The organism is Methylobacterium sp. WL69 (assembly GCF_008039485.1).
Lineage (GTDB): Bacteria > Pseudomonadota > Alphaproteobacteria > Rhizobiales > Beijerinckiaceae > Methylobacterium.
On sequence record NZ_VRUZ01000006.1, the window covers coordinates 1 to 55,671 of the forward strand.

Here is a 55,671-nt window from a genome sequence, read left to right on the forward strand (position 1 = left end):
GCCGGCGCGACCATCTTCACCAACAGCCCGGGCGTCGTCCTGGCCAGCGGTGGCCGTCAGGTCCGCGACACCGAGTTCGCCGTCGTCCGCGCCGGCCTGAACTACAAGTTCGGCTCGTACTAGGACCCGACCGGCGCCCCTCACCGGGCGCCACCGGCTCCACGAACCCCAGAAGCCCGGCCGAAAGGCCGGGCTTTTTCGTGCGACGCATCCGTCATGCCGGTGCCATGCGAAGCCGGTAGGAGGCGCGGTTCTCAGGATTCGACGGAGCCGATGGATGACGCAGCCGACGCGAACCCGCTCGCGGGCGGCCGAAGACGCCGAGGATGCCGGCTCCAATGCCAGCGCCAACGCCACCTTCGGCGACGTGGTCGCCGCGCGCTTCGACCGGCGCGACCTCCTGCGCGGGCTCCTCGGGGTCGGCGCCATCGCCGCCGTGGTGACGCCCCGCGCCCTCGCCGCCCGCGAGGCCCACGCCGCCCAGGGGCGGAACGGCGACGCGTCCGCTCCGACCCGCTTCCCCTTCGCGGAAATCGAGGCGGGTTCGGACACGCACCATCACGTGGCGGCGGGACACGACGCCCGGATCCTCATCCGCTGGGGCGACCCCGTCCTGCCCGGCGCCCCGGCCTTCGATCCGTACAACCAGTCGGCCGCCGCGCAGCGCCAGCAGTTCGGCTACAACAACGACTTCGTCGGCTACTTTCCCATGCCGGGCGCACCCGACCCGGCCGCCCACGGGCTCCTGGTGGTCAACCACGAATACACCAACGAGGAACTCATGTTCCCCGGGCTGGGGCGCCAGGACCTCAAGGGCGTGGCCTTCGCCGGCATGACGCGGGACCTCGTCGAGATCGAGATGGCGGCCCATGGCGGCTCGGTGATCGAGATCCGGCGCACGGACGGCCGCTGGGCCGTGGTGCCGGATTCGAAGTACGCCCGCCGCATCACCGTGGAGACCCCGATGGTGCTCACCGGCCCCGCCGCGGGGTCCGAGCGCCTGATGACCGCCGCCGACCCCACCGGCCGCGCCGTCCACGGCATGATCAACAACTGCGCGGGCGGCACGACTCCGTGGGGCACGTGGCTCACCTGCGAGGAGAACATCAACTACTACTTTTCGGGGACGCTTCCGCAGGACTCGGCGGAGGCCGCCAACCACAAGCGCTTCAACCTGCCGAACTCCGCCTACGCCTGGGGCCGGTTCCACGAGCGCTTCGACATCGGAAAAACCCCGCGCGAGCCGAACCGCTTCGGCTGGGTGGTGGAGATCGATCCGTTCGATCCGAACTCCGTCCCGAAGAAGCGCACCGCCATGGGCCGGTTCAAGCACGAGGGCGCGGCCGGCATCGTCGCCAAGACGGGGCAATACGTCGTCTACCAGGGCGACGACGAGCGCTTCGACTACGTCTACAAGTTCGTCACCGCGGGGCGGGCCGACGGCGGCGACCGCGATCTGCTCGATTCCGGCACGCTGCACGTCGCCCGCTTCGATCCGGACGGGCGCGGCATTTGGATGCCCCTGGTGTTCGGACGGGGACCCCTGACGCCGGAGAACGGCTTTGCCGGCCAGGCCGACGTGCTCATCGGCGCGCGCCTGGCCGCCGACCGTCTCGGCGCCACCAAGATGGACCGCCCGGAGGACGTCGAGGCCAACCCGAAGACCGGCAAGGTCTACGTGATGCTGACCAACAACGGGAAGCGCACACCCGATGGGGTCGACGCCGCGAACCCGCGCGCCGACAACCGCTTCGGCCACATCGTCGAGCTCACCCCCGATGACGGCGACCATACCGCGCCCGGCTTCGCCTGGGAGATCCTGGTCCGCAGCGGCGATCCCGCCATCGCCGCCGTCGGCGCCACCTTCTCGTCGGCGACCACGAAGGACGGCTGGTTCGGCATGCCGGACAACTGCGCGATCGACGGCCAGGGCCGCCTCTGGGTCGCCACCGACGGCAACTCGGCGTCGCGCACGGGCCGGTCCGACGGCCTCTGGGCTTTGGAGACGGAGGGCCAAGGGCGCGGCACGGGAAAGCACTTCTTCCGGGTGCCGTGCGGGGCCGAGATGTGCGGGCCGTACTTTACGCCCGACGACACCACCTTCTTCGTCGCCGTCCAGCATCCGGGCGAGGCGGACGAGGACGATCCCAAGGCCGCGCCCGCCACCTTCGAGGCCCCGTCGACCCGCTGGCCGGATTTCGATCCCGCCCTGCCGCCGCGCCCGGCCGTGGTGGCGATCACGAAGCACGGGGGCGGTCGCGTCGGCACCTGAGGGTGCCAGCGCCGCGACGCGATAAAAGGCTTCCCCCGACCGTCAGCCCTTCTTAACCAACCCTGTCCCATGCCATGGGGTATCGTGCCCTTCGGGCATGGGGTCGGTGCGCCCGGCGGATCGGGGGACCCGACCCCATCCCGCGGGGGGGAAGCCCCTTTCTGTTTCCGGTTTGTTCCGGTATGGTCAGAGGATGAAGGCGAATGCTGCACGGTCTCCCTCTGCGACCCGGTCCACGAAGCAGGCGGCCGTGCCGTCGCCCGCGCGGAGCACTCCGGTGAGCGATCCCGCGCGCGACCTTTTCGTGGGTGGCAAGGCGCCGGCGCCGAAGGCCGCCGAGCGGCGCACGCGCGAATCCGCCGTGGCTCCGCTCGTGCTCCCTTCGGCGGAGGCCGGCTACGACGCCTCGGCCATCGAGGTGCTGGAGGGGCTGGAGCCCGTGCGCCGCCGCCCCGGCATGTATATCGGCGGCACCGACGAGCGCGCCCTGCACCACCTCTTCGCCGAGGTGATCGACAACGCCATGGACGAGGCGGTGGCGGGGCATGCCAGCTTCATCGAGGTGGAGCTGGAGGAGAGCGGCCACCTCGTGGTGACCGACAACGGCCGCGGCATCCCCGTCGATCCGCACCCGAAGTTTCCGGGAAAATCCGCCCTGGAGGTCATCATGACCATCCTGCACGCGGGCGGAAAGTTCGATTCCAAGGTCTACGAGACGTCGGGCGGCCTGCATGGCGTCGGCATCTCCGTGGTCAACGCCCTGTCCGACGAGCTCGAGGTCGAGGTCGCGCGCGCCCAGACCCTCTACCGCCAGACCTTCTCACGGGGCCATGTGCAAGGGCCCCTGGAGACGGTGGGCCGGGTGCAGAACCGGCGCGGCACCCGGGTGCGCTTCCACCCCGATGCCCAGATCTTCGGGGCCCTGAAGTTCGACCCGCGCCGCCTGTTCCGCATGGCGCGCTCCAAGGCGTACCTGTTCGGCGGCGTCGAGATCCGCTGGCGCTGCGCCCCCGCCCTGCTCGAGGGCATGGACGACGTGCCGGCCGAGACCGTGCACCGCTTCCCCGGCGGCCTGCGCGACTATCTCGCTCGCGATCTTGAGGGCAAGGAGCTCGTCACCGACGCGATCTTTTCGGGCAAGATCACCAAACCGGGCGGCCACGGGTCCCTCGAATGGGCGGTGGCCTGGATGGTGGTCGAGGACGGCGTCTCGGCCTCCTACTGCAACACGATCCCGACGGCCGAGGGCGGCACCCACGAGAGCGGCCTGCGCGTCGCCCTCCTGCGGGCCCTGCGCGAGCACGCCGAGCGGGTGAACCAGGCCAAACGCATGACGGCCGTCACCACGGACGACGTCATGGCGACCTGCGCCTCGATGCTGTCGGTGTTCATCCGCGAGCCCGAGTTCCAGGGCCAGACCAAGGACAAGCTCGCCACGGTGGAAGCCTCCCGCATCGTCGAGACGGCGATCCGCGACGCGTTCGACCATTGGCTCGCCGCCTCGCCGGCCCAGGCCAACAAGCTCCTCGACTGGGTCATCGACCGGGCCGAGGAGCGCCTGCGCCGCCGCCAGGAGAAGGACGTCGCGCGCAAATCCGCCACCCGCAAGCTGCGGCTGCCCGGAAAACTCGCCGATTGCTCGAAGGCCGGCATGGCCGGCTCCGAGATCTTCATCGTCGAGGGCGATTCGGCCGGCGGCTCGGCCAAGCAGGCGCGCGACCGCGCCAGCCAAGCCATTCTCCCCCTGCGTGGAAAAATCCTCAACGTGGCGTCGGCGAGCCGCGACAAGCTCGTCGCCAACCAGCTCATCTCGGACCTGACCCAGGCGCTCGGCTGCGGCACCGGCAACAGCTTCCGCCTGGAGGACCTTCGCTACGAGAAGGTCATCATCATGACCGACGCCGATGTCGACGGCGCCCACATCGCCTCCCTGCTGATCACGTTCTTCTACCGGCAGATGCCGAAGCTCATCGACAAGGGCCACCTCTACCTGGCGATCCCGCCGCTCTACCGCCTGACCTACGGCGCCAAGACGGCCTATGCCCGCGACGACGCCGACAAGGAGCGGGTGATCAAGACCGTGTTCAAGGGCGCCAAGGTCGAGATCGGCCGCTTCAAGGGTCTGGGCGAGATGATGCCGGCGCAGCTGAAGGAGACCACCATGGACCCCAAGAAGCGCACGCTCCTGCGCGTCGGGGTGCTGGAGGATGCCCGCATCTCCACGGGGGACGCCGTGGAGCGCCTCATGGGCAACAAGCCCGAAGCCCGCTTCGCCTTCATATCCGAGCGCGCGGCCTTCGCCGACGGGGCCGAGCTGGATATCTGATCCAGGCTCCAGGCCGATCGCAAGATCGTCCGGGTCTCGAAGGGCATAGCCCTTCGCGGGTCCAGGGCTGGCCCTGGCAACCGTGTCGGGCCCTGCCCGACACCCGCCGAAGGGATGATCCCTTCGGAATCCCGGATCAGGCTTTCTTAGCCGTCGCCTTGCGCGCGGCTGCGGGTTTCGCCGCCGCCGCTTTGGGGGAGGCCGCTTTGGCAGGCGCCTTCTTCGCGGCCGGCTTCTTGGCCGGGGCGTCCGCGCCATCGGTCGTCACGGCCTTCGCAGCCGCCTTCTTAGCCGGAGCCTTTTTCGCAGGGGCCGACTTCGCCGACGCTTTGCGGGCCGGGGCGCGCTTCTTGCCGCCGCCCGACGCCTCGCGGGCGGCGATGAGTTCCAGGGCCTGGGGGAGGTCGATGTCCTCCGCCGCCTGAGTTTTGGGCAGGGTCGCGTTGGTAGTGCCGTCGGTGACGTAGGGGCCGTACTTGCCCGATTTCACCACGATGGCCTTGCCCGTCTCGGGATGATTGCCGAGGGCCCGGCCCGGATCGGCGGCGGGGCCGCGCCGCCCCCCGCCCTGCTCCTTGGCGACGATGATGTCGATGGCCCGGTTGGCGCCGATCTCCAGCACGTCGTCGTCGCGGCCGAGATTCGCGTACATCTTGCCGTGCTGGACGTAGGGCCCGAACCGGCCGAGATTGGCCAGGATCGGTTCGCCGGTCTCGGGGTGTTTCGCCACCTCGCGCGGCAGGGACAGCAGTTTCAGGGCCTTCTCCAGGTCCACGCTCGACGGGCTGAGGCCCTTCGGGATCGAGGAGCGCTTTGGCTTCGGCGCCTCCTTGTCGGGGGAGGCCTCGCCGAGCTGCACGAACGGGCCGAAGCGGCCGTCCCGCAGGCTCACGGCCATGCCGGAGACCGGATCGGTGCCGAGCACCCGCGTGCCGGGCTGGCCGCCATTCTCCGAGGTGCCGTCGCCGTCGCCCTCGACGGCGCTGGCCGCGAGCTGGCGGGTGTACTTGCACTCGGGGTAGTTCGAGCAGCCGACGAAGGCGCCGAACTTGCCGAGCTTGAGCGAGAGCTGGCCGGCGCCGCAGGTCGGGCAGGTGCGCGGGTTCGAGCCGTCGGCCTTTTCGGGGAAGATGTGGGCGCCGAGCAGATCGTTCAGCGCGTCGAGGACCTCGGTGACGCGCAGCTCCTTGGTGCCCGCGATGGCCGCGGAGAAGTCTTTCCAGAAGTCGCGCAGGACCTCGCGCCAGTCGATCTCGGCATTGGAGACCCGGTCGAGCTGGCCCTCGAGGTCGGCGGTGAAATCGTACTCGACGTAGCGCTTGAAGAAGCTCTCGAGGAAGCCGGTGACGAGGCGGCCCTTGTCCTCGGCCACCAGGCGCTTCTTCTCGATCTTCACGTATTCGCGGTCGCGCAGGGTCTGCAGGATCGCCGCGTAGGTGGAGGGCCGGCCGATGCCGAGCTCCTCCATGCGCTTGACGAGGCTGGCCTCGGAATAGCGCGGCGGCGGCTCGGTGAAGTGCTGGGTCGAGGCGATGCGCTCGCGCTTGAGGGCGTCGCCGGCCTTCATCGGCGGCAGGCGACGGCCGTCCTCGTCCTCCTCGTCGTCCTTGCCCTCCTGGTAGAGGGTGAGGAAGCCGTCGAATTTAACGACCTGCCCGGTGGCGCGCAGATCGAGCTTGCGCGGGCCGACATGGGCGACGATGTCGACGGTGGTGCGTTCCAGTTCGGCCGATTCCATCTGGCTCGCCACCGTGCGGGTCCAGATGAGTTCGTAGAGCTTGGCCTGCTCGGCATCCACCGTGCGGGCCACGGTCTTGGGCAGCCGGCCCATGTCGGTGGGGCGCACGGCCTCGTGGGCCTCCTGGGCGTTCTTGGCCTTGGTGCTGTACTTGCGCGGCGCCCCCGGCAGGTAGCGCTCGCCGTATTCCTTGGCGATGACCTGGCGGGCGTCGGCGATGGCTTCGGGCGCCATGTCGACGCCGTCCGTCCGCATGTAGGTGATGAGGCCCACCGTCTCGCCGCCAATCTCGACGCCCTCATAGAGCTTCTGAGCCGCCCGCATGGTCTGGGCCGGGGCCATCCCGAGTTTTCGCGAGGCTTCCTGCTGCAGGGTCGACGTGGTGAAGGGCGGCGCCGGATGACGCTTTGCCGGCTTTGCTTCAACGGTGCCGACGGAAAACGTCGCGAGTTCGAGGTCGCGCTTGAACGCCGCTGCCTCGTCGCCGGTGCCGACGTCGAGGCGCTGGATCTTCTTGCCGTCCGCGCCCGTGAGCCGGGCCTCGAACACGGCGCCGGTCTCGGTCACCAGGGTCGCGACGAGGGACCAGTATTCGCGGGGGCGGAACACCTCGATCTCGCGCTCGCGCTCGCAGACGAGGCGGAGCGCCACGGACTGGACGCGGCCGGCCGAGCGGGCGCCCGGGAGCTTGCGCCACAGGACCGGAGAGAGGTTGAAGCCGACGAGGTAGTCGAGGGCGCGGCGCGCCAGGTAGGCGTCGACCAGGGCCTGGTCGATCTGGCGCGGGTTGCGCATGGCGGTGTCCACCGCCGCCTTGGTGATGGCGTTGAAGGTCACCCGCTCCACGTGCATGCCCTTCAGGGCGCGCCGGGCGTTGAGCGCCTCGACCACGTGCCAGGAGATGGCCTCGCCCTCGCGGTCCGGATCGGTCGCGAGGATCAGGCCGTCGGCGCCTTTGAGCGCCTTGACGATGTCGGAGACCCGCTTCGAGCCGCGCTCGTCGAGCTCCCACAGCATGTGGAAGTCGGCCTCCGGATCGACGGAACCGTCCTTGGCCGGCAGGTCGCGGATGTGGCCGAACGAGGCGAGCACCTCGTAGTCGCGGCCGAGGTACTTGTTGATCGTCTTGGCCTTGGCCGGCGACTCGACGACGACAACTTTCATGGAGGGATTCCGAGCCTCTCGTGAGGGCCTCTTTTCCGCAACGGGCGGTTGAGCGCCCGAGGGCGCTTCGCCGATGCGGCAAGGCGGGCCGCCTCCCGGGGGAGGGGCCTTTTGCGGGGCATGAAGTGGGTTAACCCTCGGGCGATGTCAAATGGAGACACTTTGCCGGGTGCGCCGGGGGCCTCGGACGACCGCCGTCTTGCGGGCGCCGCGTGCCCGCTGTAGCGCTGACCCTCGTGATGACCAGCGCCCCGACTCCGCCCGGCTTCCCCCACCGCCACCTCCTCGGCATCGAGGGCCTGTCGCGCCCCGACATCGAGGCCCTGCTGGAGCGGGCCGATGCCGCTGTGGCCCTCTCCCGGCAGGTGGAGAAGAAGCGCACCACTTTACGCGGTCGCACGCAGATCAACCTGTTCTTCGAGCCGTCCACCCGGACCCAGGCGTCGTTCGAGCTCGCCGGCAAGCGGCTCGGCGCCGACGTGATGAACATGTCGGTGGCGTCCTCCTCGGTGAAGAAGGGCGAGACCCTCATCGATACCGCCGCGACCCTCAACGCCATGCGCCCCGACATCATCGTGGTGCGCCACCACGCGGCCGGCGCCGTGCATCTCCTGGCGCGCAAGGTCGATTGCGCCGTGGTCAATGCCGGCGACGGCGCCCACGAGCACCCGACCCAGGCGCTCCTCGACGCCCTCACCATCCGCCGCAACAAGGGCCGGATCGAGGGCCTGACCGTGGCCATCTGCGGCGACGTCCTGCATTCGCGCGTCGCCCGCTCCAACATCATCCTGCTCCAGGCCCTCGGCGCCCGGGTCCGGGTGATCGGTCCCTCGACCCTGCTGCCCACGGGCCTCGCCCGCTTCGGCGTCGACGTGTTCACCGACATGAGGCAGGGACTGGCGGGGGCCGACATTGTCATGATGCTACGCCTCCAGCGCGAGCGCATGAACGGGTCCTTCGTGCCCTCCGTGAAGGAGTACTTCCGCTATTTCGGCCTCGACGGCGACAAGCTGGCGCTCGCCGCTCCCGACGCCCTGGTGATGCACCCGGGCCCGATGAACCGCGGCGTCGAGATCTCGTCGGAGGTCGCCGACGGCGCGCAATCCCTCATCCGCGAGCAGGTCGAGATGGGGGTCGCCGTCCGCATGGCCGTGCTCGAAGCCCTCGCGACGCACCTGCCGAACGCTTGACATGCCCCCGCGCGACTTCGACCTTGATCTCCAGGCGATCCGCAAGCGCCTGGAGCGGGAGGGCTGGCGGATACGCCCCGCAAAGGGACCCCACGAGATCTATGTCCGTGAGGGCCGGCCGAACGTCGCGGTTCCGCGCGGTCGGGGCGACCTTTCACCGGGAACGGCACGCGCGATCGCCCGCAATGCGGGTTGGCTCGACGGGAGCAGGACGCCATGACGGCCTATATCGGCATCCTCGAGAAGGAGCCCGGAACCCTCTGGGGCATCTGGTTTCCCGATCTGCCCGGGTGCATCGCCGCCGCCGGGACGGCCGACGAGACCATATCCCAGGCGGGAGAAGCGCTCGCGCAATGGTTCTCCCTCATGCGGGAGGACGGTGAGACGCCGCCGCCGCCCCGGACCATCGAACAGCTTCGCGGCGATGCGGACTTCGCCGAGGCCCTGGCCGCCGGGCATATGGCCATCGTGATCCGGCCGCCCGTCGATGAACTCGACCTCGACGACGGCCAGTTGCGGGCCGTGGACGAGGCGGCCGAGCGGCGTGGCCTGTCACGGCGTGGCGTCGTCCGCGCCTTCGTTCTCAGCCAGATTTCAGGATGAGCGTGCCCTCCCTTCTCCTTACCAATGCCACCCTGTGCGATCCCGCCACCGGCCGGCCGGCCCCCGGCCACGTCCTCGTGCGCGATGGCCGCATCGCCGACATCGCTTGGGGGGCCGCCCCGGCCGCCCCCGGGGGGGCCGAGACCGTCGACTGCGCCGGGCATGTCCTCGCCCCCGGCCTCATCGACATGCGCGCCTTCGTCGGCGAGCCGGGCGCGGAGCACCGCGAGACCCTGGCCTCCGCCAGCGCGGCGGCGGCCGCCGGCGGCGTCACCACCCTCGTGTGCATGCCCGACACCAACCCGGTCATCGACGGGCCGCCCATCGTCGATTTCGTCCTGCGCCGGGCCCGCGACACGGCCTGCGTCAACGTCCTGCCCGCCGCCGCCATCACCAAGGGGCTGGCCGGGCGCGAGATGACGGAGTTCGGCCTGCTGCAGGAAGCAGGCGCCGTGGCCTTCACCGACGGGCTCAAGGCCGTGACCAACGCCCAGGTCCTGCGCCGGGCCCTCACCTACGCCCGGGATTTCGACGCGCTGATCATGCAGCACGTCGAGGAGCCCGACCTCGTCGGCGAGGGCGTGATGAACGAGGGCGAGATGGCCTCGCGCCTCGGCCTCATCGGCATCCCGCGCGAGGCCGAGACGGTGATGCTGGAGCGCGACATCCGCCTCGTGCGCCTCACGGGCGCCCGCTACCACGCGGCGATGATCAGTTGCGCCGATTCCGTCGAGATCGTGCGCCGGGCCAAGCACGACGGCCTGCCCGTCACCTGCGGCGCGTCGGTGAACAACCTCGTGCTCAACGAGGGCGATATCGGCCATTACCGCACCTTCTGCCGGCTCTCGCCGCCGCTCCGCCACGAGACCGACCGCCTCGCCCTGGTGGCGGCCCTGAACGAGGGCGTGGTCGACGTGATCGTGTCGGACCACAACCCGCAGGATGTCGAGACCAAGCGCCTGCCCTTCGCCGAGGCCGCCGACGGGGCGCTCGGCATCGAGACCCTGCTCGGCGCTGCCCTGCGCCTCGTCCACACGGGCGACATCGCCCTGCCGCGCCTGCTCGCCGCCCTCACGGCGCATCCGGCAAAGATCCTCGGCCGCGAGGCCGGGCGCCTCGCGGTCGGCGCGCCAGCCGACCTTGTGCTCATCGATCCAGACGTGCCCTACATCCTCGACAAGCGCAGCCTGAAGTCGCGCTCGAAGAACTCGCCCTTCGACGAGGCGCGCCTGCAGGGGGCCGCCGTGCTCACCCTCGTCGGCGGCCGGGTCGTCTTTCGCGATGGGGGCTTCGCGTGACCTATGCCGAGGCCGCCTCGGTGCCGATGCTGTGCGCGAGTCTCGCCGGGGGCTACCTCCTCGGCTCGATTCCCTTCGGCCTGATCTTCACGCGTCTGGCCGGCCTCGGCGACGTGCGCGCCATCGGCTCGGGCAACATCGGCGCCACCAATGTCCTGCGCACGGGCCGCAAGGGCCTGGCCGCCGCCACCCTCGTGGGGGATGCCCTCAAGGGCACGGTGGCCGTACTCATCGGCCTGCGCTTCAACCTGGAGCCGGCCCTGGCGGCGGGGCTCGGAGCCTTCCTCGGCCACCTGTTCCCGGTCTGGCTCGGGTTCAAGGGCGGCAAGGGCGTGGCGACCTTTCTGGGCGTGCTCCTAGCGCTCAGCCCGGTGGCGCTCGCCGCCTTCGCGGCGATCTGGCTCGGCCTCGCCTTCGGCCTCCGGTACTCGTCCCTCGCGGCGCTGGCCGCCTCGGCCGCCACGCCCGTCGTCCTGTGGGTCCTGGGACAGCCGGGGGTTGCATGGCTCTTCCTCCTGCTCGCGGCCCTGCTATGGTGGAAGCACGCGCCCAACATCCGCCGGCTCCGCGCCGGCACCGAGGGGCGCATCGGGCAGAAGGGCTGAGGAAGACCGACGCCGCCCGAGAGCCAGGGGGCAGGGCGATGCAACTCAACGATGCCCAGCGCCTCGACTGGCTCCGCCTCATCCGCGCCGAGGGCATCGGCCCGCGCACCTTCCGCACCCTGATCAACCGCTTCGGCGGGGCCGGCGCCGCCCTGGAAGCCCTGCCGACCCTCACCGGCCGCGCCGGCCGCAGCGTCACGCCGCCGACGCGGGCCGAGGCGCAAGCCGAACTCGCCGCCGCCGCCCGCCTCGGCGCCCGCCTCGTGGCCCTGGGCGAGGACGACTACCCGAAGCTGCTTCAGGCGGCGGACTCCGCTCCGCCGCTCCTGGCCGTGCGGGGCGACCCGGCCGTCCTGAACCGGCCGGCCGTGGCCATCGTCGGCTCGCGCAACGCCTCGGCCGCCGGCCTGAGCGTCACCGAGCGCCTCGCCCGCGAGCTCGGCGCGGCCGGTCTCGTGGTGGTCTCGGGGCTGGCCCGCGGCATCGACGCCCGCGCCCACAAGGCCGCCCTCCCGTCCGGCACCGTGGCGGTGCTGGCGGGGGGACACGACCGGATCTATCCGGCCAACCACGCCGGCCTCGTCGCGGCGATTCTGGAGGCGGGCGGGGCGGTGGTCGCCGAGATGCCCATGGGCTGGGAGCCGCGGGGCCGCGATTTCCCGAGGCGCAACCGCATCATCTCGGGGCTCAGCCTCGGCACAATCGTGGTCGAGGCGGCGAGGCGCTCCGGCTCCCTCATCACCGCGCGCTTCGCCCTGGAACAGGGCCGCGAGGTCTTCGCCGTGCCGGGCTCGCCCCTCGACCCGCGCGCCGAGGGCACCAACGACCTCATCCGCCAGGGCGCCACCCTGGTGGCCGAGGCCGCCCACGTCCTCGAGGCCGTCGCCCCCCTGATCGGGCGCGATGCGGAGGGCCGCGAGCCCCTCGCCCGCGACCACCCGGACTTCGCCGACGCGCCGATCTTCTGGGACGAACTCGACGTCGACGGGATCGTGCTGCCGATGCCGGTGGATTCCTTCGACCCGCCCGAACCCGCGGACGACCGCGCCCGCCTCATCGGGCTGCTCAGCCCGACCCCCATCGGCACCGACGACCTCGCCCGCGCCGCGGGCCTGAGCGTGCGGGTGGTCCAGACGACGCTCCTCGAACTCGAACTCGACGGGCGCATCGAGCGCCACGGCAGCGGGGCGGTGTCGCTGGTGGGATGAGCGCGGCTCAGCGCAAGTAGATCACGCTGTAGAGGCTGCGCCGCAGCTCGTCCTCCCGGAGCCAGACCCGGCCGTTGTCGCAGCGCCGGGCGATGTCCGGCCGCATCCGGGCGCAATACTCGCCGGTGTTGTCTTGGACGAGGTACTGGCACCGGCCCGCCGCCTTGCGCCGGCCGATGACGGCGCTCGAATGGTCGGCGGCGAGATCCGGGTCCTTCGGGTCGCGGTCCTGCAGGATGTACCAGCTGTAGCCGATGGCCGGCGCGCGGCTGTGGTCGAGGGCGTAGTCGACCCTGGACAGCAGGCGGGTGATGTCCGTTCGGGCCGGCGGTCGGCCCGCCTCCAGCATCGCCATGAAGTCGAGCTGGTTGGCGGCGACGCGGGCGGAGACCGGCAGCAGGGGCACGGGCAGGGGCTCGCGCCGGCACAGGGCGTCGACCCGCCGCAGCCACGCGTCGTTGAAGGCGTCCGCCCGCCGCGACCGGAGTTTGTCCACCGTCGCGCCGACGCGGCGCAGGCACTGGTTCGGCGCACGAACGGGGGCGCTGAAGCGCAGGGCCGCGTAGGTGGGGGCGAAATGCGCGTAGCCCTCGTGCGAGGGCAGGTCGCGCTCCGCGCACAAGCCGCCGAGGTTGTAGAGCAGGGCGGCGGCATCCTCCTCGCCGCCCTCCAGCTTGTCGAAATAGGGCTGCAGGCCCGGGTTGCCGACGGGGTTGATGTCGGCGGCGTTCCGGCCCCAGGCGATGTCGGCGGGGTAGGCCGGATGCGCTCTCAGATGCGCCCGCAGGGCCGGATCGGGCAGGGCTTCGAGGCGGGCCGGATCGGCGAAGTAGAACTTGCCGGCCACGTCCAGGGGCGACACCGCCCGGCCGACGCGCTGGGAGATCATGTCGGCGGTGGCATAGGCGAAGCAGATGGCGCTGTCGCCCTGCCCGACGGGGATCTCGGCGGGTCTGGGCGAGATCAGGGGACCGCCCGGAAGCCGGTGGGTGCCGGGCGGCATGGCGATCTGCACCGGGGCGCAGGCGGCGTTGCGCACGTAGCGCGGGGTCGCGGGCAGGATGCGCGGATCGACGCCCTGCGCCGGCGTGGCCGATCCCGCCACGAGGAGCAGGAGCAGCGCGCCGCAGGCCGACCGGACGTTTCCTGCGCGCCCGGCTCGTTTCACGTCCCGCTCGAACATTTTCGGCCTATCCCTGCGGGTCCACCCTCGGGCTCGCTAAACCATCGGCCCGCGCAGGGGAATTCGGTTCTCGCCGGAGGCCCCCGAACAACGCATCGGCTGGTTTGGCGGGGTTGCGTGCGCTTCGACACGTCACGCCAAGCTGACGCTCCCTATCTGTAGTTCAGACAGAGAGAAACGAACCGGTTCGTCGGTTCGACCTGCAGAGGAAACAGAGTATCACAATGAAGACCCGTATCGCCGCCATCGCCGCCGCTCTCGTGCTTGGCGTTGCTCCGATCTCGTCTGCCATGGCATTCGAAAACACCGCGCGTTACACCGCGTTCACCCCCTATGACGTCGAGACCACGGGTTCGGTCGATGCCGCGCCCCGCACTCCGTCCTATGGCGGCTGCCCGATGAACTCGGCCGCCGAGGGCAACGCCAACCAGCAGAACTTCCCCGTGATGCAGTACGGCCAGACCTCGGGCGGAAACCGTTGCTGATCCGGGCACGGGAGGTGACACCCATGGTCCTGAAGGGCTTTTCCTACGCGATGATCGGCGCCTTCGCGGGCGGCCTGGTCTTCACCATCGTCGGCGCATCCCAGGCGATGCTGAGCCTGTAAAGGCTCGGCCAACGGCACGGAGATTGGACGGACGGGCGGCGGAGCGAAGGCTCCGCCGTTTTCGCGCGCGGGCTCGAAGCTCTCCCGTTACCTGCATCACGTGTCGTCCGCCGCGTCCTCCAGCACGCCCCGCATCTGATCCAGGCAGCCCTGGAGGATGTAGGCCGCCGCCAGCTTGTCGACGACATCGCCGCGCTTGGCCCGGGAGGCGTCGGCGGCAATGAGGGCGCGGGTGACGGCGGCGGTGGACAGGCGCTCGTCGCAGAACAGCACCGGCAGGTCGAGGAGCGGCTTGAGGTTACGCACGAAGGAGCGGGTCGACTGCACCCGCGGGCCCTCGCTGCCGTCCATGTTGAGGGGCAGGCCCATGACGAGGCCGCCGACGCCGTGGGTCTCGCAGAGCTGGCGCAGGCGGGCGACGTCGGGGGTGAACTTGACCCGGCGGATGGTCTCGAGGGGCGAGGCGATCTGGCGTCCGACATCCGACAGGGCGAGCCCGATGGTCTTGGTCCCCAGATCGATGCCGATGAGGCGGCGCCCGCCCCGCGACGCCTCCGCGAAGGCGCGGATCTCGGCCTCGGTCATGTCTGTCGCTCCCCGGTGATCCGCCGGTCCTGATCGATCCGTAGCCCGGTGGCAATCCGGGGCCTCGGACGTCAGGGCAGGGGGCGGTCAATGCGTGGCGGGGGCCGGGTCGTCGCCGGCGAAGGTCGAGGGCAGGGGGGCGGCCCCCATCCCGAGGATGCCGCGCACGGCCGGGCCCTGCACCCGCCGCAGGAGATCGCCGAGGTCGGCCCCACCGAAGCGAACGGATTCGAGGTCGGCGCCCATCACCCAGATCTCGTATTCGGGCCGATCCGGGACGACGTCCCAGAACAGGAACTCGCCGGCCTCCGAGCGGCCGAAGAAGCAGGCCCGCTCCACCACGGTGGGATCGTCCCCCTCGACCTCGAAGCGGTGCTCGGGGTGGTCGGCGAGGACCGCCCCGATGCTGTGGGCCATGAGCTCCGCGCCGGCGACGAGATCGGTGTCCGGATCGGGGCCGGGCGTCAGGATGCGGACATGCTCGGCGGCGAGGCCGGCGCCCCAGCGCCGGCAGAAGTCGCGGTAGGAGGCGGGCAGGGGAAAGCCCAGCGCCGCCTCGGCGCGCGCGAGATCCGCCTCCCCCGAGACCGGTCCGGCCACGCCCTGCGCGAACACCGTTTCCCACATTTTCCCGTCTCCGCCCGCATTAAGGTTAAGAATACGCAACCCTGGCCTTGCCGGGATCGCCCCGCTCATAGCATCGTTAACAATGCGTTAATGTCGTGGGTGCCGCGTATGACTCGAGTCCGAACGATCCGTTCCGCCCTGGCCGGCGTCCTCCCCGCGATGCCGTTCCGGCACAAGCTGATGCTGCTCCTGGCCGTCGAACTCGTCGCCGTCGGCTTCCATCAGGCTGAGCGCAATCCTTATCGCCCCGGGATCACCGTCGAGGTGCCCGACCGCTCCACCCATGTCATCACCTGAGGACAGGTCGGCACCCAGGGGATCCTCGCCCGAGATCACCCGGCGTTGCGAGCGCGCGAAGGCGGGTGCTATAGCCCGGCCATCCTTCGTCGCGGCCCCATGGGGGCCTGACGCATCCTCCTGGGGGCTCAAGGCAGCATGTCGGTCGACGCAACGACGGTGAGGCGCATCGCGCATCTGGCGCGCATCGCGGTGAGCGAGGACGAGGTCGCCCCACTCCAGGGTGAACTCAACGCGATCCTGGCCTTCGTCGAGCAACTCGGCGCCGTCGACGTGACCGGCGTCGAGCCGATGACGTCGGTCATCCCCATGGCGATGAAGAAGCGCACCGATACGGTGACGGAGGGCGGCCACGCCCATGACATCGTCTTCAACGCCCCCGAGACCGAGGACAATTACTTCCTGGTGCCGAAGGTGGTCGAGTAGCGCCGCCCCCGTGTTTCGTGATGCCTCCCGGCAGGATCGTTCGGCGCCGAGACCGGCGACGGGGTTCGCGGGGATCTTGAGGACTGGACGCCCATGACCACCCTGAACGAACTCACCCTGGCGGAGGCCCGCGACGGGCTCAAGGCCAAGGATTTCTCCGCCCATGAGCTCACCCAGGCGCATCTCGCCGCCATGGAGAAGGCACGCGGCCTCAACGCCTACATCCTGGAAACGCCCGAGCGGGCACTCACCATGGCAAATGTCGCCGATACGAAAATCGCCGCCGGCGAGGCCCGCCCCCTGGAGGGCATTCCGCTCGGCATCAAGGACCTGTTCTGCACCCACGGCGTCGCCACCACCGCCGGCTCCAAGATCCTCGAAGGCTTCCAGCCGCACTACGAATCGGCCGTGACCCACAACCTCTGGCGCGACGGCGCCGTGATGCTGGGCAAGCTCAACCTCGACGAGTTCGCCATGGGCTCGTCCAACGAGACCTCGGCCTACGGCGACGTGGTCTCGCCCTGGCGCCGGAATAGTTCCGACACCAAGCTGGTGCCGGGCGGCTCGTCGGGCGGGTCCGCCGCGGCGGTCGCCGCACACCTGTGCCTTGGCGCCACCGCCACGGACACCGGCGGCTCCATCCGCCAGCCCGCCGCCTTCACCGGCACGGTCGGCATCAAGCCGACCTACGGGCGCTGCTCGCGCTGGGGCACTGTGGCCTACGCTTCGTCCCTCGATCAGGCCGGTCCCATCGCCCGGACCGTGCGCGACTGCGCCATCCTGCTCGGCTCCATGGCCGGTCAGGATTCTCGCGACACCACCTGCGCCGATCTCCCGGTGCCGGACTTCGAGGCGGCGGTGGCGCGCGGCGTGAAGGGTCTCACCATCGGGATTCCGAAGGAGTACCGGGTCGAGGGCATGTCCGCCGAGATCCAGGCGCTCTGGGACAAGGGCGCCGCGATGCTGAAGGACGCCGGCGCCACCATCCGCGAAATCTCCCTACCGCACACCCCCTACGCCCTGCCGGCCTACTACATCGTCGCCCCGGCCGAGGCTTCCTCGAACCTCGCCCGCTACGACGGCGTGCGCTACGGCCTGCGGGTGCCCGGCAAGGACATCGCCGGGATGTACGAGAACACCCGCGCGGCGGGCTTCGGCCGCGAGGTCAAGCGCCGGATCATGATCGGCACCTACGTGCTGTCGGCCGGCTACTACGACGCCTATTACGTCCGCGCCCAGAAGATCCGCACCCTGATCAAGCGCGACTTCGAAGAGGCCTACGCATCGGGCATCGACGCGATCCTCACCCCCGCGACCCCGTCCGCCGCCTTCGGCTTAGGCGAGAAGGGCTCGGGCGACCCCGTCGAGATGTACCTGCAGGACGTGTTCACCATCACGGTGAACATGGCGGGGCTCCCCGGCCTCTCGGTGCCGGCCGGACTCGACGCGCAGGGCCTGCCCCTCGGCCTCCAGCTCATCGGCCGGCCCTTCGACGAGGAGACCCTGTTCGCCGCCGCGCAGGTGATCGAGACGGCCGCCGGGCGCACGAAGCTGCCGGCCGCGTGGTGGGCATGAAAGCGCGGTCATGACCGTTCCGGTTTATGTCTTCAACGACTGGATCTGGGCCGCGTTCGATCCCGTGCTCATCGCCATCGCGCTGGTCATGGGCTGGAAGTCGGATCAGTTCGTGAAGGTCATCCTCGTGTCGCTGATGGCCTTCTCGGTCTCGGTGCTGGTGTCGTGGGGTGTCACGGCCATCGGCATCCCCTGGCCGGCGCCGGTGAGCCACGACGGACCGACCTTCTTCCCGATCCGCTGGATCGCCGGATTCCTGTGGGGCACCCTGGGCTTCCTGGCGCACCAGCTCTATCGCCTGCGCGCTTGACCGCGCCGGCCGGCACTTTCACCCTTCCGGCGCTCACCCGCGCTCCGCAACGCTGAACCTGGGCATCATGACCGCCTCCGTGAACCCAAAAAAGCTCATCAAGGGCGGCCTGCACGACTGGGAGGTCGTGATCGGCATGGAGATCCATGCCCAGGTCACGAGCCGCTCCAAGCTGTTCTCCGGCGCCTCCACGGAATTCGGGGCCGAGCCCAACGATCACGTCTCCCTCGTGGATGCCGCCATGCCGGGCATGCTCCCCGTGATCAACGAGGAATGCGTGGCCCAGGCCGTGCGCACGGGCCTCGGACTCAAGGCCCGGATCAACCACCGCTCGGTGTTCGACAGAAAGAACTACTTCTACCCGGACCTGCCGCAGGGCTACCAGATCTCCCAGTTCAAGGACCCCATCGTCGGCGAGGGCACGGTGCTGGTCGACCTGCCCGACGGGGAGACGATCACCGTGGGCGTCGAGCGGCTGCACCTGGAGCAGGACGCGGGCAAATCTCTGCATGACCAGAACCCGACCCAGAGCTTCGTCGACCTCAACCGCTCGGGCGTCGCCCTGATGGAGATCGTCTCGCGGCCGGATCTGCGCTCGTCGGAGGAGGCGCGCGCCTACGTGACCAAGCTGCGCACCATCCTGCGCTATCTCGGCACCTGCGACGGCGACATGGAGAAGGGCTCGCTCCGGGCCGACGTCAACGTCTCCGTGCGCCTGCCCGGCGATCCCCTCGGCACCCGCTGCGAGATCAAGAACGTCAACTCGATCCGCTTCATCGGCCAGGCCATCGAGGTCGAGGCGCGGCGCCAGATCGCGATCATCGAGGATGGCGGCACCATCTCGCAGGAGACCCGCCTGTTCGATCCGGGCAAGGGCGAGACCCGCTCCATGCGCTCCAAGGAAGAGGCGCACGATTACCGCTACTTCCCCGACCCCGATCTGCTGCCCCTCGAATTCGATCAGGCCTACGTGGATCGCCTCGCCGAGGGCCTGCCCGAACTGCCCGACGCCAAGAAGGCGCGTTTCATCGAGTCCTACGGTCTCAGCCCCTACGATGCCGGCGTGCTCATCGCCGAGCGGTCGTCGGCCGACTATTACGAGGCGGTGGCCAAGGGCCGTGACGGCAAGGCCGCGGCGAACTGGGTGATCAACGAGCTGTTCGGCCGCCTCAACAAGGAGGGCCGGGACATCGAGACGAGCCCGGTCTCGGCCGATCAGCTCGGCGCCGTGGTCGACCTCATCGGCGAGGGCGTGATCTCCGGCAAGATCGCCAAGGATCTGTTCGAAATCGTCTGGTCCGAGGGCGGCGATCCGCGCGCGCTCGTCGAATCCCGCGGCATGAAGCAGGTGACCGACACCGGCGCAATCGAGGCGGCCATCGACGCCATCATCGCGAAGAACCCCGACAAGGTGACCCAGGCCAAGGAAAAGCCGACCCTGCTCGGCTGGTTCGTCGGCCAGACCATGAAGGCCACGGGCGGCAAGGCCAACCCGGCGGCGGTGAACGCCCTGCTGAAGGCCAAGCTCGGGATCGAGTAGGGGCATCTACCGCCAAGAAGGATGACGTGGCGGCGTTCCGGGCCCTGCGCCTGGATGATGGCCTCGCTCGGCACCCGGCGGCGTTCGGTGGGTCGTGGGAGGTGGACCGGGCAGCCGCTCGCGCGGTTCTCTGCGCCCCTGGACGGGCAAGCCGTGTTCGGCGCTTGGCGCCGAAGGACGAACTGTCGGGATCGCCGGACTCTACGTGTCCGAGGCGCCCCAGCTCCGACACAGGGGCACGCTCTTGGGTCTGTTCGTGAGGCCGGACGCGGCGCTGGCCTTGGCTCGGCGCTGCTTGCAGACGTGCTCGCCCATGCGGCCGAATGTGTTGAGGATGTCGGTCTGTCCGTCGCCGCCGCCAATCATGGGGCCATCCGGCGCTATGCGGCAGCCGGATTTATGCCGTACGGCCTGGAGCCACGCGCCCTGAAGGTCAACAATGGCTTCTACGACGCAGTCTTGATGGTTCTTGCTCTCAGCCGCCAAAGTTGAACAAAGCAACCGGCGGCGGAAGCAGTCGAGGTGGGGCTTTTCGCGTGTTCGAAGTCGTGCCGTGAAGGCCGCTTCTGCGCCCCGGTGACCGCTTCCGTCCCGTGATTCGCGTCTTCGCTGCTCGGGTCCGGATCGAATTAGGCTCGGATCGTCGCCGCAGCGTGCTGCTGGGGTGGAGTCATGCTCGTCTCCCGCGATTCGGTTGGCCGCAATCGAACGTAAACGTCGCTGCTGGTCACCTCGTTGCTTTGTCTGTGCTTGCCTTGCGAAGCACAACGACAGACTGCGACTGCCGGGGGAAAGCGTCAACCCCCTATTTGCCGGCTCCATCGAAAGTCTTCCGCCGCGATGGACGGCGACCGCGAAACGTCGTTACCGATCAGTGTCTTGGTGCCGGTCCGCACCGCGGACATCACGGGCTCGGCGCCGGTGCCGCCCAGCCCGAGAAGCGCTGACGCAGGGCCGCCCACCACTTGCGCCGGTGGTCGCCGGCCTCGCCCACGGAGACCGTGGCGGTCATGCCGGCCACCAGGGTCACGCCCTCGGGCACGCGCTCGATGCGCACCCGCACGGGCACGCGCTGGGCGAGGCGCACCCAGGTGTAGACGGGATCGACGCTGGGCAGCCCCTGCGTGCTCGGCGCCGCGTTGGCGATGCTGATGCCGAGGGTGATGCTCTCGACCCGGCCCCGGATGAGGGGATCGTAGCCCAAAAGCTCGGCCGAGACGGGGTCGCCCACATGGATATGGGCCATCTTCGTCTCCTCGAAGTAGCCGTCGATCCAGAACGAGTCCGTGTCGATCACCGCGATGTTCACGGTGCCGGTGGTGGCGTAGTCGCCGACCCGCAGGAGCAGGTTGGTGACTCGGCCGTTCACGGGCGCGCGCACCTCCGTGCGGGTGCGGTTGATCTTGGCCTGGGACAGCTGCGCCTTGGCCGAGGCGAGGGCGGCCTCGGCGATCTTGGCGGTGCCGGCGAATTGCTGCTTCTCTTCGACGGAGGTCGAGAGGGTGGTGAGCGCCTCGCGCCGCGCGGCCTGGGTGCGCTTGACCTGGAGGTCGGCCTCGCGGTTGTCCATCTCGGCTTCGGCCGACGCGATGGCGACGTCGAAATCGAACGGGTCGATGACGTAGAGCACGTCGCCCTTCCGCACCGCCTGGTTGTCGGTGACCCTCAGCTCCACGATCTGGCCCGAGACCTGGGGGGCGACGCTGGCCACCTGCACGCGCACCCGGCCGTCGCGGGTCCAGGGCGCGGTGACGTAGAACTGCCAGACCAGGGCCGCCGCCACGAAGGCGCAGGCCAGGATCAACCCGGTGGCGAGGACGCGCAGGAACCGCCGTGGCCGGCGGACCTTCTTGGGAGCCTTGGCCGGCTGCGCCTTTCGGTCGGCATCTTGGGATTCGTCGGACATCGTCAGAGGAACACGATCAGGAGGGCGAGGATGCAGACGTAGAGGCCGGCCTCCGCGAGCGGCGGATTGGCGACGTAGCGACTGAAGCGGAGGCGGTTGAAGGCGACGCGCAGGAGCATCAGGATCGCGAGGGCGCCGGCGGCGTAGGCGACGAAGGGCGAGACGAGGACGCCGCCGAAATCGAGGTCTTGACGCATCAGGCGGCTTTCAGTCCGAGGCGGCGCAGGAACCGCCCCTGCGTGGCGGCGACGTTGGCGAGGGTGGCGAGATCGCTCGCCGCCCGGGCGATGGCGAGGCGCGTGGGCCGGTCGGCCTGCGGGCCGGCGGCCAGCAGACCGCGCGCGGACGCCGCGATGGCCCGCCGGTCGACGGCCCTGATCCCGTCCCGGGCCGCCTCGGCGGCGCGCGCCAGGGCCGGGTCGCCTGCGAGGTCGCGCAGCTGCGCGTGGGCGCGGGCGGCCGCCGCCTCCATCCGGGCGAGGTCGAAGGCCCGGTCGAGGCTCGCCGCCCGCACGGCGCCGCTCCGCGAGCTCCACTGCGAGAACTGGAGCAGGCGGTCGCTGTTGAGGCTGGTGCGGGTGGTGGCGTCACCGCCCGCGCCGGCCAGCGCCTCGATGAGGGCGCGCCGCGCCGAATCGAGGGCGAAGGCCCGGTGCCGGGAAGCCGAGATCGGCAGCACCACCCGCACGGTGACGAACAGGATGAGGGCCGCCATCACCACCAGCAGGGCGTTGGCGAAGAAGGTCTGCGGGTCGTAGGTCTGTGGGTTGGCGGGTGAGAGCAGGACGGGGAAGAACACCAGCAGGATGAAGCCGACGCCGAAGGTCGCCGGATTGAGGCTGAGGAAGCAGGCCGTGAACACCACGGGCGCGATGGCGATGGCGAGCAGGGGAAACCCCTGCACCCCGGCGAGCAGCCCGAACAGCACGATGCCGGCGCAGAGGGCGGCCAGGGGCATGCCGATGAGCACGCCCCGGGCGAACGCCTTCGGGTCCGGCGTGATGGAGGACAACGCGCAGGTGGCGGCCACCTGGACCAGGGCGAAGGAGGTGGCCGGCCAGCCCGCGAAGATGAGGAAGAGGGCCGTCGTCCCGAAGGCGATGCCTACCCGCGCCGCGCCCCGCAGGGCCACGGGAAAATCGCGGTGGGTCGGCAGGGGCACGTCGCGCAGGGGGCGGTCGCCGGTGGCGAGCGCCTCGACCCCGTCCTGCGCGAAGACGGCGTTCCGGGCGAAATCGACGGCGCGCTGCAGGGCCAGGATCTCGCCGAGATCGGCACCGCGCCCGACGGTGTCCGCGAGACCATCACGCAGGCGCTCGGCCGCCTGGACGGCCGAGTCCCGCGAACCGTCGCGGGTGAGGGCGAGGCAGAGGGCGCGGGCCTCCGCCACGGCCGGGCCGGGGCTCGCGAGCCGATCGGCGGCGGCCGTGAAGGCGCGGGCGGAGGCCGCCATGGCGTAGAGGGCCGCGATGGCGCTGCGGGCCCCGGCGGCGCGGTTGGGACCGTCGTCGAGCTCGCCCGCGATGGCGCTGGCATCGCCCCGCATGGCGGCGATGCGGCGGATGAGGGCGCTGGCGCGCTCCGATCCGGGATCGCCCGCCGCGAGGGTGTCGCGGGCGAAGGCCCGCGTCGCCGCGACGGCGCCGTCGAGGGTGCCCCGCAGGGCGCGCCACGTGCTGGGGGAGGCGAGGGCATCGTTGATGAAGGTGATGGCGACGATGCCGATGGTGATCGCCGCCACCCGGTCCACGGCTGCGTCGAACACCGCCTGCGGCGCATCGATATGCGCGATGGCGATGATCGCCACGGTGTAGCCCGAGAGCATCGCCCCGTAGGCCCGGGTGTCCTGCAGGAAGTGGGCGGTGAAGACGCACAGCATCAGCCACGTCGCGCACGACACCAGCAGCAGCACCCGGTCCTGCGCGAACAGGGCGATGAGCACGATGGCCACCACGGCGCCGACGATGGTCCCGACGAAGCGGTAGAGGGCCTTCGACAGGGCCTGCCCGCGCTTGGGCTGGGCCAGGATCGCCACGCAGACCATGGCCGAGGAGGCGCCCGAGAGCTGGAGCCAGAACGCGGCGTAGAGGGCCAGCACCATGGCGAGCCAGATCCGCAGGGCGAAAGCCCAGGCGGAGGGTGGCGGCACCACCCGGTCGGCGAAGGCGAGGCTGCGGTCGAGGAGGGAGGGCGCACCCTGCGCCGCCTCGCTCATGCGGGGCGCGATCCGGCCGTCGCCGCGTCCGGGGCGCGTCCGGCGACCCGAGCCTGCCACAGGCACAGGAGCGGCGTGACGACGAGTTCCACGGCCAGCGCCGCCATCATGGTGAGCGAAGGCAGGCCGGTCAGGGCGAGGCCGAGGAGCCGGGCGAGGCCACCCAGCCCCACCACCAGGGTGAGGAACCGGACCAAGCCGGTCTTGGCCTCGATCCCCGGCACGCAGGTCCAGAACAGGATGCCGATGCCCATATGCAGGCCCGACAGGTAGCGGTAATGGCTGTCGGCGGAGACATCGACGAGGCTGCCCGCACTCCCGAGACCGAACAGGACGCCGTAGAGGCCCGACACGACGGGCACGAGGGCGACGGCCGCCACCACCCGCTGCAACGCCTGTCGTTCCCGCATCGTCCCGTTCCGTCCCTCGCGAACGCCGTTCGATCCCTACGGGACGGCGGCGTTCCGCTTCGCTCACCCGCCCGACGGCAAACCAGGGCAGGCGCTCAAGCGTTCCAGCCCCGGACGCGCCGTCAGGCCTTCTGCTCCTTGAGCCGCTTCACGCATTTGCTGAAGTATTGCGGCCATTTCGGACCCTTGGCGGCCTTGTCGGCCACGGAGAGCGCGCGCCATTCCGCGCCGCAGGTCTTCTGGCGCTGGCGCGCCGCGCTCTGGCTCACGCTCGGCTCCTTGGCGGTGGCATCCGGCTCCTTGGCGAGAACCGGTTGGGCCAGCAGCAGCGGAGCGGCGAGGCAGGCGACCAGGATGGAACGGAATGGCATCGTGACAACCCTCGATTGTGGACTTGCCCGTCGCGCGGCGGGCGGGACGCATCACACCCACAACCACAGGGTTCGGCAAGAGCCCTCTTCACGGGACGAGCCTCTTTCCGGAGGGGGCGGGGCCGCGATCCACCGCCGGCCCGCTTCCCGCAACCATCGGCTGGCGTTCCGGTTTGATCCGGCACATGAAGGCTGCTCAACCTTGGCCGGGATGATCCGCATGGCACACGCTCCGGGAAAACCCATCGACGTCCACACCTGGAGCACGCCCAACGGCTGGAAGATCCCGATCATGCTGGAGGAGTGCGGCCTGCCCTACCGGGTGGTGCCGGTGAACATCGGCCGGGGCGACCAGATGGCGCCGGACTTCCTCGCGATCTCGCCGAACAACAAGATCCCGGCCATCGTCGATCCCGACGGGCCGGACGGCCAACCGATCACCATCTTCGAATCGGGGGCGATCCTGCAGTATCTCAGCCGCAAGACCGGCTGCTTCCTCCCCGCCGACGAGCGCGCGCGGGTGAAGGTCGAGGAATGGCTGATGTGGCAGGTGGCGGGCTTCGGCCCGATGCTCGGCCAGACCCACCATTTCCGCATCTACGCGCAGGAGAAGATTTCATACGCCATCGAGCGGTTCACCACGGAGGCCCAGCGCCTCTACGGCGTCCTCGATCGCCAGCTCGCCGGCCGGGACTACGTGGCGGGCGAGCTCTCCATCGCCGACATCGCGATCCTGCCGTGGGCGAAGTACCACGAGAAGCAGGGCGTCGATCTCGCCGACCTGCCCGACGTGCGGGCCTGGATCGCCCGGATGCTGGCGCGTCCGGGCGTGCAGCGCGGCTTCGCGGCGATCTGAGGGGAGGGCTCGGACCCTCCCCGCGGGGCTTACTGCTCCGCCGGCGCGGCCTTGTCCGCCGGCGCGGCTTTGGCGGCCGGCTTGAGAGCCGCCTTCGCGGCGGGCTTCGGGGCCGGGGCGGCCGTCTCGCCGGCCGCGTTGGCGGCCTGCTGGTTCACGTCCGGCACCCGGGTCCAGGTCTGCGAGCCGCACAGGATCTTCAGGAGGCAGCCGGAGACCGACAGTTCCGCGGCGCTCTCGCGCTCCAGGCTGACCTGGTACAGCTTGCCCTCGTCGGCATTGTAGATCTCGCCGGAGAACTTCGCTTCCTCGGGCTTGAGGTTGTCGAGGAGGGTGAGGCCCAGCGCCGGCCGGCCGCGCTTCTTCGGATCGGGGTTCTTGATGTCCGTGCGCGGGGTGCCGTCCTCGGTGTTGGGCGACTTCAGCCAGACCACCTTGCCGCAGATGTTGGCGCCCGCCGGGCCGCAGCGGTCGATGCGGACCTTGGCGCGGCCGTCGCCCGTGAGCCAGGTACCCGAGGGGTCCTGGGCCGGCGCGGCGAGGGCCGGCGCGACCTGGATGGCGGTGAGGCCGGAAAGGAGGAAGGCGGCAGTCAGGGCGACGCGCATGGGCTGGTCTCCGTCGAACGGCGGCAGGGGGTGGTGTCGTTGACCCCAGAAAGCCCGCGCAATCGGGCGAATTTCCGGCACTGTTGCGCTCAAGCCATGGCCAAGGTGTTTTTGCCCTCGGGTTGAGGGGCAGGGGCACCCCCGCTATAAGCCCGGCGCCGGGGCCTCAGTCTCGGCCCCAGAATCAGAACCGGACGCATTCATGGCCACCGAGCGCACCTTCTCCATCCTCAAGCCCGACGCGACGAAGCGGAACCTGACCGGCGCGGTCAATGCCGTGATCGAGAAGGCGGGCCTGCGCATCGTCGGCCAGCGCCGCATCCAGATGAGCCGTGCCCAGGCCGAGAAGTTCTACGAGGTCCACAAGGAGCGCCCGTTCTTCGGCGAGCTCGTCGATTTCATGATCTCCGGTCCCGTGGTCGTGCAGGTCCTCGAGGGCGAGAACGCCATCGCCCGCTACCGTGAGGTCATGGGCGCCACCAACCCGGCCAATGCCGACGAGGGCACCATCCGCAAGACCTTCTCCGAGTCGGTGGGCGAGAACACCGTCCACGGGTCCGACAGCGCCGAGAACGCCAAGCTCGAGATCGCGCAGTTCTTCCAGGATTCCGACATCGTCGGCTGAGTCGCTTCGCCACGCGTCGCCTCCTCCCTCGGGCCGGCGGCGCGTGGCGGTATTTGCCGCCACGCTGTGGCCGCGCTGCCCTTGCGCGGCCCCGAGGGCTCCGTGAAACCGGGTCGTTTCCCGAATCGCTTTCACGGACCCGTCACACCATGCGCCTCCTCGCTCCGCGCACCGGCCGGCTTCTGCTCGCCGCCGGCCTCCTCGCCGCGCTCGCCGCCTGCAACGCCAACAAGGCCGGCCCGACGGCCGAGCTCGCCGGCTACACCCCCGATCCGGCCCTGAAGACCGCCTCGGCGAACAACCTCACCGGCCGCGTGCGCCACGCCTGCGCCGTGACCCAGGCCCGGCTCCAGAACGTCTCCGAGGTCTCGCTCGCCCGTCCGTGCGGCTGCTACGCCCAGCGCACCCTGGCGAGCCTCGATCAGGGCGAGCTCGCCGCCTACCGCACCACCGGCTACTTCAACGATTCGGCCCGCGCCAAGGCGCTCTCGGCCCTCGACAGCTGCCAGCTGCCGCGCCCGGCCTGATCCTGCCGCAGGGCGGACCCGCCGTGCAGGTCTGCCCTGCAGGTCCGCCCTTCGTCCGAGCCTTTGCTATTCCCGAAGACTGAGCAGGGCGCCGTCCGCCCGGCGCACGGTGTCCGAGAAAACCACCCGGTCGCCGTCGAGGCGCGCATGGCCCGAGGCGATGAGCGCCAGGGCCGCCGGGTAGAGCCGGTGCTCCTCCACCAGGATGCGGGCGGCTAGGGCGTCGGCATCGTCGCCGGGCAGGACCGGCACGGCGGCCTGGGCGACGATGGGCCCGGCATCGAGTTCCGGCACCACGTAATGCACCGTGCAGCCGTGCAGGCGCACCCCGGCGGCGAGCGCCTGCTCGTGGGTGTGCACGCCCTTGAACAGGGGCAGCAGGGAGGGGTGGATGTTGATCATCCGCCCGGCCCAGGCCTCGACGAAGCCGGCGGAGAAGATCCGCATGAAGCCGGCCAGGCACACGAGGTCGATATTGGCGGCGACGAGCTCGGCGTGGAGCGCCCCGTCGAAGGCCGCCCGGCTCGGATAGGCCTTGTGGTCGAGGGCGCGGGTCGGGATGCCGGCCGCCGCCGCCGCGGCGAGGCCCCCGGCGTCGGGCCGGTTGGAGGCGACCAGCACGATCTCGGCGGGATAGTCGGCCGCCGTGGCCGCCGCGATGAGCGAGGCCATGTTCGAACCGCGTCCCGAGATCAGGATCGCGACCCGGATTTTTTTCGAAATCGTCATCCGCACGGCCCCGTCAAAACGTGAGCCGGCCTTCGAAGGTCACGGGCTCGGGGCCGCGCGCGGTGATCCGGCCGAGGCGAACGGGCGAGGCGCCGCCGAGATCCAGCGCCTTCGAGACGGCGCCGACGCTGTCGGGCGCCACCACCACCACCATGCCGATGCCGCAGTTGAAGGTGCGCAGCATCTCGGATTCGGCGACCTCGCCGATCTCGGCGAGCCAGCCGAACACGGGCGGGGGCATGATCGCGTCGAGGTCGATGGCGATGCCGACCCCGTCGGGCAGCACGCGGGGCAGGTTGTCGGGAAAGCCCCCACCGGTGATGTGCGCCAGCGCCTTGATCCCGTCCGTGGATTTCAGGGCGGCGAGCAGGGGCTTCACGTAGATGCGGGTCGGCTCGAGGAGGGCTTCGCCCAGGGTCCGGATCGGCTCGAACGGGGCCGGATCGTCGTAGGACAGGCCGCTCTTCTCGACGATGCGGCGCACGAGCGAGAAGCCGTTGGAATGGACCCCGGAGGAGGGCAGGCCGAGGACCACGTCGCCCGGCACGATGTTGCCGCGCGGCAGCAGGGTGCCCCGCTCCGCCGCCCCCACGCTGAAGCCGGCGAGATCGTAGTCGGCGCCGTCGTAGAGGCCCGGCATCTCGGCGGTCTCGCCGCCGATGAGGGCGCAGCCGGCCAGCCGGCACCCCGCCGCGATGCCGCGCACGATGTCGGTGCCGACGCCCGGCACCAGCTTGGCGGTGGCGTAGTAATCGAGGAAGAACAACGGCTCGGCGCCCTGGACGATGATGTCGTTGACGCACATGGCGACGAGATCGATGCCGATGGTGTCGTGGCGGTTCGTCTCGATGGCGATCTTCACCTTGGTGCCGACGCCGTCATTGGCCGCCACCAGGATCGGATCGCGGAACCCCGCCGCCTTGAGGTCGAACAGGCCGCCGAACCCGCCGATCTCGGCATCCGCCCCCGGCCGGCGCGTGGCCCGCACCAGCGGCTTGATCGTCTCGACCATGGCGTTGCCGGCGTCGATGTCGACGCCGGCCTCCGCGTAGGTCATTCCCTTGTGTTCGGCCGTCATCGGCACCTCGTCTCAACGTCCCGTTCGGCCTGCTCTAGCGGGTCGGGGCGGTCTCGGCGAGGGGTTGCGAACGACTCCGGCATCCGACACCGGGGGCATCGCCCCGACGCCGCCGTTCGAGGGGCGGTCGACCCGGACTCGTCCGGTCCCCGTCGTCAGGCGGCCCGGAGCTGCGCCAGGAAGCGGTTGACCGCGGCGTCGAGGTGGTCGGCATCGTGGGAGACGGAGGTGGCGACGGAGAGCACCCGCCCGGCTTCGCCGCCGGCCTTGTGCGCCGCTTCGGCGACGCCGCCGATATGGGACGTGACCTCGCCGGTGCCGACGGCGGTCTGGTGGATGTTGCGCACGATCTCCCGGGTCGCGGCCCCCTGCTCCTCCACCGCGGCCGCGATCGCGTGCGAGATCCCGCTCAGGTCGCCGATGCGCCCGGCGATGGCGCCGATCGCCGTCACCGCCTCACCGGTCACCGCCTGGATGCTCCCGATCTGCGAAGCGATCTCTTCGGTGGCCCGGGCGGTCTGGTTCGCGAGTTCCTTGACCTCGGCCGCGACCACGGCGAAGCCACGTCCCGCCTCGCCGGCCCGGGCGGCCTCGATGGTGGCGTTGAGGGCGAGCAGGTTGGTCTGGCCGGCGATGCCGTTGATCATCGCCACCACGTCGCCGACCCGGGTCGCCGCCTGACTCAGATTCTGCACTAGGCCGGCGGTGCGTCCGGCCTCCGTCGCGCTCGCCTGCGTCAGGGCCGCCGAACTGTCGACCTGACGGCCGACCTCCGACACCGAGGCGCTGAGCTGCTCCGCCGCCGCCGCCACGGCGGCGACGTTGGCGGACGCCTCCTCCGCGGCCCGGATCACGGCGCCCGAGCGGTCGGCGGTGTCGCCGGCCATCCGCGACATCGTCAGCGCGGTGCCCTGCAGCTCGCCCACGGACGTCGCCACGGCCCGGACGATGCCGCTGAACGTCGCCTCGAAGGATTGCGCCAGGGTCTCGGTGTGGCCCCGGCGGGTGGCCTCGCGCACCCGGGTTTCCTCGGCGTGGCGTTCCGACACGTCCCGGGCGAGGTTGGCCTTGAAGGCTTCGAGGCCGCGGGCGAGGTCGCCGACCTCGTCGCGGCGTCCCCGGCCCGGTACCGCCGCGGCGTAATCGCCCCGGGCGATCCGGCCCATGGCCTCGCCGACCGCACCGTAGCCGCGGACCAGGGCCTCGTAGGCGAATCAGCCGAGCGCCAGGAAGCTCGCGACGGTGGCCGTCAGCGCGGCGACCACGACGGTGAAGTAGAGGTGCGCCCGGGCCTCGTCCGTCGCGACGGCCGCATCGGTGCGCGCCTGCATCAGCCCGTAGAACCCGTCGAGGGGCTTCATGATCTGCGCCTTGAAGGCGTGATAGGCGTCGGAATGGACGAGGTCGATCGCCCGGTTGCGGTCCCGGACCCCATCCGGCTGTGCCAGGGGCTGACCCGTGCTGTCCTTGCCCTCGACGAGATTCATCGCCTCGACCTCGAGCTGGACCAGGCCGTCCGAGTTGCGGACAGATTCGGCCAGCATGTCGTATTCCCGCTGGGAGAAGCCGAGGCGCTTCATGAGGTCGGGCATCGATACGGTCTCGCCGTCCGGGCGCGGCTTCGCCACGCCGGCCGCGACGAAGTCCCAGTAGATGCGATGATACTCCTCCGGGCGCGGCGCGCGGCCGGAGCGGATGTCGAGGATGCTCTGGTACTGCCGTTTGTAGGCCGCCTTCCCGGTCACGACGTAGGTGCGGCCGAGACGGGTGAGGTCGTCCGAGCTCTGCCGAATTTCGTCGGCGAGGAGGATCGATTTCTGACGCGTCTCGTGCGTCGCACTGACCTGAGCGACGGATCGCCCATAGAGGATGATCGACCCGGCCAGGAGCAGGCTAGAGATCAGCATCGCCGCGACCAATCCGACGAGCTTACTCGACAAACGCATTGATCGGTCTCCATCTCCCGGGAGGGTTCTGCGGCAGGGCGGTTAATTATCCGGCCTAGTGTCGGGGAATGAGTCTCATTTCGTCTCCGGACTTGAGACAGTAGCCCTTTGACCAAGTGGCCGTCGCGGGTGCTCGAGAAATCCACAGTGTTTTTCCCGGACTGTAGTTGATGGATGCGCGGACGCGGCGGTCGGCGCCCGCCGGACGCAGCGAGGTCCGGTCGTCATCGGCGCGAGCGGAGCACGGGACCGACGCCGAGCCTTGACCGCACCGCCCCGGCTTCCCACTCTCGGGAGCGCACGGGCGGCGTGTGCGGGGGAGGACGGCCGATGCGCGGCAGGGCGGTGATCGGGTGTCTGGCGCTCGGCGGGGTCGTCCTGCTGCTCTACCTGCTGGCCGACGTGATGCTACCCTTCGTGGCGGGGCTCGCGCTGGCCTACCTCCTCGATCCCCTCGCCGACCGGCTGGAGCGCCTCGGCCTCGGGCGGCTCTCGGCCTCGCTCCTGATCCTGGCGATGTTCGTAGTCGCCCTCGTGGTGGCGCTCCTCATCGTCGTGCCGCTCGCCGCCAACCAGATCGCCGCGCTGGTCGCCACCCTGCCCGGCATGGTCGCCCGGCTGCAGGGAATCCTGACGGAGCGGGCCGGCCCGCTCTTGCAGCGCGTGGGCGGCGCGGACGTGCTGACCGACCTGCAATCCTCCGTCGGCACCCTGGTGGGGCAGGGTGGCACGTGGTTCCTGGCGTTCCTGAAATCCCTGTGGTCGGGCAGCCAGGCGCTGATCTCCATCGCCTCGCTTCTCGTGGTGACGCCCGTGGTGGCGTTCTACCTGCTCGTCGACTGGGACCGGATGATCGCGGCCCTGGACAGCTGGGTGCCGCCGCGGCACCGCCCCGTGGTGCGCCGCCTCGGCCGCGAGATCAACGGGGCCATCACCGGCTTCGTGCGCGGCCAGACCCTGGTCTGCCTGATCCTCGGCAGCTTCTACGCCGTGGGCCTGTTCGCCATCGGGCTGAATTTCGGCGTGCTCATCGGCCTCATCGCCGGGTTCCTCACCTTCATCCCGTATGTCGGCACGCTCACGGGCTTCCTGCTCTCCGTCGGCGTCGCCCTGGCGCAGTTCTGGCCCGAATCCGACTGGCTCCATATCGGGCTCACCATCGGGGTGTTCGTGGTCGGCCAGTTCCTGGAGGGCAACATCATCTCGCCGAAGCTCGTGGGCGAATCGGTGGGCCTCCACCCGGTCTGGCTCATGTTCGCGCTCCTGGCCTTCGGGTCGCTGTTCGGCTTCCTCGGCCTGCTGCTGGCCGTGCCCGTGGCCGCCTCCATCGGCGTCGTGGTGCGCTTCGCCCTCGGCCGCTACCTGCAGAGCCCGCTCTATCACGCGGGCTCCCCGGTGCTGCTCCCCAACCGTGAGACCTGATGGCCATCCGCGAGAACGCGCCGCCGAAACAACTCGCCTTCGACCTGCCCGCCGACCCCCGCTACGGGCGGGAGGATTTCCTGGTCGGCCCGGCCAACGCGGCCGCCTACGGTCTGGTGGAGGCCTGGCCGAACTGGCCCGACACCGTCTGCGTCCTCACCGGGCCGCCCGGCAGCGGCAAGAGCCACCTCGCCTCGATCTGGGCGACGCGGGCCCATGCCTGGACCGCCGCCGTCGCCGAGGTCCGGGCGGCGGCGGTGCCCCACCTCGTCTCTAACGGCGCCCTCGTCATCGAGGACATCGACCGGGCCGAGGGCCGCGACGAGGCGGCCCTGTTCCACCTCCTCAACCTCGCCCGCGAGCATGGCAGCCCCGTCCTCGTCACGGCGGCCCAGCCGGTGGAGGCCATGGGCCTCGCCACGGCGGACCTGCGCTCGCGCCTGCGCCTGGCGCCCGGCGCCACCATCCTTCCCCCCGACGACGCGCTCCTGCGCGCCGTCCTCGTCAAGCTGTTCGTGGACCGCCAGCTCGTGGTCGATCTCGCCGTGGTCGAGGCCCTGGCCCTGCGCATCGACCGCTCGTTCGGCCTCGCCCGGCAGGTGGTGACCGAGCTCGACCGCGACGCCCTCGGGCGCGGCCGGCGCATCACCCGGCCCCTGGCCCTGGCGGTTCTCGCCCGCCTCGGCCTCGATGCGACGGATGACGAGGCCGACGACGCCGACTAGGAGCGTCGATCCGGCCGCGCGCGGAAGACTGTCATCGAACTGTCAAGAATCGCGCCTTCCCGCATGCTAGGAAGCCGCCCCTCAGCTTTCAGGAGACACCCACTTGGCGGACATGGAATCGGACGCGACCGCACCGGAGACCGGACCCGCCGAGGCCGAGGCCACCCGTGCGCCGGCCCGTCCCCGGGCCGCGCGGTCCGCCCCGAAACGCGCCGCGCAGGACAAGCCCGTGCCCGGCGAGAAGCCCGTGTCAGGCCCGGACGCGCCCGCGGCGCTGGCCGCCGAGGCCGGGCCCGACGTCGACCTGCCTCCGGCGGAGGCGCTCCTGCCGGATTCCGGTCCCGATCTCCCCGCCGAGGCGGATGTCCGCGACACCGTCCGCGAGGCCGGCCTCGCCCTGCGCCACTCGCCCGAGCGCTTCGTCAACCGCGAGCTGTCCTGGCTCCAGTTCAACCGCCGGGTGCTGGAGGAGGCGTCCAATCCCAACCACCCCCTGCTGGAGCAGCTGCGCTTCCTCTCGATCTCGGCCAACAACCTCGACGAATTCTTCATGGTGCGCGTGGCCGGCCTGCACGATCAGGTCCGCTCCGGCCTCGTGGCGCCGTCGCAGGACGGCCTGAGCCCGGCCGAGCAGCTCGCCCGCGTCGGCACGGACGTGTCGCGCCTCGCCCTCGACCAGCAGCAGCGCTGGCGCGAATTGCGAGGCGAACTCCTCGGCGCCGGCATCGAGCTCGTCGAGCCCGCCGGCCTCGCCCCGGAGCACAAGGCCTGGCTGGAGGAGTATTTCCTCAGCCACGTCTTCCCGGTGCTGACGCCCCTCGCCATCGATCCCGCGCACCCGTTCCCGTTCATCCCGAATCTCGGCTCGACCATCGCCCTGATGCTCATGCGCCCCCGCGACGGCCGGGTGCTGCGCGCCCTGATCCGCCTGCCGGCCCTCGTCGACCGCTTCGTGCGCCTGCCCGATGCCGAGGGGGATGCCACGGCGCGCTTCATCGCCATCGAGCAGGTCATCGTCCTGTTCACCGGGCGCCTGTTCCCGGGCTACTCCCTGCGCGGCCACGGCGCGTTCCGGGTGATCCGCGATTCCGACCTCGAGATCGAGGAAGAGGCCGAGGATCTCGTCCTGCATTTCGAATCGGCCCTGAAGCAGCGCCGCCGCGGCATCGTCATCCGCCTCGAGGTCGAGGCCGGCATGTCGGAGGACCTGCGGGCGTTCGTCGCCGACGAGCTCGAGATCGGCCCCGACGCGGTGTTCCTCATCGAGGGCATGCTGGCCCTCAACGAGCTGTCGCAGATCGTCGGGATCGACCGGCCGGAACTCAAGTTCAAGGCCTACAACCCGCGCTTCCCCGAGCGCATCCGCGAGAGCGGCGGCGACGTGTTCGCCGCCATCCGGCAGAAGGACTTCACCGTCCACCACCCCTACGAATCGTTCGACGCGGTGGTGCAGTTCCTGGCCCAGGCCGCCCGCGATCCCAACGTCGTGGCGATCAAGCAGACCCTCTACCGCACCTCCTCGAACTCGCCCATCGTGGCGGCCCTGGCGGAAGCCGCCGAGCTCGGCAAGTCGGTCACGGCGCTGGTCGAACTCAAGGCCCGTTTCGACGAGGAGGCCAACATCCGCTGGGCGCGCAACCTCGAGAAGGCCGGCGCGCAGGTGGTGTTCGGCTTCGTCGAGCTGAAGACCCACGCCAAGCTGTCGATGGTGGTCCGGCGCGAGGGCGACAAGCTCGTGAGCTACTGCCACGTCGGCACCGGCAACTATCACCCGATCACGGCGCGCATCTACACCGACCTGTCGTTCTTCACCGCCGACCCGGTGGTGGCCCGCGACGTGTCGCGGATCTTCAACTACATCACCGGCTACGCCGAGCCCGCCGGCCTGGAGCGCATGGCGGTCTCGCCCCTGACCCTGAAGCCCCGCCTCCTGGAGAACATCGAGCAGGAAATCGCCCACGCCAAGGCCGGGCGCCCGGCGGCGATCTGGATCAAGTGCAACTCCCTCGTCGACCAGCAGATCATCGACGCCCTGTACGACGCGAGTGCCGCCGGCGTGCAGATCGACTGCGTGGTGCGCGGCATCTGCTGCCTCCGGCCCGGCATCCCCGGCCTGTCGGAGACGATCCGGGTGAAATCCATCGTCGGCCGCTTCCTGGAGCACGGGCGCATCTACTGCTTCGGCAACGGCGTCGGCCTGCCCCACCCCAAGGCCACGGTCTACATCTCGTCGGCCGACCTCATGAGCCGCAACCTCGACCGCCGGGTCGAGGCCCTCCTGCCCATCACCAACGCGACGGTGCATCAGCAGGTGCTGGATCAGATCATGCTGGCTAACCTCCTCGACAACCGCCAGAGCTGGCGTGTACTGGCATCGGGCGCGAGCGAGCGGATCCAGCCGGCCGAGGGCGAGGAGCCGTTCAACGCCCACAAGTATTTCATGACGAATCCGAGCCTGTCCGGGCGCGGCAAGTCGTCGAAGAAATCGAGTCCGCGCGCCCTGAGTCGCCGTGCCCAGCGCGGCTGACGCCCCGCCGAAGGAACACGCAGAAGGAACACGCATGGGCCTCCGCCATGCCGGCCCACCCGCTGCTGAATCCGGAACCGCCGAGTCGCCCTCCCGGATCAGCCGCGCGCCCGTGGCCATCATCGACATCGGCTCGAATTCCGTGCGGCTCGTCGCCTATGACGGGCTGACCCGGGCGCCGACGCCCCTCTACAACGAGAAGGTGCTGTGCGGGCTGGGCCGCAACGTCCTCACCACGGGGCGCCTCAACGAGGAGGCGGTCCGGCGGGCCCTCATCGCCCTCGCGCGCTTCCGGGTGCTGTGCGAGACCATGCGGGTCGCCCGGGTCTTCGTGCTGGCCACCGCCGCCGCGCGCGACGCCGGGAACGGCCCCGAGTTCCTCGCGGCCGCCGAGGCCGCCTGCGGCCATCCCATCGAGTTGCTGTCGGGCCGGCGCGAGGCCGAGTTGTCGGCCCTGGGCGTCGTGTCGGGCTTCCACGCGCCGGACGGCGTGGTCGGGGATCTCGGCGGCGGTTCGCTGGAACTCGTGGACGTGCGCGGCGCCACCGTCGGCATGGGCGTGACCATGCCGCTCGGTGGCCTCGCCCTCCAGGACCTCTCGGGTAACTCACCCAAGAAGGCCATCAAGATCGTCCGCGAGCACCTGAAGAAGGCCGCGCCCCAGCTCGAGACCCTGCGCGGGCGCAGCTTCTATGCGGTCGGCGGCACCTGGCGGGCGCTGGCCCGCCTCCACCAGGCCGCGCGCGGCTATCCGCTCCACGTCATGCACGGCTACAGCGTCGAGCCCTCGGACGAGCTCAGCTTCCTCGAAGTGGTGGAGCGCACGGACGCGGCCCTGCTGCAGGATGTCGAGAGCGTCTCCGAGGCCCGCCGGCCCCTGCTGGCCTACGGCGCCGTGGTGCTGGAGGAGATCCTCAAGGTCGGGCGTCCGCGCGAACTCGCGATCTCGGCCTCCGGCGTGCGCGAAGGCCTGCTCTACGAGCAGCTCGACCGCGATGCGCGCCTGGCCGACCCCCTGCTGGCGGCGGCGGCGGAACTCAACGTCCTGCGCGCCCGCTCGCCGGGCCACGCCACCGACCTCATCGCCTGGACCGACCGCTTCATCGGGACCCTCGACGCCCCCGAGACGGCGGACGAGCGCCGCCTGCGCCACGCCGCCTGCCTGCTCTCGGATATCGGATGGCGGGCGCACCCCGATTACCGCGGCGAGCAGAGCGTCAACGTCATCACCCACGCCGCCTTCGTCGGCATCGACCATCCCGGTCGGGCCTACCTCGCGCTGGCCGTGTATTTCCGCCACGAGGGCGTCGCGCCCGAAAAGGCGAGCCCGATGCTGCGCAGTCTGGCCGGTCCCCGCCTGTTCGACCGGGCCCGGCTGCTCGGCGCCCTCCTGCGCCTCGCCTTCCCGCTCACGGCCGGCACGGAAGGCACCCTCGGCGGCCTGCCCGTCACCGCCGCGGACGGACGCGTCACCCTGACCCTGCCGGCGGACCGCGAGACCCTGGCGGGCGACCGCATCCTCAACCGCGTGCGCGGGGTCGGCCGCGTCATCGGCCTCGACGGCCGCATCGCCATCGCCTGATTCCGGATCGAGACGAGATGCAAGCCCTCCAACTCTTCGGCGACCGCGACCTGCGCGTGAGCGAGATCGAGGCCCCAGCCCCCCCCGGCCCCGGCGAGGTCCGGGTCCGCGTGCGGGCGGTCGGCCTCAACTACATCGACGTCTGGGGCTTTCGCGGCATGGCCTTCGCCAAGCGCAAGCTGCCCCTCACCGTGGGCGCCGAAGCCTCCGGCGAGATCGTCTGCGTCGGCGAGGGCGTCGAGGGCCTCGCCGAGGGCGACCGCGTGGCGCTCTACGGCGCCCAAACCTGCGGCCGGTGCAAGGCCTGTAGCGAGGGTCGCGACAACCTTTGCGAGGACGTCGCCGGGGTGATGGGGTTCCACATCGACGGCTTCGCCCGCGAGGTCGTCACCATGCCGGCCCGCCTCGTGGTCCGGGTGCCGGAGGGCGTGAGCTTCACGGACGCGGCCTGCGCGCCCATCGCCTTCGGCACCGTGCAGCACATGCTGTTCGACAATGCGAAGCTCGAACCCGGCGAGAGCATCCTGGTCCATGCCGGCGGGTCCGGCATCGGCACGGCGGCGATCAAGATGGCGAAGGCCATCGGCTGCACGGTGTTCACCACCGTGGGCGACGACGCCAAGGGCGAGAAGGCCAGGGCGCTCGGCGCCGACCACGTCATCAACTACCGCGACGAGCGCTTCGAGGGCGAGGTCCGCCGGCTGACGAAGCGCAAGGGCGTCGACGTGGTGTTCGAGCATGTCGGCCCCGACACCTGGAACGGCTCGCTCCTGTGCCTCAAGCGCGGTGGCCGCCTCGTCACCTGCGGCTCGACCTCGGGCGTGTCGACCACCATGAACCTGATGCAGCTGTTCCAGCAGCAGTACCGCATCACCGGCTCGTTCGGTTGCTCGCTCGCCAATATCCGCCAGTCCCTCGACAAGATGGCCGGGGGCCTCACCCCCGTCGTCGATACGGTCCTGCCCCTCGCCGACTTCGCGAAAGGGCTGGAGCGCCTCGAATCGCGCAAGGTGTTCGGCAAGATTCTCGTCACCCTGTGACGCCGGGTCCCGCCGGGGCCGCTCCGCCGGCGGGCGCAGACCGGGTGCACCCCCGCGAAGAAATGATCTAAGCGGGGCGGGTGGGGCGTCGTCCGGAACGCTCCCCCGCACGGAAATCGCCTTGCTCCGCCTTGCCCTGGTCCTGAAACGTCACCTGCCGCGCCTTGCCGGACTGGCGATGATCCCCCTGATCCGGACCCTGTTCTGGCTGGCGCGCCGGCTCGGGACCGACCGGGCGAGCCGGATCGGCGGGCGCGTGGTCCGGACCATCGGCCCGTTCCTGCCCGCCCACCGCACGGCCATGGCCAACCTCGCCGCCGCGTTCCCGGACCTCGATCCGGCCGCAAGGCGGGCGCTGGCGGCGCAAGCCTGGGACAATCTCGGCCGCACCGGCGCGGAATACGCCCACCTGCACACCCTGTTCGATAGCGAGGAGACCGATCCGTCGAGCCAGCGCATGCAGGTCTCGGGGGAAAGTCATTTCGCCGATCTGCGCGACGACGGGAAGCCGGGGCTGATCTTCTCGGCGCACCTCGCCAACTGGGAATTGCCGGCGATCTGCGCCGCCCGCTACGGCCTCGACGCTACGGCGATCTTCCGCCCGCCCAACGACGCCGCCTCCGCCCGCCTGGTGCAGGAGGTGCGCCGCCAGACCATGGGCGGCCTCGCGGCGGCCGGGCAGGGCGCGGTCTTCGCCATGCAGGGCGTGGTGGAGCGCGGCGGCCATCTCGGCCAGCTCATCGACCAGCATTTCACCCGGGGCGTCGTGGTCGACTTCTTCGGCCGTCCCGTCCTCGTCAACCCGCTGCTCGGCAAGCTCGCCCGGCACTACGACTGCCCGGTCCACGGGGTCCGGGTGGTGCGGCGGGAGGGCGCGCGCTTCGCCCTCGAACTGACCCCGCCCCTCGACCTGCCGCGTGACGCCAAGGGCGAGATCGACGTCCAGGGCGCCATGCAGGCCATGACCCGCGTGGTCGAAGACTGGATTCGCGAGAATCCCGGCCAGTGGCTGTGGATGCATCGGCGCTGGCGCCCGGCCATGCTGCCGAAGCCCAAGGCGCCGGCCGCGCCCGTCACCCAGACGGCGTCGCCCGTCACCTGATCCGGGGTTCGAAGGGCTCGCCCTTCGGAATCCCGGAGCGGCGCTCAGTCGATCCACTCGCCCGCGCGCATCACCGGGATCGCCCGTCCCTCCGCCGTGAGGCCGTCGACGTCGATCTCGGCCGAGCCGATCATCCAGTCGATGTGGATCAGGCTGCGGTTGGCGCCCCGCGCCACGAGGTCGGCCTCGCTGAGCGCCGCGCCGCCGTCGAGGAAGCACTTGCTGTAGGCTTGGCCGAGCGCGATGTGGCTCGCCGCGTTCTCGTCGTAGAGGGTGTTGTAGAACAGGAGCCCCGAGGCCGAGATCGCCGAGGAGGCCGGCACCAGGGCGACCTCGCCGAGCTGGCGCGCGCCCGCATCGGTCTCCAGCACCTTGGCGAGCACCGCACCGCCCGTGCGGGCCTCGGCCTCGACGATGCGTCCGCCCTCGAACCGCACCCGGATGCCGTCGATGAGGGTGCCCTGATAGGACAGGGGCTTGGTGCTCGTCACGACCCCGTCGACCCGGTCCTTGTGGGGCGTGGTGAACACCTCCTCGGTGGGGATGTTGGCGTTGCAGGTGATGCCGCTGCGCGAGACCGAGGCGCCGCCACACCATTCGTGGTCGTCGGCGAGGCCCACGGTGAGGTCGGTGCCCGGCCCGGTGAAGCGCAGGGCCGCGAAGCGGTGGGCGTTGAGGGCGCCCATGCGGGCGTGGAGCGCGGCGTTGTGCGTCTCCCAGGCGGCGATGGGGTCCGGCCCATCCACCCGCGAGGCCGCGAAGATCGCGTCCCACAGGCGGGCGACGGCCGCGTCCTCGGGGAGGTCCGGGAACACCGTGCGGGCCCACGGCGTGGTGGCGGCCGAGACGATGGTCCAGTTGGTGGAGAAATTGGCGATGAGTTCGAGGGCCGGCACGTAGGCCTGCGACCGGGCGCGGTTGGCCCGCGACACCCGCGCCGTGTCCTGGCCGGCCAGGAGCGACGGGTCGTCGCCAGCCACCGCCAGGCGCGCGGCGCCGTTGCGGTAGGCCTCCGCCATGCCGGAATAGAGCCAGCCCGCGGCCGTGTCGAAGGCCTCTTCCGGGGCGTGGGCGAAGCGCGCCAGGGTAGCGGCATCGTCGGAGTAGAACGTGGTGACGAGGGACGCGCCGGCCCTGTAGGCCTGCTCGGTGATCGCCCGCACGAGGGCGACGGTCTCCAGGGGCGCCGTGATCACGAGCTCCTGGCCCGGCCGCAAGCCGAGGCCGACCTTGACGGCCACTTCCGCGAGGCGCTCCAGGCGCACCGCATGCGTCGTCTGAGCCGCGCCCGCCCCACCGGCCTGACCGTGCGTATCCATCCCTTGGCCTCCCTCGATCCGATCCTGAACGTCAGCCCAAGATCAGGTCCCGAGACGTCAGGTCAAGCGGCGCGCGACCAGGTGATCTCGCCGAGGTTCTCGCGGAAGGCGAAGCGCAGGAGGTGATCGGAGACCACGTTCTCGAGGCGCGTCAGGGCCGCCGGATCGGGGGTCGCCACCCGCATCAGCAGGGCATCGGCCTCGGCCTCGAAGGTGCAGACCCGGTCCTCGCCGAACGGCACGCGGCCGGCGGCGTCGGTGGCCTCGACGGGGAACTTGTGGCTCCAGTGCCGGCAGAGCTGCTTCAGGTAGCGGCTCGCCTCGGCGGTGGGGACTCTCGCCTGAGAGGTCGGCATCGTCGGGTCTCCTTCGGTGCCCCTCACGGGGCGGGGTCGTGTCGCGGCGCGGTCGAATACGTCGGACGATTGAACGCCGGAGCGGTTAAGGCCGGGTAACCTGCCGCACCGCAACGTCTGCGAAACCGCCGTGTCTTCACATCCTTGGCGCCATTGGCGTCCAATTCATGGCGCGCCGCGAAAAACAGTCTGACGGGAATTGGTGCGACGCACAATAACAATCCCACGAGAGCCTTTCCGGTTCCGGCAAAAGATCGCCCGCGGCTTCAGGCCGGGGGCAGGGCGGGCGGCCCGCCGCCTTCGGGGGCGACGACCTTGCCGGGGTTCAGGGTCCCGTGCGGATCGAGGGCCGCCTTGACCCGACGCATGAGGTCGAGGGCGACGGGGTCGGCGTAGTGAGCGAGTTCGTCGCGCTTGATCAGGCCGACACCGTGCTCGGCGGCGATGGACCCGCCGAGACTTTCCACCACGTCGTGGACGATGCGGTTGAAGCGGCTCCACTGGCCGAGGAACGCCGCCCGGTTCATGTCCACGGGCTGGCTCAGGTTGAAGTGGATGTTGCCGTCCCCGAAATGGCCGAAGGCGCAGACGCGCAGGCCCGGCATCGCCGCTTCGCAGGCCCGCGTCGCCGTTGCGAGGAACTCCGGGAGGGCCGAGAGCGGCACCGAGACGTCGTGCTTGATCGAGCCGCCCTCGCGCCGCTGCACCTCCGACAGGTTTTCGCGCAAGGTCCACAGGGCCTGGTTCCGGGCCTCGCTGGCGCCCAGCGTCGCGTCCTCGACGAGGCCGGCTTCCATGGCTTCGGCGAGGGCCGCCTCCAGGGCCTCGGTGGCCGGGGCGTCGGGCCGCGTCGAGGAGAACTCGACGAGGGCGTAGGTGCCGTGCCGGCCCGCGAGCGGCGGCGTCGCACCCGGCGTGTGGCGCAGGACAATCTCCAGGCCGAAGGGCGGGATCACTTCGAAGGCGGTGAGATCGCGTCCGGCCCGGGCGCGGAGCCGGGCGAACAGGGCGAGGGCGGCGGCCGGGTCGGCGAGGCCGACGAAGCCGACGCCCCGGCTCAGGGGCCTGGGAAACAGCTTCAGGACGGCGGCGGTGATGATGCCGAGGGTGCCTTCCGAGCCGACGAAGAGCTGCTTGAGGTCGTAGCCGGCATTGTCCTTGCGCAGGCCTTTCAGCCCGTTCCAGACCCGGCCGTCGGCCAGCACCACTTCGAGGCCGAGGACGAGGTCGCGGGCGTTGCCGTAGGCCAGCACCGCCGTGCCGCCGGCATTGGTCGCGAGGTTGCCGCCGATGCGGCACGAGCCCTCCGAGGCGAGCGACAGGGGAAACAGCATTCCGGCCCCGTCCGCCGCCGCCTGGACGTCCGCCAGGGTGACGCCGGCCTCGACGGTGATGGTCGCGTTGGTCGGATCGACGGCGCGCACCCGGGCGAGGCGGGCGAGCGACAGGACGATTCCGCCCTGGGGCACGCCGCCGCCGACGAGGCCGGTGTTGCCGCCCTGCGCCACCACCGGCACCCGCGCGGCGGCGCATTGCGCCACGACGAAGGCGGCCTCGGCCGTGTCGGCCGGACGCACCACGGCGAGGGCCCGGCCGCGGTGGAGCCCGCGGGTCTCGATGAGATAGGGCTCCAGATCCTCGGGCGCCGTCAGCACGTGGGCCGCTCCGAGGCGGTCGGTCAGCGCGGCGAGGAGGGCGGGGGAGGGGGGCACGCGAACATCCCGGACAGGCCGCCCACCGCCGCCGGGATGGCGCGGCCGGGCGCTCCCCCTATGATAGGTAGCGCGCGGCCGCTGTGCAGGGCCGGCCGCCGCATCCGAGACCCGGGAGACTCCAACGATGCTGTCCGTGATCCCCAACCCGCCGCGCATCGCCCTGCCCATCGTCGGCAGCGCGGACCTGTTTCCCGTCCGGCGCGTCTACTGCGTCGGGCGCAACTACGCGGCCCATGCCCGCGAGATGGGCAAGGACCCCGAGCGCGAGCCGCCATTCTTCTTCATGAAGCCCGCCGACGCCCTCCAGGTCGTGCCCGGCGTGGAGGCCGTCGATCATCCCTATCCGCCGCGCACGGAAAACTATCATTTCGAGGTGGAGATGGTGGCGGCCCTGTCCGTCGGCGGCGCCGACATCGCGGTCAGTTCCGCCCTCGACCACGTCTACGGCTACGCGGTCGGCCTCGACATGACCCGGCGCGACGTCCAGGACGAGGCCAAGCGCCTCGCCCGGCCGTGGGATCTCGCCAAGGCGGCCGACGCCTCCGCCCCCATCGGTCCGCTCCACCCCGCTTCGGCCATCGGCCACCCGGACCGGGGCGCCATCACCCTCAGCCTCGACGGCACCGAGCGCCAGCGCGGCGATCTCTCGGAGATGCTGTGGTCGCTGCCCGAGCAGATCGCCTACCTGTCGGCCTACTTCACGCTGCATCCCGGCGATCTCATCTTCACCGGCACGCCGTCCGGCGTCGGCGCAGTGACGCGCGGCCAGACGATGCGCGCGGCCGTCGACGGCCTCGGCGCCATCGACCTGCGGGTCGTCTGAGGATGCTCCTGGACCGACCGCTCCTGCGGCGGCTGTTCCACCTCGGGGCCCTGGCCACGCGCGGCATGACCCTGGGCGTGCGCGGCGCGGCCATCGACGGGCGGGGCCGGGTCTGCCTCGTGCGCCACACCTACGTCGCCGGCTGGCACCTGCCCGGCGGCGGCATCGAGACGGGGGAGAGCGCCGTTTCGGCGATGATCCGCGAGTTCCACGAGGAGGCCGGGATCGTCGTCGATCCTGCCGTGGCCCTGCGCCTGCACGGGTTCTACCACAATGCGGCGGCGGCCGGCCGTGACCACGTCGCCCTCTACGTGGCGCCCGCCTTTACCGTGCCGGTCCCCAAGGGGCCCGACCGGGAGATCGCCGAATGCGGGTTCTTTCCCCTCGACGCCCTGCCGGAGGCGACGACGCGGGCCACCCGGGCGCGCCTGCGCGAGATCCGCGAGGGCGCGCCGCCGTCCGCGCAATGGTAGGACCGACGGCAGGGATACCGGGCCGGGATTCCGCATCGGGATTCTTGTCCGAGGCGCCGGCTACGGGAATCGGCCGCTCGGCCCTTGCAACGCCCCGCGGAATGGTGTTTAGAGACGCCGTCCGGGGCCGCCGGCGGGTCTTTCCACCAGCGGCGCGGTTGTGAGCGGGTGTAGCTCAGGGGTAGAGCACAACCTTGCCAAGGTTGGGGTCGAGGGTTCGAATCCCTTCGCCCGCTCCAATTCATCCGAGACGACACGATGTCATGGCCCGCCCAGGCCGTTCGACGTCGTGACTACGACGAATCCCGATCGCTGGCGCCATGCCGGCATCGCGGTGTGAGCGGGTGTAGCTCAGGGGTAGAGCACAACCTTGCCAAGGTTGGGGTCGAGGGTTCGAATCCCTTCGCCCGCTCCAAATTTCCAGCTTTCTCCAGCGTTCATGACGGTCCCTCGGGGCCGTTTTTACGTTTTGGGCCGAGCCGGCCGCGAGGGGCCGGCCCGCCGCCCGGAAAGCCGAGCCCGGACAAGAACGGCGAAAGGCCGCGAACATTTCGCGGAACCGCACGTTGGGACCGGCGATGTCGTGAGTTGGCGTGCAAGCGGGCAGGGTGTGCCCGATCGTGCGCCATCCGGTTCGTCGCCTTCATCCCTCGGTCACCGCGCCGCGTCCCCGCGACCGGCGCGCGTCGTCCCGATCCCCGATCCCCAGGAGTTCCCCTTGGCCGTCACACCCACACGCACGCCAGTCGCATCGACGGCCGCCACCATCGAGCCGCGCAGCACGCTTCTGCTGAACCAGGTCTCCTGGGGGGCCATCTTCGCCGGCGCCGTCATCGCCCTGGTGGCGCAGATGATCCTCAACATGGTCGGCCTCGGCATCGGTCTCTCGACCCTGAACCCCACCGGCAACGACACCCCCACCGCCGCCAGCCTGTCCACGGGCGCGGGCCTGTGGTGGGTCGTCTCGGGCATCGTCGCCTCGCTCATCGGCGGCTTCCTCGCCGGACGCCTCTCGGGCAAGCCGTCGGCCGGCACCAGCGGCTATCACGGCCTCGTGTCCTGGGCCGTGACCACCCTCGTCATCGTCTACCTGCTCACCTCGGCGGCCGGCGGTCTCATCGGCGGTGCGTTCGGCGGCATCTCCAGCGTCATCGGCGGCGCCGGTTCGGCCCTCGGCGGGGCCGCCCAGACGGCGGCTCAGACGGCCGCGCCCTCGCTCACCAAGCTGACCAACCCCCTCGACGGCATCGAGAACAAGGTCCGCCAGACCTCGGGCGGTCAGGACCCGGCCGCCCTGCGCGATACCGCCGCCCAGGCCGTGCGCGCCTACCTTTCGGGTGACGCCGCCCAGCAGGCCCAGGCCGAGGCCCGCGCCACGGACGCCCTCGCCAAGGCGCAGGGCATCTCGCCCGACGAGGCCAAGGCCCAGGTCCAGGATTACCGCAAGCAGTACGAGCAGGCCGCGGCCGAGGCGAAGCAGAAGGCCCTCGCCGCCGCCGAGGCGACCCGCAGCGCCGCGGCGCAGGGCGCGCTCTATGGCGCCCTCGCCCTGGTCCTCGGCGCCCTCGCCGCGCTCCTCGGCGGCCGCTTCGGCACCGTCGATCCGGCCCTGGCCTACGGCACCCGCCGCGACTGACCGGACCGTCCCGCCGGTCCACGGCCGGCGGGATCGTCCCGAACGAAAGAAGGCCCCCGGATCGCTCCGGGGGCCTTTTTCGCGGTTGGTCCAAGTCTTGAACGATCCGGCTATCCGGCCGTCGGGGCCGCACCCGGCTCGGCCAGGGCCGTGATCGCCGTCACATCGCCGGCTTGGGCCTCGACCACGGCGGCGGCGGTGATGTTGACGATGCCCCGCGCCGTCACCGAGGGCGACAGGATGTGGGCGGGCTTGGCCGGACCGATGAGGAGCGGCCCCACCGGCAGGGCGTCGGCGAGGACCTTGGCGAACTGGAAGGCGATGTTGGCCGCATCCAGGTTCGGCAGGATCAGCACGTTGGCCGCGCCCTTGAGATACGAGTTCGGCATCACCCGGTCGCGGATGAGGTCCGACAGCGCGGTGTCCGCCTGCATCTCGCCATCGACCTGCAGTTCCGGCGCGCGCGCCCGGATGAGGCCGAGGGCCGAGCGCATCTTGAGGGACGAGCGCGAATCCGACTGTCCGAAATCCGAATGGCTGAGGAGCGCGATCTTCGGGGTGAGGCCGAAGCGGCGGACGTGCTCGGCGCAGGCCACCGCGACGTCGGCGATCTCTTCCGCCGTCGGATCGGGCCGCACGTGGGTGTCGGCGAGGAAGTAGGCGCCCTTCTTCGTGACGATGAGGCTCATGGCGGCGAAATCGAGGATGCCCGGCGCTAGGCCGATCACGTCGCGGATCACCCGCAAGCGCGTCTCGAACCGGCCCTCCAGGCCGCAGATCAGGGCGTCCGCCTCGCCCCGGCGCACGGCGATGGCGCCGATCACCGTGGTGTTGGTCCGCACCAGGGTGCGGGCGGCGTCCGGGGTGATGCCCCGCCGGCCGGCGACCTCGAGGTAGGTGGCGACGTAGTCGCGGTAGCGCGGATCGTCCTCGGGATCGATGAGGTCGAAATGCTCGCCCTGGCGCAGGGTCAGGCCGAAGCGCTTGATCCGGGTCTCGATGACCCGCGGGCGTCCGACGAGGATGGGCCGCGCCACCCCGTCCTCCGTCAGGGCCTGGGCGGCGCGCAGGACGCGCTCGTCCTCGCCCTCGGAGTAGATGACCCGCTTGGGGTTCTCCTTGGCCTTGGTGAAGATCGGCTTCATGATGAAGCCCGAGCGGTGGACGAAGCGGTCGAGGCTGTCGGCGTAAACCTGGAGGTTCTCCAGGGGCCGGCCGGCGACGCCCGAATCCATGGCGGCCTGGGCGACCGCCGGGGCGATGCGCAGGATCAGGCGCGGGTCGAACGGGCTCGGGATCAGGGAGCGCGGGCCGAACGGCCGGGCCTCGCCGCCATAGGCGCGGGCGACCACGTCGGACGGCGTCTCGCGGGCCAGCGCCGCGATGGCCTTCACGGCGGCCTGCTTCATCTCCTCGTTGATCGAGGTGGCACCGACATCGAGCGCGCCCCGGAAGATGTAGGGGAAGCACAGGACGTTGTTGACCTGGTTGGGGAAGTCCGAACGCCCGGTGCAGATCATCGCGTCGGGGCGCTTCTCCTGCGCCAGATCGGGCATGATCTCGGGGTAGGGGTTGGCGAGCGCCATGATCAGCGGGTTCGGCGCCATCTTCTCGAGGTATTCGGGCTTGAGGACGCCGCCGGCCGAGAGGCCGATGAACACGTCCGCGCCCGGGATCACCTCGGCGAGGGTCCGGGCCTCGGTCTCCTTCGCGTAGATGTCCTTCCACCGGTCCATCAGTTCGGGGCGGCCCTTGTAGACCACGCCCTTGATGTCGGTGACGGTGATGTTCTCCACCTTCGCCCCGAGGGAGACGAGGAGGTTGAGACAGGCCAGCGCCGCGGCGCCGGCGCCCGAGGTGACGATGCGAACGTCGCCGAGGCGCTTGCTGGCGAGTTCGAGGGCGTTGAGGACGGCGGCCGCCACGATGATCGCGGTGCCGTGCTGATCGTCGTGGAAGACCGGGATGTTCATCCGGGCCCGGCAGCGCTCCTCGACCTCGAAGCACTCGGGCGCCTTGATGTCCTCGAGGTTGATGCCGCCGAAGGTCGGCTCCAGGGCGCAGACCACGTCGACGAGCTTGTCGACGTCGTTCTGGGCGACCTCGATGTCGAACACGTCGATGCCGGCGAACTTCTTGAACAGGACCGCCTTGCCCTCCATCACGGGCTTCGAGGCGAGGGGACCGATGTTGCCGAGGCCGAGCACCGCCGTGCCGTTGGTGAGGACGGCGACGAGGTTCTGGCGGATGGTGAGGGTGGCGGCCTCCTGCGGATCGGCCGCGATGGCCTCGCAGGCGGCGGCGACGCCGGGGGAGTAGGCCAGCGCCAGGTCGCGCTGGTTGCCCAGGGGCTTGGTCGCCTGGATCTCGAGCTTTCCGGGACGCGGCAGACGGTGGTAGACGAGCGCCCCGGACTTGAGATCGTCGGACATGTTGTCGCCCATGGGCCTCACTCCCTGGATATCGCGCCGCGCGCGCCTTGGAGCACCGTTCCGGTCGGGTCCGGGGTGCGTCGATTGAAGACCCTGTTGCACCGCCTGCGGAGTGGGCGCAACCCGAACAACGAGACCCGGATTCACCTCTCGAACCTCGCCGCGCGCTACGGTTTCTCCATCGGCGCCTACTCTTACGGGCGCCCGAAGGTGCGGTTTCCCGAATCCGGCCGGCGGCTGACGATCGGCCGGTTTTGTTCCATCGCCGACAAGGTCGAGATCCTCCTCGGCGGCGGCCACCGCCTCGACTGGGTCTCGACCTACCCGTTCGCCGCCATGGCGGGGCTGTGGCCGGGCCTCGACGCGTCGGCGGAGTACCATGCCTCGCGCGGCGACGTCGTGATCGGGTCGGACGTCTGGCTCGGCTCGGGCTGCCTCGTCCTGTCGGGCGTCACCATCGGGCACGGTGCCGTGGTGGCGGCCCACGCCGTGGTGAGCCGGGACGTGCCGCCCTACGCCGTGGTCGCCGGCAACCCCGCCCGGGTGGTGCGCCACCGCTTCGACCCCGACACCGTCGCGGCGCTGGTCGAGACCGCGTGGTGGGACCTGCCGCACGCGGCGGTGGCGGGCCTCGTGCCGCTGCTCCAGAGCGGGCGCACGGACGAGCTGATCGCGGCGGTCAGAACCCTCAACGGGACGCTGAACGTTGCGGGCGGCGCCTGAATCCCTTACCCGCTTGGGCTCGAAACCGATCGCCAAGGCCGCCGACGATGTCCGACACGCCCCCCGACCGCCTCGCCGTGAACCCCAACAGCCCGTTCTACGACGAGAAGACCCTCGAGCGCGGCATCGGCATCCGCTTCAAGGGCGTCGAGAAGACCAACGTCGAGGAATATTGCGTCAGCGAGGGCTGGGTCCGCCTCTCGGCCGGAAAAACCCTCGACCGGGCCGGCAACCCGATGACGGTGAAGCTGAAGGGCCCCGTCGAGCCGTATTTTCGCGACGACGTTCCGGCCGAGGGCTGAGGACGTTCAGACGGGCGCCCGTTCCAGAGGGAACGGCGTCGGCTCCCAGTAGCGCTCGAGTTTCGCGCCGCGGATGTTTTCGGATTCCCAGCCGTGGAGGATCGCTGCCAGGGCCGGCCGGTCGTCGGCCAGGAGCGGTTCGGCGACGGGCAGGATCAGGCTGCGCATGTATTGGTAGATCGGCTGATCCGGACTCTTGTTCTCCCGGAAATGCGGGAGGAGTTCGGCGAGCTGCGCGCGCGCGGCCGGCAGGTTGCCCAGGGCGATGTCGAGAATCAGCCGCTCATGCGGGAAGCCGGTCAGGGCGATCGGGAAGGTTTCGCGGTAATAGGCCGCCCAGTGTTCCAGACTCTCGAACGACCGTAGGTGCGGTAGGGCTTCGGTCTCGATCACGGAGATCGCTGCCTCCACCGTCGAGGGGGCGGACCAATGCCAATACACAGACCCTATTCGAGGGGGCGGATTGATGTATCCCGCACAATGTCCGATGATTCCCAAAAAATCCGGCTTCGCAACGAAGGTCGGGAGGATCGCCCACCGGAGTCGAAACGCATCCGGCTCCCAGGTTTGACAGACGAGGACACGGAACGCCAGATGGCGAATGGGAGTGAGCCAGAGGTCGCGCTTGCCGGGGTAGGCGAAATCGGCGTTCCGGTCGGCCAGCGGACGGAAGATCGTCTTGATTTGGCGTGCGGTGGTCATCGGGTCGGCCTCATCTTCGCGGCGATGAAGGCATCCGTGCTGCCGAAGTCCCTCCGGCCTGATGCCAGTTGCCAAGGGAGAGCGCTTCGATAAAGCGATGCAATCCTGGGATGTACAGTCGGCGATCGAGGAAGATCCAGCGAAATTTCCACCCGGCACCGATCGTCTGATTTCGTCGGGGTGCGACGCCGATCCCCGCTCAATCGACGGGCGGAGCCGCCTCGCGACCCCGGCGTGCCCCCGAAAAATTCCGCAGGGCCTGCGCCACGAGAGCGTCGACGCCGCGCTCCGTCTGCGGGGTGCGGATCACCAGGCTGGTGATGGCGTCGGGGTGGTTTTTGCGCTGCTTCGGCGTGCGGGCGTGGTTGGAGATCCGGAGCGCGAAGGCGCAGCCCTCGGGCTTGAGGTAGAGGCTGTCGCCCCGGGTGTTGCGGGCCACGATGGCAAAGCCGTGGGCGATCACTCCGGCCACGGCCCGGTCCAGGGCCGCCTGGGGGGTGAGGAGGCTCACGACACCGCCGCCTGGGGCCCGCGCGCCCTCAGGGCCCACGCCTTGAGCCGCAGGGCGGGCTTCTCGACGGCGACCCATGACGCGGCCGCCACGAGCCCGGTGAGCGCCAGGGCAGGGGGCAGCAGCAGCCAGGGCGCGGCCGCCGGCATCAGGGCGTGCAGGCTCTGCTGGATCGGCCAGCCGTAGAGGTAGATCCCGTAGGAGAGGTCGGCGCGCGGCTCCAAGGCCGGATGGGCCAGGGCCGGGCTCAGGGCCAGCCAGATCGCCCCGTAGGCCTCGGCGAGGAACAGGGTCGCCCGGTAGGGGGGCGTGCCCTGGAGAAGGGCGGCGGCCAGCGCCAAGGCGACGAGGGGCCAGGCCCGATGCCGGAGGCGGTCGCGCCAGAGGTAGAGGGCGGACCCCGACGCGAACAGCAGGGGCAGGCGAAAGCGCGTCTCCGCGCCCTCGGACAGGTCGGGATGGAGGAATTCCGCCGCCGCCAGCCCCATGGCGAGGGCCGCCACGAGGGCCAGCGCCGGTCCGCGCCGCAGGAGGCCGAGGAGTCCGGCGGCCAGCAGCCCAAGGTAGCACAGCACCTCGTACTTCAGGGTCCAGACCGTGCCCAGCGGCGAGCGGTAGGGGTTGTCCGGAAACACCCCCGGCAGGCTCGCGTTGCTCTTGAACGTCGTCAGGGTGTCGCGGATGAAAAGCCACGGACCGGGCGCCTGAAGGTATTCGCCCAGGGGCAGGCGGGTGAGGGCGGGGCCGAGGACCAGGGTGACGATGAGGGTCGCGGCGATCACGCCCGGCAGGATGCGGAGGGTCCGGGCCAGGACGTAGTCGCGGGCCCCGCGCCGCTCCAAGCTCATGGCGACGAGGAAACCCGAGACGGCGAAGAACCCGTTTACCGCGTGCGCGCCCAGGGAAAATCCCGTCGCCCGGGCCAGGGGCTCGTCGAGGGGCTGCCCGCTGGTGACGCTGAAGGCGTGGGAGACGACCACGGCGGTGGCGAGGGCGAGGCGCAGGGCGGAGAAGCCATTGTGCGGCCGGGCCAGGGCCCGCCCGAAGGTGTTCGCGCTCACGCGGGCTCCTCGCGGTCCAATCCCTCGTGATCGAGGGCGGAGCGGCCGCGCAGGGCGGCCAGCGCCCCGGCCGCCGAGCCGCCGTAGCGCTCCCACAGGGCGCGGTGTCCGACGAGGCGGGCCAGGGCGGCCTTCGGCGCGTTGACGGCGAGCATGCCCGGGCTCGGATCGGACAGGCCGTATTTGGCGGAGACGTAGGCGCGCGACCACGCCTGATGCCAGCGGGTGCGGAACACCCGGCCGGGTTCCGGCGCCGAGGAGCGTCCGCGCCCGTGCAGGGCTTGCGCCCCGTGGACGTGAACGAGGGCATGGCCGGCATCGGCCACGCGCCGGCACAGGTCGTCGTCCTCGTAGAACAGGAACAGGTTCGGATCGAAGCCGCCGAGCGCCAGGAACAGGTCGCGCCGGATCATCAGGCAGGCGCCCGACAGGAACGGCGCGCAGGCGTCGCCCTCGGGCAGGGACCGTCTGCCCTTGCGGTTGGTGAGATAGGGGGCGAGCAGCGAGCGCGGCTGGTAGAAGAACCGCCCGTCCGGCTCCACGAGGCGGGGAGCCAGGAGTCCCGCATCCGGATAGGCGCGGGCGGCGACGAGCAGGGCGTCGACGGTGCCGGGCCGCAGGATCACATCGGGGTTGAGGACGAGGACGCGCTCGGCATGGGTGGCGGCCCTGACGCCGCGGTTGTTGGCCCGGCCGTAGCCTTCGTTGCGGGCGTTCCGCACCACCTGCGCGCCCGCCGCCTCGGCCACCGCCACGGACGCGTCCCGGCTGGCATTGTCGACGACCAGGGCCGGCACGTGCTCGGCGGCCAGCGCCGCGAGGCAGCCGGGCAGGGCCTGCGCGCTGTCATGGGTGACGACGATGGCGACGAGGCTCGGCACGGCTCGGCTACGTCTCCCGTGGTGGATGAGGCGCGACGCGATTCCCTCCCCCGGGCCGGGGGAGGGAGGGGGCGCCTAGGCGCTCTTCTCGGGCAGGTTGAGGCGGATGTGGAGTTCGCGCAGCTGCTTCGGCGTGGCCTCAGCGGGGGCGCCCATCATCAGGTCCTCGGCGCGCTGGTTCATGGGGAACAGCACCACCTCGCGCAGGTTCTGCTCGCCGCAGAGCAGCATGACGATGCGGTCGATCCCCGGCGCGATGCCGCCGTGCGGCGGGGCGCCGAGCTTCAGGGCGTTGAGCATGCCGCCGAACTTTTCTTCGAGTACGTCCTGGCCGTAGCCGGCGAGACCGAAGGCCTTCTCCATCACCTCGGGGCGATGGTTGCGGATGGCGCCCGACGAGAGTTCGGTGCCGTTGCAGACGATGTCGTACTGGAACGCCTTGATGCCGAGGATTTTTTTTGTGACATCGCCCTCTGGCAACCCAAGGTGCTGCTCTGCCTTAGCCGTATCGAGATCGAGCGCCAGGAACTCGTCCCGATCAAAATTCGGCATCGAGAACGGGTTGTGGGAGAAGTCGATCTTCTTGTCGTCCTCGTTCCACTCGTACATCGGGAAGTCGGTGATCCAGCAGAAGGCGAACTGGTCCTTGTCGGAGAGGTTCAGCTCGTCCGCGATGCGGATGCGGGCTTTGCCGGCCAGCGCCGCCGCCTTGGCCTCGGTGCCGGCGGAGAAGAACACCGCGTCGCCGGCCTTCGTCCCGGTCTTTTCGCGGATGAGGGCCTGGACCTCGGCGGGGATGAACTTGGCGATGGGGCCCTTGCCGGTGAGCACGCCGTCGACGTCCTCGAAGATGACGTAGCCGAGGCCGGGCGCGCCCTCGGCGCGGGCGAAATCGTTGAGCTTGTCGAAGAACGAGCGCGGCTGGGTCGCCGCGCCCGTCGCCGGGATCGCCCGGACCTTGCCGCCGGACGCGATCACGCCCTTGAACGCCTTGAACGCGACGTCGTCGCGCGAGAATTCGTCGGTGACGTCGGCGATGATCAGCGGGTTGCGCAGGTCCGGCTTGTCGACGCCGTATTTCAGCATCGACTCGGCGTAGGGAATGCGTGGGAATTCCCCCGTCACGCGCTTGCCGTCGGCGAATTCCTCGAAGACGCTGCGCAGCACCGGCTCGACGGATTGGAACACGTCCTCCTGGGTGACGAAGCTCATCTCGATGTCGAGCTGGTAGAACTCGCCCGGGCTGCGGTCGGCGCGGGCATCCTCGTCGCGAAAACACGGGGCGATCTGGAAGTAGCGGTCGAAGCCGGCGATCATCGTCAGCTGCTTGAACTGCTGGGGCGCCTGCGGCAGCGCGTAGAATTTGCCGGGATGGACGCGGGACGGCACGAGGTAGTCGCGTGCGCCCTCCGGCGAGGACGCCGTGAGGATCGGAGTCTGGAACTCGAAGAACCCGCCCTCGCGCATGCGGCGGCGGAGCGAATCGATGATCGCGCCGCGCTTCATGATGTTGGCGTGAAGCTTGTCGCGGCGCAGATCCAGGAAGCGGTACTTCAGCCGCGTCTCCTCCGGGTACTCCTGGTCGCCGAACACCGGCACCGGCAGCTCGCCCGCGGGCCCGAGCACATCGAGGTCGTCGATGTAGACCTCGATGGTGCCCGTGGGCAGGTCGGGGTTCTCGGTGCCGGCGGGACGGGTGCGCACGCGCCCGTCGATGCGGATCACCCATTCGGAGCGGGCGAGATTCGCCCCCTGGAACGCCTTGGAATCCGAGTCCACCACGCATTGCGTGCGGCCGTAATGGTCGCGCAGGTCGATGAACAGCACGCCGCCATGGTCGCGGATGCGGTGGCACCAGCCCGAGAGGCGAACGGTCTGGCCGACGTCCGAGGGGCGGAGCGCCCCGCAGGTGTGGGTACGATAACGGTGCATGGCGGGCTCTATGGAATGAGCCCAGCACCATTCACGCGAGGGCGGGCAAGTCAAGGCGAGGCTGTCCGTCGCCGCGATCCACCATGGCTTCGAATCGTGCCCTCGCCTCCGGTGTCAACCTCCGATATAGCCGATTTTCATGGACCTCATCTCGACCACGCCGGCCCTGGCCGACGCCTGCACCCGTTTCGCCGCGCAGTCCTTCGTGACCGTCGACACGGAATTCATGCGCGAGACCACTTATTATCCAAAGCTCTGCCTCATCCAGATGGCGGGGCCGGACGGGTCGGGGGTGCTCGTCGATCCGCTCTCGCCCGACCTCGACCTCGCGCCGTTCTTCGCGCTGATGGCCGACGAGGGCGTGGTCAAGGTGTTCCACTCCGCCCGGCAGGACCTCGAGATCATCTGGCTGCTCGGCGGCCTGCTGCCGCAGCCGTTCTTCGACACGCAGGTGGCCGCCATGGTGTGCGGCTACGGCGATTCGGTCTCCTACGAGCAGCTCGTCAACGACGTGGCGAAGGCCAAGATCGACAAGTCCTCGCGCTTCACCGACTGGTCGCGCCGGCCGCTCTCCGACGCACAGCTCACCTACGCCCTGTCCGACGTCACCCACTTGGTGAAGGTCTACGAGGTTCTGGCCGGCCAGCTCCTGTCCACCGACCGGGGCGAGTGGCTCGACGAGGAAATGAGCGTCCTCACCTCGCCCGAGACCTACCGGGCCGACCCGTCCCAGGCCTGGCGGCGTCTCGCCGGACGGATGCGCAAGCCCCGCGAGATCGCCGTGCTCATCGAGGTCGCCGCTTGGCGCGAGCGCGAGGCGCAGAGCCGCAACGTGCCGCGCGGGCGCATCCTCAAGGACGAGGCGGTGATCGACGTCGCTTCGTCGGCGCCCCGCAGCGTCGAGGCCCTGGGTCGCCTGCGCTCGATTCCCGCCGGGTTCGAGCGCTCGCGCACGGGTACCGACATCCTCGCCGCCGTCGAGCGTGGCTTCGCCCACGACCTCGCCGACATCGCCCTGCCGGAGCGCAGTCGCAGCCGGGGCGGCAACGGGGCCCTCGTCGAGCTTCTCAAGGTGCTCCTGAAGGCCGTGTGCGAGACCGAAGGCGTCGCTCCGAAGATCATCGCCACGGTGGACGATCTCGAAGCCATCGCCGACGACGACGCGGCCGACGTGCCCGTGCTGCACGGCTGGCGCCGGGCCCTGTTCGGCGAGAAGGCCCTGGCCCTCAAGGCCGGCCGCCTCGCCCTGTCCGCCGAGCGCGGGCGCGTGGTGGTGCGCGAACTGGATTGACGGTCGCCGGGCGGTCTGCGTCGAGGAGCGCGCGGTGGAGCTGAAATGGCTGGAGGATTTCCTCAGCCTCGCCGAGACCCGCAGCTTCTCCCGCTCGGCCGAGGCGCGCCACGTCACGCAATCGGCCTTCAGCCGTCGGATCCAGGCCCTGGAGCTCTGGCTCGGCGTCGGGCTCATCGACCGCAGCACCTACCCGACCACCCTGACCCCGGCGGGCCGGCGTTTTCGCGAGACCGCGGAGGAGACCGTGCGGATGCTCCACGCCAGCCGCGTGGATCTCCGCGCCGGCAC

General features: G+C 70.5%; 53 protein-coding genes, 2 tRNA genes and 1 pseudogene (1 of these 56 only partly in view). 32 read left to right on the plus strand and 24 right to left on the minus strand.

What is annotated here, in order from left to right:
- The 3 genes and pseudogenes from FV218_RS23090 to parE all read left to right on the plus strand — a co-directional run.
- A pseudogene (locus FV218_RS23090) lies at positions 1 to 123 on the plus strand (porin family protein); the annotation flags it as partial.
- A 154-nt stretch (positions 124 to 277) separates the two neighbouring features.
- A complete protein-coding gene (locus FV218_RS03250) occupies positions 278 to 2,272 on the plus strand; it encodes a PhoX family phosphatase (protein ID WP_147708690.1) in 1,995 nt (664 codons plus the stop codon).
- Positions 2,273 to 2,549: 277 nt separating this feature from the next.
- Positions 2,550 to 4,598, plus strand: a complete 2,049-nt coding sequence (gene parE, locus FV218_RS03255; RefSeq protein ID WP_147708691.1) for a DNA topoisomerase IV subunit B — start codon at positions 2,550 to 2,552, stop codon at positions 4,596 to 4,598.
- A gap of 136 nt (positions 4,599 to 4,734) precedes the next feature.
- Here the strand turns inward: parE and topA are convergent, their stop codons facing one another.
- Positions 4,735 to 7,500: a type I DNA topoisomerase gene (topA, locus tag FV218_RS03260; protein ID WP_056095982.1), complete on the minus strand. Its 2,766-nt coding sequence runs from the start codon at positions 7,498 to 7,500 to the stop codon at positions 4,735 to 4,737.
- Positions 7,501 to 7,739: 239 nt separating this feature from the next.
- On the opposite strand from topA, the gene FV218_RS03265 reads away from it, so the two are divergent.
- From FV218_RS03265 to dprA, 5 genes are all read left to right on the plus strand, one after another.
- Positions 7,740 to 8,690, plus strand: a complete 951-nt coding sequence (locus FV218_RS03265) for an aspartate carbamoyltransferase catalytic subunit (RefSeq protein ID WP_056095985.1) — start codon at positions 7,740 to 7,742, stop codon at positions 8,688 to 8,690.
- A gap of 216 nt (positions 8,691 to 8,906) precedes the next feature.
- Positions 8,907 to 9,293 (plus strand): type II toxin-antitoxin system HicB family antitoxin, encoded by a 387-nt coding sequence (locus FV218_RS03275; RefSeq protein ID WP_056095990.1) that lies wholly within the window; start codon positions 8,907 to 8,909, stop codon positions 9,291 to 9,293.
- A gap of 2 nt (positions 9,294 to 9,295) precedes the next feature.
- Positions 9,296 to 10,591 carry a dihydroorotase gene (locus tag FV218_RS03280; RefSeq protein WP_147708750.1) on the plus strand — a complete coding sequence of 432 codons (1,296 nt, stop codon included), beginning with the start codon at positions 9,296 to 9,298 and terminating at the stop codon, positions 10,589 to 10,591.
- A complete protein-coding gene (plsY, locus tag FV218_RS03285; protein WP_187272951.1) occupies positions 10,588 to 11,196 on the plus strand; it encodes a glycerol-3-phosphate 1-O-acyltransferase PlsY in 609 nt (202 codons plus the stop codon). The genes FV218_RS03280 and plsY overlap by 4 nt, the downstream gene beginning before the upstream one ends.
- 38 nt (positions 11,197 to 11,234) lie before the next feature.
- Entirely contained in the window at positions 11,235 to 12,404 is a 1,170-nt protein-coding gene (dprA, locus tag FV218_RS03290) for a DNA-processing protein DprA (RefSeq protein WP_147708693.1), read from the plus strand.
- A 7-nt stretch (positions 12,405 to 12,411) separates the two neighbouring features.
- Here the strand turns inward: dprA and FV218_RS03295 are convergent, their stop codons facing one another.
- On the minus strand, positions 12,412 to 13,587 hold the full coding sequence (locus FV218_RS03295; RefSeq protein WP_246684972.1) for a hypothetical protein: 1,176 nt from the start codon (positions 13,585 to 13,587) through the stop codon (positions 12,412 to 12,414).
- A gap of 224 nt (positions 13,588 to 13,811) precedes the next feature.
- On the opposite strand from FV218_RS03295, the gene FV218_RS03300 reads away from it, so the two are divergent.
- Positions 13,812 to 14,072 carry a hypothetical protein gene (locus FV218_RS03300; protein WP_147708694.1) on the plus strand — a complete coding sequence of 87 codons (261 nt, stop codon included), beginning with the start codon at positions 13,812 to 13,814 and terminating at the stop codon, positions 14,070 to 14,072.
- 218 nt (positions 14,073 to 14,290) lie between these two features.
- Here the strand turns inward: FV218_RS03300 and ruvX are convergent, their stop codons facing one another.
- Positions 14,291 to 14,779: a Holliday junction resolvase RuvX gene (gene ruvX, locus FV218_RS03305; protein WP_056096003.1), complete on the minus strand. Its 489-nt coding sequence runs from the start codon at positions 14,777 to 14,779 to the stop codon at positions 14,291 to 14,293.
- 87 nt (positions 14,780 to 14,866) lie between these two features.
- Positions 14,867 to 15,406, minus strand: coding sequence for an SMI1/KNR4 family protein (locus FV218_RS03310; protein ID WP_147708695.1), 540 nt, complete (start codon positions 15,404 to 15,406; stop codon positions 14,867 to 14,869).
- 108 nt (positions 15,407 to 15,514) lie between these two features.
- Between FV218_RS03310 and FV218_RS03315 the strand changes: the two genes are divergently transcribed.
- The 5 genes from FV218_RS03315 (at position 15,515) to gatB (ending at position 19,554) form a co-directional block, all read left to right on the plus strand.
- A complete protein-coding gene (locus FV218_RS03315) occupies positions 15,515 to 15,703 on the plus strand; it encodes a hypothetical protein (protein WP_147708696.1) in 189 nt (62 codons plus the stop codon).
- Between the two features lie 138 nt (positions 15,704 to 15,841).
- The gene (gene gatC / locus FV218_RS03320; protein WP_147708697.1) at positions 15,842 to 16,129 is read left to right on the plus strand and encodes an Asp-tRNA(Asn)/Glu-tRNA(Gln) amidotransferase subunit GatC; all 288 of its coding nucleotides are present in this window, start codon (positions 15,842 to 15,844) and stop codon (positions 16,127 to 16,129) included.
- A 93-nt stretch (positions 16,130 to 16,222) separates the two neighbouring features.
- Complete coding sequence (gene gatA, locus FV218_RS03325; protein WP_147708698.1) at positions 16,223 to 17,704, plus strand: Asp-tRNA(Asn)/Glu-tRNA(Gln) amidotransferase subunit GatA; 1,482 nt, start codon at positions 16,223 to 16,225, stop codon at positions 17,702 to 17,704.
- A gap of 10 nt (positions 17,705 to 17,714) precedes the next feature.
- Entirely contained in the window at positions 17,715 to 18,014 is a 300-nt protein-coding gene (locus FV218_RS03330) for a hypothetical protein (protein ID WP_056096012.1), read from the plus strand.
- A gap of 67 nt (positions 18,015 to 18,081) precedes the next feature.
- Positions 18,082 to 19,554 carry an Asp-tRNA(Asn)/Glu-tRNA(Gln) amidotransferase subunit GatB gene (gatB, locus tag FV218_RS03335; protein WP_147708699.1) on the plus strand — a complete coding sequence of 491 codons (1,473 nt, stop codon included), beginning with the start codon at positions 18,082 to 18,084 and terminating at the stop codon, positions 19,552 to 19,554.
- 201 nt (positions 19,555 to 19,755) lie between these two features.
- Here the strand turns inward: gatB and FV218_RS23095 are convergent, their stop codons facing one another.
- The 6 genes from FV218_RS23095 to FV218_RS03365 all read right to left on the minus strand — a co-directional run bounded on the left by FV218_RS23095 (position 19,756) and on the right by FV218_RS03365 (position 24,456).
- Positions 19,756 to 19,920, minus strand: a complete 165-nt coding sequence (locus tag FV218_RS23095; RefSeq protein WP_246684973.1) for a hypothetical protein — start codon at positions 19,918 to 19,920, stop codon at positions 19,756 to 19,758.
- Between the two features lie 538 nt (positions 19,921 to 20,458).
- Positions 20,459 to 21,460, minus strand: coding sequence for an HlyD family secretion protein (locus tag FV218_RS03345; protein ID WP_147708701.1), 1,002 nt, complete (start codon positions 21,458 to 21,460; stop codon positions 20,459 to 20,461).
- Positions 21,461 to 21,462: 2 nt separating this feature from the next.
- A complete protein-coding gene (locus tag FV218_RS03350) occupies positions 21,463 to 21,657 on the minus strand; it encodes a DUF1656 domain-containing protein (protein ID WP_147708702.1) in 195 nt (64 codons plus the stop codon).
- A complete protein-coding gene (locus FV218_RS03355) occupies positions 21,657 to 23,675 on the minus strand; it encodes an FUSC family protein (protein WP_147708703.1) in 2,019 nt (672 codons plus the stop codon). Before FV218_RS03355 ends, FV218_RS03350 begins: the two co-directional genes overlap by 1 nt.
- Positions 23,672 to 24,085 carry a DUF4345 domain-containing protein gene (locus FV218_RS03360; RefSeq protein WP_147708704.1) on the minus strand — a complete coding sequence of 138 codons (414 nt, stop codon included), beginning with the start codon at positions 24,083 to 24,085 and terminating at the stop codon, positions 23,672 to 23,674. The genes FV218_RS03355 and FV218_RS03360 overlap by 4 nt, the downstream gene beginning before the upstream one ends.
- Positions 24,086 to 24,207: 122 nt before the next feature.
- Positions 24,208 to 24,456 carry a hypothetical protein gene (locus FV218_RS03365; protein WP_056096028.1) on the minus strand — a complete coding sequence of 83 codons (249 nt, stop codon included), beginning with the start codon at positions 24,454 to 24,456 and terminating at the stop codon, positions 24,208 to 24,210.
- Positions 24,457 to 24,676: 220 nt separating this feature from the next.
- Between FV218_RS03365 and FV218_RS03370 the strand changes: the two genes are divergently transcribed.
- Complete coding sequence (locus FV218_RS03370; protein WP_147708705.1) at positions 24,677 to 25,312, plus strand: glutathione S-transferase N-terminal domain-containing protein; 636 nt, start codon at positions 24,677 to 24,679, stop codon at positions 25,310 to 25,312.
- Between the two features lie 29 nt (positions 25,313 to 25,341).
- Here the strand turns inward: FV218_RS03370 and FV218_RS03375 are convergent, their stop codons facing one another.
- Positions 25,342 to 25,920, minus strand: coding sequence for a DUF2147 domain-containing protein (locus FV218_RS03375; protein ID WP_056096030.1), 579 nt, complete (start codon positions 25,918 to 25,920; stop codon positions 25,342 to 25,344).
- Between the two features lie 202 nt (positions 25,921 to 26,122).
- Between FV218_RS03375 and ndk the strand changes: the two genes are divergently transcribed.
- Both ndk and FV218_RS03385 read left to right on the plus strand, forming a co-directional pair.
- Positions 26,123 to 26,545, plus strand: coding sequence for a nucleoside-diphosphate kinase (gene ndk / locus FV218_RS03380; protein WP_056096033.1), 423 nt, complete (start codon positions 26,123 to 26,125; stop codon positions 26,543 to 26,545).
- A gap of 149 nt (positions 26,546 to 26,694) precedes the next feature.
- Positions 26,695 to 27,072 carry a hypothetical protein gene (locus tag FV218_RS03385; RefSeq protein ID WP_056096036.1) on the plus strand — a complete coding sequence of 126 codons (378 nt, stop codon included), beginning with the start codon at positions 26,695 to 26,697 and terminating at the stop codon, positions 27,070 to 27,072.
- 66 nt (positions 27,073 to 27,138) lie between these two features.
- Here FV218_RS03385 and purN read toward each other — a convergent pair whose 3' ends face one another.
- The 4 genes from purN to FV218_RS23105 all read right to left on the minus strand — a co-directional run bounded on the left by purN (position 27,139) and on the right by FV218_RS23105 (position 30,825).
- A complete protein-coding gene (gene purN, locus FV218_RS03390) occupies positions 27,139 to 27,801 on the minus strand; it encodes a phosphoribosylglycinamide formyltransferase (protein WP_187272954.1) in 663 nt (220 codons plus the stop codon).
- Positions 27,802 to 27,814: 13 nt separating this feature from the next.
- Positions 27,815 to 28,879 (minus strand): phosphoribosylformylglycinamidine cyclo-ligase, encoded by a 1,065-nt coding sequence (gene purM, locus FV218_RS03395; protein WP_056096041.1) that lies wholly within the window; start codon positions 28,877 to 28,879, stop codon positions 27,815 to 27,817.
- Between the two features lie 155 nt (positions 28,880 to 29,034).
- On the minus strand, positions 29,035 to 30,045 hold the full coding sequence (locus FV218_RS23100) for a methyl-accepting chemotaxis protein (protein ID WP_246684974.1): 1,011 nt from the start codon (positions 30,043 to 30,045) through the stop codon (positions 29,035 to 29,037).
- Between the two features lie 48 nt (positions 30,046 to 30,093).
- Complete coding sequence (locus tag FV218_RS23105; RefSeq protein ID WP_246684975.1) at positions 30,094 to 30,825, minus strand: hypothetical protein; 732 nt, start codon at positions 30,823 to 30,825, stop codon at positions 30,094 to 30,096.
- A gap of 330 nt (positions 30,826 to 31,155) precedes the next feature.
- On the opposite strand from FV218_RS23105, the gene FV218_RS03405 reads away from it, so the two are divergent.
- The 6 genes from FV218_RS03405 (at position 31,156) to FV218_RS03430 (ending at position 39,223) form a co-directional block, all read left to right on the plus strand.
- Complete coding sequence (locus FV218_RS03405; RefSeq protein WP_056096043.1) at positions 31,156 to 32,247, plus strand: AI-2E family transporter; 1,092 nt, start codon at positions 31,156 to 31,158, stop codon at positions 32,245 to 32,247.
- A gap of 5 nt (positions 32,248 to 32,252) precedes the next feature.
- Positions 32,253 to 32,972 carry a DnaA/Hda family protein gene (locus tag FV218_RS03410; RefSeq protein WP_056096418.1) on the plus strand — a complete coding sequence of 240 codons (720 nt, stop codon included), beginning with the start codon at positions 32,253 to 32,255 and terminating at the stop codon, positions 32,970 to 32,972.
- A 112-nt stretch (positions 32,973 to 33,084) separates the two neighbouring features.
- Positions 33,085 to 35,499 (plus strand): RNA degradosome polyphosphate kinase, encoded by a 2,415-nt coding sequence (locus FV218_RS03415; RefSeq protein ID WP_147708753.1) that lies wholly within the window; start codon positions 33,085 to 33,087, stop codon positions 35,497 to 35,499.
- A 34-nt stretch (positions 35,500 to 35,533) separates the two neighbouring features.
- Positions 35,534 to 37,081, plus strand: a complete 1,548-nt coding sequence (gene ppx, locus FV218_RS03420) for an exopolyphosphatase (RefSeq protein ID WP_147708707.1) — start codon at positions 35,534 to 35,536, stop codon at positions 37,079 to 37,081.
- A 17-nt stretch (positions 37,082 to 37,098) separates the two neighbouring features.
- Positions 37,099 to 38,121, plus strand: a complete 1,023-nt coding sequence (locus FV218_RS03425; protein WP_147708708.1) for a zinc-binding dehydrogenase — start codon at positions 37,099 to 37,101, stop codon at positions 38,119 to 38,121.
- A gap of 121 nt (positions 38,122 to 38,242) precedes the next feature.
- Positions 38,243 to 39,223, plus strand: coding sequence for a lipid A biosynthesis lauroyl acyltransferase (locus FV218_RS03430; protein ID WP_147708709.1), 981 nt, complete (start codon positions 38,243 to 38,245; stop codon positions 39,221 to 39,223).
- Between the two features lie 44 nt (positions 39,224 to 39,267).
- Here FV218_RS03430 and FV218_RS03435 read toward each other — a convergent pair whose 3' ends face one another.
- From FV218_RS03435 to FV218_RS03445, 3 genes are all read right to left on the minus strand, one after another.
- On the minus strand, positions 39,268 to 40,542 hold the full coding sequence (locus tag FV218_RS03435) for an aminopeptidase (protein WP_147708710.1): 1,275 nt from the start codon (positions 40,540 to 40,542) through the stop codon (positions 39,268 to 39,270).
- A gap of 62 nt (positions 40,543 to 40,604) precedes the next feature.
- Positions 40,605 to 40,898 (minus strand): DUF2218 domain-containing protein, encoded by a 294-nt coding sequence (locus FV218_RS03440; protein WP_056096059.1) that lies wholly within the window; start codon positions 40,896 to 40,898, stop codon positions 40,605 to 40,607.
- Between the two features lie 266 nt (positions 40,899 to 41,164).
- Positions 41,165 to 42,610, minus strand: a complete 1,446-nt coding sequence (locus FV218_RS03445) for an FAD-binding oxidoreductase (protein WP_246684976.1) — start codon at positions 42,608 to 42,610, stop codon at positions 41,165 to 41,167.
- Between the two features lie 127 nt (positions 42,611 to 42,737).
- Between FV218_RS03445 and FV218_RS03450 the strand changes: the two genes are divergently transcribed.
- From FV218_RS03450 to FV218_RS03470, 5 genes are all read left to right on the plus strand, one after another.
- The gene (locus FV218_RS03450; RefSeq protein ID WP_056096066.1) at positions 42,738 to 43,436 is read left to right on the plus strand and encodes a fumarylacetoacetate hydrolase family protein; all 699 of its coding nucleotides are present in this window, start codon (positions 42,738 to 42,740) and stop codon (positions 43,434 to 43,436) included.
- 2 nt (positions 43,437 to 43,438) lie between these two features.
- The gene (locus tag FV218_RS03455) at positions 43,439 to 43,909 is read left to right on the plus strand and encodes an NUDIX domain-containing protein (RefSeq protein ID WP_056096069.1); all 471 of its coding nucleotides are present in this window, start codon (positions 43,439 to 43,441) and stop codon (positions 43,907 to 43,909) included.
- 164 nt (positions 43,910 to 44,073) lie between these two features.
- A tRNA-Gly gene (locus FV218_RS03460) sits at positions 44,074 to 44,148 on the plus strand.
- Positions 44,149 to 44,249: 101 nt separating this feature from the next.
- Positions 44,250 to 44,324 (plus strand) — tRNA-Gly (locus FV218_RS03465).
- A gap of 351 nt (positions 44,325 to 44,675) precedes the next feature.
- A complete protein-coding gene (locus FV218_RS03470; protein ID WP_147708754.1) occupies positions 44,676 to 45,545 on the plus strand; it encodes a PhnA-like protein in 870 nt (289 codons plus the stop codon).
- 110 nt (positions 45,546 to 45,655) lie between these two features.
- Here FV218_RS03470 and FV218_RS03475 read toward each other — a convergent pair whose 3' ends face one another.
- The gene (locus FV218_RS03475; RefSeq protein WP_147708712.1) at positions 45,656 to 47,989 is read right to left on the minus strand and encodes an NADP-dependent malic enzyme; all 2,334 of its coding nucleotides are present in this window, start codon (positions 47,987 to 47,989) and stop codon (positions 45,656 to 45,658) included.
- Between the two features lie 84 nt (positions 47,990 to 48,073).
- Here FV218_RS03475 and FV218_RS03480 point away from each other — a divergent pair, with 84 nt between their 5' ends.
- A complete protein-coding gene (locus FV218_RS03480; RefSeq protein WP_147708755.1) occupies positions 48,074 to 48,700 on the plus strand; it encodes a CatB-related O-acetyltransferase in 627 nt (208 codons plus the stop codon).
- Positions 48,701 to 48,747: 47 nt separating this feature from the next.
- The gene (locus FV218_RS03485; RefSeq protein ID WP_056096075.1) at positions 48,748 to 49,002 is read left to right on the plus strand and encodes a DUF3297 family protein; all 255 of its coding nucleotides are present in this window, start codon (positions 48,748 to 48,750) and stop codon (positions 49,000 to 49,002) included.
- Between the two features lie 6 nt (positions 49,003 to 49,008).
- Here the strand turns inward: FV218_RS03485 and FV218_RS03490 are convergent, their stop codons facing one another.
- The 5 genes from FV218_RS03490 to aspS all read right to left on the minus strand — a co-directional run bounded on the left by FV218_RS03490 (position 49,009) and on the right by aspS (position 54,089).
- Positions 49,009 to 49,704, minus strand: a complete 696-nt coding sequence (locus tag FV218_RS03490) for a hypothetical protein (RefSeq protein ID WP_147708713.1) — start codon at positions 49,702 to 49,704, stop codon at positions 49,009 to 49,011.
- A gap of 199 nt (positions 49,705 to 49,903) precedes the next feature.
- The gene (locus FV218_RS03495; protein WP_147708714.1) at positions 49,904 to 50,215 is read right to left on the minus strand and encodes a hypothetical protein; all 312 of its coding nucleotides are present in this window, start codon (positions 50,213 to 50,215) and stop codon (positions 49,904 to 49,906) included.
- A complete protein-coding gene (locus tag FV218_RS03500) occupies positions 50,212 to 51,276 on the minus strand; it encodes an acyltransferase (RefSeq protein ID WP_147708715.1) in 1,065 nt (354 codons plus the stop codon). Before FV218_RS03500 ends, FV218_RS03495 begins: the two co-directional genes overlap by 4 nt.
- Positions 51,273 to 52,157, minus strand: coding sequence for a glycosyltransferase family 2 protein (locus FV218_RS03505; protein ID WP_147708716.1), 885 nt, complete (start codon positions 52,155 to 52,157; stop codon positions 51,273 to 51,275). Before FV218_RS03505 ends, FV218_RS03500 begins: the two co-directional genes overlap by 4 nt.
- A gap of 75 nt (positions 52,158 to 52,232) precedes the next feature.
- Positions 52,233 to 54,089 (minus strand): aspartate--tRNA ligase, encoded by a 1,857-nt coding sequence (gene aspS, locus FV218_RS03510; protein WP_147708717.1) that lies wholly within the window; start codon positions 54,087 to 54,089, stop codon positions 52,233 to 52,235.
- A 139-nt stretch (positions 54,090 to 54,228) separates the two neighbouring features.
- Between aspS and rnd the strand changes: the two genes are divergently transcribed.
- Positions 54,229 to 55,380, plus strand: a complete 1,152-nt coding sequence (rnd, locus tag FV218_RS03515) for a ribonuclease D (RefSeq protein WP_056096091.1) — start codon at positions 54,229 to 54,231, stop codon at positions 55,378 to 55,380.
- A gap of 34 nt (positions 55,381 to 55,414) precedes the next feature.
- A protein-coding gene (locus FV218_RS03520) for a LysR family transcriptional regulator (protein ID WP_147708718.1) crosses the window boundary here: on the plus strand, positions 55,415 to 55,671 show its 5' end (the start). The gene runs 622 nt beyond the window's last position; only the first 257 of its 879 coding nucleotides appear in the window; the start codon lies at positions 55,415 to 55,417; its stop codon lies off the right edge, out of view.

Bases quoted from the DNA above. Each gene is read 5' to 3' on its own strand.
- topA (WP_056095982.1), bottom strand. From the start codon at position 7,500: ATGAAAGTTGTCGTCGTCGAGTCGCCGGCCAAGGCCAAGACGATCAAC.
- FV218_RS03370 (WP_147708705.1), top strand. From the start codon at position 24,677: ATGGCACACGCTCCGGGAAAACCCATCGACGTCCACACCTGGAGCACG.
- FV218_RS03450 (WP_056096066.1), top strand. From the start codon at position 42,738: ATGCTGTCCGTGATCCCCAACCCGCCGCGCATCGCCCTGCCCATCGTC.
- FV218_RS03415 (WP_147708753.1), top strand. From the start codon at position 33,085: ATGGAATCGGACGCGACCGCACCGGAGACCGGACCCGCCGAGGCCGAG.
- FV218_RS03405 (WP_056096043.1), top strand. From the start codon at position 31,156: ATGCGCGGCAGGGCGGTGATCGGGTGTCTGGCGCTCGGCGGGGTCGTC.
- FV218_RS23100 (WP_246684974.1), bottom strand. From the start codon at position 30,045: ATGGGCCGGATCGCCCGGGGCGATTACGCCGCGGCGGTACCGGGCCGG.
- dprA (WP_147708693.1), top strand. From the start codon at position 11,235: ATGCAACTCAACGATGCCCAGCGCCTCGACTGGCTCCGCCTCATCCGC.
- FV218_RS03435 (WP_147708710.1), bottom strand. From the start codon at position 40,542: ATGGATACGCACGGTCAGGCCGGTGGGGCGGGCGCGGCTCAGACGACG.
- gatB (WP_147708699.1), top strand. From the start codon at position 18,082: ATGACCGCCTCCGTGAACCCAAAAAAGCTCATCAAGGGCGGCCTGCAC.
- FV218_RS03485 (WP_056096075.1), top strand. From the start codon at position 48,748: ATGTCCGACACGCCCCCCGACCGCCTCGCCGTGAACCCCAACAGCCCG.
- aspS (WP_147708717.1), bottom strand. From the start codon at position 54,089: ATGCACCGTTATCGTACCCACACCTGCGGGGCGCTCCGCCCCTCGGAC.
- FV218_RS03295 (WP_246684972.1), bottom strand. From the start codon at position 13,587: ATGTTCGAGCGGGACGTGAAACGAGCCGGGCGCGCAGGAAACGTCCGG.
- FV218_RS03425 (WP_147708708.1), top strand. From the start codon at position 37,099: ATGCAAGCCCTCCAACTCTTCGGCGACCGCGACCTGCGCGTGAGCGAG.
- FV218_RS03360 (WP_147708704.1), bottom strand. From the start codon at position 24,085: ATGCGGGAACGACAGGCGTTGCAGCGGGTGGTGGCGGCCGTCGCCCTC.
- FV218_RS03315 (WP_147708696.1), top strand. From the start codon at position 15,515: ATGACTCGAGTCCGAACGATCCGTTCCGCCCTGGCCGGCGTCCTCCCC.
- FV218_RS23105 (WP_246684975.1), bottom strand. From the start codon at position 30,825: ATGCGTTTGTCGAGTAAGCTCGTCGGATTGGTCGCGGCGATGCTGATC.
- FV218_RS03475 (WP_147708712.1), bottom strand. From the start codon at position 47,989: ATGGGCGACAACATGTCCGACGATCTCAAGTCCGGGGCGCTCGTCTAC.
- FV218_RS03375 (WP_056096030.1), bottom strand. From the start codon at position 25,920: ATGCGCGTCGCCCTGACTGCCGCCTTCCTCCTTTCCGGCCTCACCGCC.
- FV218_RS03345 (WP_147708701.1), bottom strand. From the start codon at position 21,460: ATGTCCGACGAATCCCAAGATGCCGACCGAAAGGCGCAGCCGGCCAAG.
- FV218_RS03455 (WP_056096069.1), top strand. From the start codon at position 43,439: ATGCTCCTGGACCGACCGCTCCTGCGGCGGCTGTTCCACCTCGGGGCC.
- FV218_RS03250 (WP_147708690.1), top strand. From the start codon at position 278: ATGACGCAGCCGACGCGAACCCGCTCGCGGGCGGCCGAAGACGCCGAG.
- ruvX (WP_056096003.1), bottom strand. From the start codon at position 14,779: ATGACCGAGGCCGAGATCCGCGCCTTCGCGGAGGCGTCGCGGGGCGGG.
- ppx (WP_147708707.1), top strand. From the start codon at position 35,534: ATGGGCCTCCGCCATGCCGGCCCACCCGCTGCTGAATCCGGAACCGCC.
- rnd (WP_056096091.1), top strand. From the start codon at position 54,229: ATGGACCTCATCTCGACCACGCCGGCCCTGGCCGACGCCTGCACCCGT.
- purM (WP_056096041.1), bottom strand. From the start codon at position 28,879: ATGACGGCCGAACACAAGGGAATGACCTACGCGGAGGCCGGCGTCGAC.
- FV218_RS03365 (WP_056096028.1), bottom strand. From the start codon at position 24,456: ATGCCATTCCGTTCCATCCTGGTCGCCTGCCTCGCCGCTCCGCTGCTG.
- FV218_RS03310 (WP_147708695.1), bottom strand. From the start codon at position 15,406: ATGTGGGAAACGGTGTTCGCGCAGGGCGTGGCCGGACCGGTCTCGGGG.
- FV218_RS03490 (WP_147708713.1), bottom strand. From the start codon at position 49,704: ATGACCACCGCACGCCAAATCAAGACGATCTTCCGTCCGCTGGCCGAC.
- FV218_RS03350 (WP_147708702.1), bottom strand. From the start codon at position 21,657: ATGCGTCAAGACCTCGATTTCGGCGGCGTCCTCGTCTCGCCCTTCGTC.
- FV218_RS03355 (WP_147708703.1), bottom strand. From the start codon at position 23,675: ATGAGCGAGGCGGCGCAGGGTGCGCCCTCCCTCCTCGACCGCAGCCTC.
- ndk (WP_056096033.1), top strand. From the start codon at position 26,123: ATGGCCACCGAGCGCACCTTCTCCATCCTCAAGCCCGACGCGACGAAG.
- purN (WP_187272954.1), bottom strand. From the start codon at position 27,801: ATGACGATTTCGAAAAAAATCCGGGTCGCGATCCTGATCTCGGGACGC.
- FV218_RS03385 (WP_056096036.1), top strand. From the start codon at position 26,695: ATGCGCCTCCTCGCTCCGCGCACCGGCCGGCTTCTGCTCGCCGCCGGC.
- FV218_RS03440 (WP_056096059.1), bottom strand. From the start codon at position 40,898: ATGCCGACCTCTCAGGCGAGAGTCCCCACCGCCGAGGCGAGCCGCTAC.
- gatC (WP_147708697.1), top strand. From the start codon at position 15,842: ATGTCGGTCGACGCAACGACGGTGAGGCGCATCGCGCATCTGGCGCGC.
- FV218_RS03275 (WP_056095990.1), top strand. From the start codon at position 8,907: ATGACGGCCTATATCGGCATCCTCGAGAAGGAGCCCGGAACCCTCTGG.
- gatA (WP_147708698.1), top strand. From the start codon at position 16,223: ATGACCACCCTGAACGAACTCACCCTGGCGGAGGCCCGCGACGGGCTC.
- FV218_RS03265 (WP_056095985.1), top strand. From the start codon at position 7,740: ATGACCAGCGCCCCGACTCCGCCCGGCTTCCCCCACCGCCACCTCCTC.
- FV218_RS23095 (WP_246684973.1), bottom strand. From the start codon at position 19,920: ATGATTGGCGGCGGCGACGGACAGACCGACATCCTCAACACATTCGGC.
- FV218_RS03330 (WP_056096012.1), top strand. From the start codon at position 17,715: ATGACCGTTCCGGTTTATGTCTTCAACGACTGGATCTGGGCCGCGTTC.
- FV218_RS03300 (WP_147708694.1), top strand. From the start codon at position 13,812: ATGAAGACCCGTATCGCCGCCATCGCCGCCGCTCTCGTGCTTGGCGTT.